Annotated in this window: 38 protein-coding genes and 1 pseudogene (2 of these 39 running past the window's edge); 23 read left to right on the top strand and 16 right to left on the bottom strand. The window is 48.6% G+C overall.

What is annotated here, in order from left to right:
- The 10 genes from ACSTTG_RS16815 to ACSTTG_RS16770 form a co-directional block, all read left to right on the top strand.
- A protein-coding gene (locus ACSTTG_RS16815) for a GH36-type glycosyl hydrolase domain-containing protein (RefSeq protein ID WP_438475639.1) crosses the window boundary here: on the top strand, nucleotides 1-587 show its 3' end. The gene continues 2,797 nt to the left of window position 1, outside the view; 587 of the gene's 3,384 nt are visible here — the last part of the coding sequence; its start codon lies off the left edge, out of view; it ends in the stop codon at nucleotides 585-587.
- 219 nt (nucleotides 588-806) lie between these two features.
- Complete coding sequence (locus ACSTTG_RS16810; protein WP_438457331.1) at nucleotides 807-1,793, top strand: LacI family DNA-binding transcriptional regulator; 987 nt, start codon at nucleotides 807-809, stop codon at nucleotides 1,791-1,793.
- 135 nt (nucleotides 1,794-1,928) lie between these two features.
- Complete coding sequence (locus tag ACSTTG_RS16805; protein ID WP_438475638.1) at nucleotides 1,929-3,173, top strand: extracellular solute-binding protein; 1,245 nt, start codon at nucleotides 1,929-1,931, stop codon at nucleotides 3,171-3,173.
- 83 nt (nucleotides 3,174-3,256) lie between these two features.
- The gene (locus tag ACSTTG_RS16800) at nucleotides 3,257-4,135 is read left to right on the top strand and encodes a carbohydrate ABC transporter permease (RefSeq protein ID WP_438475637.1); all 879 of its coding nucleotides are present in this window, start codon (nucleotides 3,257-3,259) and stop codon (nucleotides 4,133-4,135) included.
- Nucleotides 4,135-4,956 (top strand): carbohydrate ABC transporter permease, encoded by an 822-nt coding sequence (locus ACSTTG_RS16795; RefSeq protein WP_438457334.1) that lies wholly within the window; start codon nucleotides 4,135-4,137, stop codon nucleotides 4,954-4,956. Before ACSTTG_RS16800 ends, ACSTTG_RS16795 begins: the two co-directional genes overlap by 1 nt.
- Nucleotides 4,956-5,429 (top strand): hypothetical protein, encoded by a 474-nt coding sequence (locus ACSTTG_RS16790; RefSeq protein WP_438457335.1) that lies wholly within the window; start codon nucleotides 4,956-4,958, stop codon nucleotides 5,427-5,429. Before ACSTTG_RS16795 ends, ACSTTG_RS16790 begins: the two co-directional genes overlap by 1 nt.
- Before the next feature lie 83 nt (nucleotides 5,430-5,512).
- On the top strand, nucleotides 5,513-7,687 hold the full coding sequence (locus ACSTTG_RS16785; RefSeq protein WP_438475636.1) for a glycoside hydrolase family 3 N-terminal domain-containing protein: 2,175 nt from the start codon (nucleotides 5,513-5,515) through the stop codon (nucleotides 7,685-7,687).
- Between the two features lie 88 nt (nucleotides 7,688-7,775).
- Nucleotides 7,776-9,365: a sulfatase family protein gene (locus ACSTTG_RS16780; protein WP_438475635.1), complete on the top strand. Its 1,590-nt coding sequence runs from the start codon at nucleotides 7,776-7,778 to the stop codon at nucleotides 9,363-9,365.
- A gap of 77 nt (nucleotides 9,366-9,442) precedes the next feature.
- The gene (locus ACSTTG_RS16775) at nucleotides 9,443-11,092 is read left to right on the top strand and encodes a methyl-accepting chemotaxis protein (protein WP_438475634.1); all 1,650 of its coding nucleotides are present in this window, start codon (nucleotides 9,443-9,445) and stop codon (nucleotides 11,090-11,092) included.
- A gap of 71 nt (nucleotides 11,093-11,163) precedes the next feature.
- On the top strand, nucleotides 11,164-13,782 hold the full coding sequence (locus ACSTTG_RS16770) for a glycoside hydrolase family 3 C-terminal domain-containing protein (RefSeq protein WP_438475633.1): 2,619 nt from the start codon (nucleotides 11,164-11,166) through the stop codon (nucleotides 13,780-13,782).
- Between the two features lie 201 nt (nucleotides 13,783-13,983).
- Here the strand turns inward: ACSTTG_RS16770 and ACSTTG_RS16765 are convergent, their stop codons facing one another.
- Nucleotides 13,984-16,212: a hypothetical protein gene (locus tag ACSTTG_RS16765; protein WP_438475632.1), complete on the bottom strand. Its 2,229-nt coding sequence runs from the start codon at nucleotides 16,210-16,212 to the stop codon at nucleotides 13,984-13,986.
- Between the two features lie 337 nt (nucleotides 16,213-16,549).
- Nucleotides 16,550-16,798: a hypothetical protein gene (locus ACSTTG_RS16760; RefSeq protein ID WP_438475631.1), complete on the bottom strand. Its 249-nt coding sequence runs from the start codon at nucleotides 16,796-16,798 to the stop codon at nucleotides 16,550-16,552.
- A 366-nt stretch (nucleotides 16,799-17,164) separates the two neighbouring features.
- Between ACSTTG_RS16760 and mrcB the strand changes: the two genes are divergently transcribed.
- On the top strand, nucleotides 17,165-19,447 hold the full coding sequence (mrcB, locus tag ACSTTG_RS16755; RefSeq protein WP_438475630.1) for a penicillin-binding protein 1B: 2,283 nt from the start codon (nucleotides 17,165-17,167) through the stop codon (nucleotides 19,445-19,447).
- 2 nt (nucleotides 19,448-19,449) lie between these two features.
- Here mrcB and alr read toward each other — a convergent pair whose 3' ends face one another.
- Nucleotides 19,450-20,583: an alanine racemase gene (gene alr, locus ACSTTG_RS16750; protein WP_438475629.1), complete on the bottom strand. Its 1,134-nt coding sequence runs from the start codon at nucleotides 20,581-20,583 to the stop codon at nucleotides 19,450-19,452.
- Between the two features lie 656 nt (nucleotides 20,584-21,239).
- Here alr and dgcN point away from each other — a divergent pair.
- From dgcN to ACSTTG_RS16735, 3 genes are read left to right on the top strand one after another with little or no spacing between them, the layout of a single operon-like run.
- The gene (dgcN, locus tag ACSTTG_RS16745) at nucleotides 21,240-22,244 is read left to right on the top strand and encodes an N-acetyltransferase DgcN (RefSeq protein WP_438475628.1); all 1,005 of its coding nucleotides are present in this window, start codon (nucleotides 21,240-21,242) and stop codon (nucleotides 22,242-22,244) included.
- Complete coding sequence (gene dgcA, locus ACSTTG_RS16740) at nucleotides 22,244-23,218, top strand: N-acetyl-D-Glu racemase DgcA (RefSeq protein ID WP_438475627.1); 975 nt, start codon at nucleotides 22,244-22,246, stop codon at nucleotides 23,216-23,218. Before dgcN ends, dgcA begins: the two co-directional genes overlap by 1 nt.
- Before the next feature lie 2 nt (nucleotides 23,219-23,220).
- The gene (locus ACSTTG_RS16735) at nucleotides 23,221-24,078 is read left to right on the top strand and encodes a D-amino-acid transaminase (RefSeq protein WP_438457345.1); all 858 of its coding nucleotides are present in this window, start codon (nucleotides 23,221-23,223) and stop codon (nucleotides 24,076-24,078) included.
- 433 nt (nucleotides 24,079-24,511) lie between these two features.
- Here ACSTTG_RS16735 and ACSTTG_RS16730 read toward each other — a convergent pair.
- A pseudogene (locus ACSTTG_RS16730) lies at nucleotides 24,512-25,471 on the bottom strand (transposase).
- Nucleotides 25,472-25,724: 253 nt separating this feature from the next.
- Nucleotides 25,725-27,098, bottom strand: coding sequence for an alanine/glycine:cation symporter family protein (locus ACSTTG_RS16725; protein ID WP_438457347.1), 1,374 nt, complete (start codon nucleotides 27,096-27,098; stop codon nucleotides 25,725-25,727).
- A 1,128-nt stretch (nucleotides 27,099-28,226) separates the two neighbouring features.
- Between ACSTTG_RS16725 and ACSTTG_RS16720 the strand changes: the two genes are divergently transcribed.
- On the top strand, nucleotides 28,227-30,872 hold the full coding sequence (locus ACSTTG_RS16720; protein WP_438475626.1) for a beta propeller repeat protein: 2,646 nt from the start codon (nucleotides 28,227-28,229) through the stop codon (nucleotides 30,870-30,872).
- Between the two features lie 285 nt (nucleotides 30,873-31,157).
- Here the strand turns inward: ACSTTG_RS16720 and ACSTTG_RS16715 are convergent, their stop codons facing one another.
- The 9 genes from ACSTTG_RS16715 to ACSTTG_RS16675 form a co-directional block, all read right to left on the bottom strand.
- Nucleotides 31,158-34,280, bottom strand: coding sequence for an efflux RND transporter permease subunit (locus tag ACSTTG_RS16715; RefSeq protein WP_438475625.1), 3,123 nt, complete (start codon nucleotides 34,278-34,280; stop codon nucleotides 31,158-31,160).
- Nucleotides 34,277-35,572: an efflux RND transporter periplasmic adaptor subunit gene (locus tag ACSTTG_RS16710; protein ID WP_438475624.1), complete on the bottom strand. Its 1,296-nt coding sequence runs from the start codon at nucleotides 35,570-35,572 to the stop codon at nucleotides 34,277-34,279. Before ACSTTG_RS16710 ends, ACSTTG_RS16715 begins: the two co-directional genes overlap by 4 nt.
- Nucleotides 35,573-35,588: 16 nt before the next feature.
- Complete coding sequence (locus ACSTTG_RS16705) at nucleotides 35,589-36,974, bottom strand: efflux transporter outer membrane subunit (protein ID WP_438475623.1); 1,386 nt, start codon at nucleotides 36,972-36,974, stop codon at nucleotides 35,589-35,591.
- An 89-nt stretch (nucleotides 36,975-37,063) separates the two neighbouring features.
- Nucleotides 37,064-38,542 (bottom strand): sulfatase family protein, encoded by a 1,479-nt coding sequence (locus ACSTTG_RS16700; RefSeq protein WP_438475622.1) that lies wholly within the window; start codon nucleotides 38,540-38,542, stop codon nucleotides 37,064-37,066.
- A gap of 45 nt (nucleotides 38,543-38,587) precedes the next feature.
- Nucleotides 38,588-39,892: an anaerobic sulfatase maturase gene (locus ACSTTG_RS16695; RefSeq protein WP_438457353.1), complete on the bottom strand. Its 1,305-nt coding sequence runs from the start codon at nucleotides 39,890-39,892 to the stop codon at nucleotides 38,588-38,590.
- Between the two features lie 350 nt (nucleotides 39,893-40,242).
- A complete protein-coding gene (locus ACSTTG_RS16690) occupies nucleotides 40,243-41,643 on the bottom strand; it encodes a sulfatase-like hydrolase/transferase (RefSeq protein ID WP_438475621.1) in 1,401 nt (466 codons plus the stop codon).
- 23 nt (nucleotides 41,644-41,666) lie between these two features.
- Nucleotides 41,667-43,079 (bottom strand): sulfatase-like hydrolase/transferase, encoded by a 1,413-nt coding sequence (locus ACSTTG_RS16685; RefSeq protein WP_438475620.1) that lies wholly within the window; start codon nucleotides 43,077-43,079, stop codon nucleotides 41,667-41,669.
- A 74-nt stretch (nucleotides 43,080-43,153) separates the two neighbouring features.
- Nucleotides 43,154-44,617: a putative glycoside hydrolase gene (locus ACSTTG_RS16680; protein ID WP_438475619.1), complete on the bottom strand. Its 1,464-nt coding sequence runs from the start codon at nucleotides 44,615-44,617 to the stop codon at nucleotides 43,154-43,156.
- A gap of 24 nt (nucleotides 44,618-44,641) precedes the next feature.
- A complete protein-coding gene (locus tag ACSTTG_RS16675; RefSeq protein ID WP_438457357.1) occupies nucleotides 44,642-44,977 on the bottom strand; it encodes a hypothetical protein in 336 nt (111 codons plus the stop codon).
- 615 nt (nucleotides 44,978-45,592) lie between these two features.
- Between ACSTTG_RS16675 and ACSTTG_RS16670 the strand changes: the two genes are divergently transcribed.
- The 4 genes from ACSTTG_RS16670 (at nucleotide 45,593) to ACSTTG_RS16655 (ending at nucleotide 51,258) form a co-directional block, all read left to right on the top strand.
- On the top strand, nucleotides 45,593-46,585 hold the full coding sequence (locus tag ACSTTG_RS16670; RefSeq protein WP_438457358.1) for a hypothetical protein: 993 nt from the start codon (nucleotides 45,593-45,595) through the stop codon (nucleotides 46,583-46,585).
- 217 nt (nucleotides 46,586-46,802) lie between these two features.
- Entirely contained in the window at nucleotides 46,803-48,110 is a 1,308-nt protein-coding gene (locus tag ACSTTG_RS16665) for a hypothetical protein (RefSeq protein ID WP_438457359.1), read from the top strand.
- Nucleotides 48,111-48,481: 371 nt separating this feature from the next.
- On the top strand, nucleotides 48,482-50,197 hold the full coding sequence (locus tag ACSTTG_RS16660) for a sulfatase family protein (RefSeq protein WP_438475618.1): 1,716 nt from the start codon (nucleotides 48,482-48,484) through the stop codon (nucleotides 50,195-50,197).
- A 260-nt stretch (nucleotides 50,198-50,457) separates the two neighbouring features.
- The gene (locus tag ACSTTG_RS16655; RefSeq protein ID WP_438475617.1) at nucleotides 50,458-51,258 is read left to right on the top strand and encodes a MerR family transcriptional regulator; all 801 of its coding nucleotides are present in this window, start codon (nucleotides 50,458-50,460) and stop codon (nucleotides 51,256-51,258) included.
- Nucleotides 51,259-51,465: 207 nt separating this feature from the next.
- On the opposite strand, the gene ACSTTG_RS16650 is transcribed toward ACSTTG_RS16655, so the two are convergent.
- Nucleotides 51,466-51,783 (bottom strand): YbjQ family protein, encoded by a 318-nt coding sequence (locus ACSTTG_RS16650; protein WP_438457362.1) that lies wholly within the window; start codon nucleotides 51,781-51,783, stop codon nucleotides 51,466-51,468.
- Between the two features lie 187 nt (nucleotides 51,784-51,970).
- Entirely contained in the window at nucleotides 51,971-52,789 is an 819-nt protein-coding gene (elyC, locus tag ACSTTG_RS16645; protein ID WP_438457363.1) for an envelope biogenesis factor ElyC, read from the bottom strand.
- A gap of 106 nt (nucleotides 52,790-52,895) precedes the next feature.
- On the opposite strand from elyC, the gene cmoM reads away from it, so the two are divergent.
- The 4 genes in view from cmoM to mukB are tightly spaced (at most 2 nt apart) and all read left to right on the top strand, a layout consistent with a single transcriptional unit that may run on beyond the window.
- Nucleotides 52,896-53,693 carry a tRNA uridine 5-oxyacetic acid(34) methyltransferase CmoM gene (cmoM, locus tag ACSTTG_RS16640; RefSeq protein ID WP_438457364.1) on the top strand — a complete coding sequence of 266 codons (798 nt, stop codon included), beginning with the start codon at nucleotides 52,896-52,898 and terminating at the stop codon, nucleotides 53,691-53,693.
- A 2-nt stretch (nucleotides 53,694-53,695) separates the two neighbouring features.
- Entirely contained in the window at nucleotides 53,696-55,033 is a 1,338-nt protein-coding gene (gene mukF, locus ACSTTG_RS16635; protein WP_438457365.1) for a chromosome partition protein MukF, read from the top strand.
- Complete coding sequence (gene mukE, locus ACSTTG_RS16630; RefSeq protein ID WP_438475616.1) at nucleotides 55,014-55,748, top strand: chromosome partition protein MukE; 735 nt, start codon at nucleotides 55,014-55,016, stop codon at nucleotides 55,746-55,748. Before mukF ends, mukE begins: the two co-directional genes overlap by 20 nt.
- Nucleotides 55,745-57,671: the beginning of a chromosome partition protein MukB gene (gene mukB / locus ACSTTG_RS16625; protein WP_438475615.1), read on the top strand. 2,528 nt of this gene lie beyond the right edge of the window; 1,927 of the gene's 4,455 nt are visible here — the first part of the coding sequence; the start codon lies at nucleotides 55,745-55,747; its stop codon lies off the right edge, out of view. The genes mukE and mukB overlap by 4 nt, the downstream gene beginning before the upstream one ends.

The raw sequence follows: 57,671 nt of genomic DNA, 5'->3' as shown, positions 1-57,671 counted from the left end.
TGGGTCTTCAGTACTGTCACGCGCACATCCGCTTTATCGAGGCGCTGTGTAAGATGGGTAAAGCCGATGAAGTCGCAGAGAATCTGTACAAGATTGTTCCTGTGGGCATCCAACAAGCGGTTCCAAACGCGGAAGTGCGTCAGTCAAATGCTTACTTCTCAAGCTCAGACGGTAAGTTCAATGACCGTTACGAGGCTTACGATAACTTCGACAAACTGAAGAAGGGTGAAGTGGCAGTGAAAGGTGGTTGGAGAATCTACTCAAGCGGCCCTGGCATCTACATCAACCAGGTGATCAGTAACGTACTGGGTATTCGCTACGAGAACGAGTCTTTGGTTCTTGACCCTGTGATTGCTAAGAAATTGGGTAAGGTGAGTATCGAGTTCATGCTGTACGGTAAGCCATGTCGCCTGACGATCAATCCAGAGCAAGAAGCACACACGCCGAAGCGCGTGGAGCTAAATGGCCAAGCGGTAGAGATGTCATTGACCGACAACCCATACCGCAGCGGTGGCGCGTTGATTGATAAGCAGGTGATTACCTCTGCGCTTCAAGATGCGAGCAATGAACTGACAGTTTGGTTGTAATTGTCTATCTGACAATCATTATCTAAACGGTGCCTTGGGCAACCAAGGCACCGATTAAAATAACAGTTCTATTCTGTGTCATGGGTCAATATTCGCTGAGGTCGATTTGTAGAAACGTTTTACTTAATCGGCTATACTCCTTAGACAAATATCACAAAACTAAATCAAACAACTGTGATACAAATCGAGAAGTAGAGCGTGAGGGATAGGGTAGTACAGATGAGACCAACAATTAAAGACGTCGCTAGAGAAGCGAATGTGTCAATTTCGACAGTGTCATACGCGATCAATAACAGCGACCGCATTAGTGAAAAAACGCGTAATCATGTGCTTGAGGTGGCCAAGCGCCTTAATTACTCAGCCAATAGTAACGCAAAGCGCTTGAGACAGAAGAACGTTGGTGCGATTGGTATCTTCTTTAATTCTTGGTTCGGTCCTATCTATAGTGAATTGGTTCAGGGCATAGAGCGTAAAGTGCATGAAATGGGCTACGACCTGATTGCATGCAGCTTGTTTGGTGGCGCGGAGTCAACAGCGCACCGTTACTTGAAAGATCAAATGATTGATGGTGCTATCATTCTTAGCAACGCGTTTGATGATGAGTTTCTGAAAAACGTTGCCTCAAGTGACTTACCGATTGTAGCTCTTGACCGAGAATTAAAAGCACCCCATATATACAACATTCTAATTGATAACTTTGGCGGCGCATTCGGTGCAACTAAGCATCTGATTAATGGCGGGAATGAAGGTGTTCACTACTTCTGTGGCCCGGATGATTCTTACGATAACCAGAAGCGATTAGAGGGCTATATTGCCGCGCTGGGTTTCTTTAATGTTAAATTTGATAATGATTTAATTATTCGCTCTGATTTTACTGAAGAAGATGCCTATTTGAAGATGAAAGAGATTATTGAAAAAGGTGATGTGCCTAAAGCAATATTCTCTGCCAATGATGAAATGGCGTTAGGTATTATTCGTGCAGCGCGAGAGGGTGGTATAAAAATCCCTCAACAAATGAAGCTAGTTGGCTTCGATAATATCCGAGATTCTGAAAGAACAGCACCAGCATTAAGTACAGTAACTCACCAAAAGTATGATATGGGAGTAAAAGCTGTCGAAGTGTTATTTAATGCAATGAATGGTGAGAAAGAAATAGAGCAGGTCACTATTCTTCCAACACAATTTGTTGAAAGAGAAACTGCTTAATAGCATTCGCTTTAATTCTTTTCTTTTAGGTTTAGGTAACTTTATAAAATTATTATTGCTATGGCATATGACGCCATAGCAATACCAACTTTTTGTTCAAGGTTTGCATTACCATAGCCTTATAAGGATAACTCCATGAAATACAGATGGCTTTCAATATTATTAGTCGCCATAACCAGTTCTGCTCAAGCCAAGGAAAGAATAGAGTTTATGGTATCGTCGGGTGACCAGATGGCATTTGTCAACGAGGTCATTAAACCTGAGTATGAGAGACGTTATCCTGATGTCGAATTGGTATTAACCAATGATGGCAATTTAGAAACGCGTATGGCTGCAGGGGATTACCCAAATGTCTATGCGGGTATCTTTGGTTATATGGTGCCACGCTACGCAAAGCTTGGACGCTTGATGTATCTTGATGAATTTGAGGGTTTTGATGAACTGAAACAGCGTATTGAACCTCAATTTATGGAAAGACACTTTGGTCGTCAATACTACATTCCTTGGCACGCGACCACGCAAATGATGATTTACAACAAGGACTTGTTCCGTGAAGCAGGCCTTGACCCAGAGCAGCCACCTCAGACATGGGATGAGCTACTTATCGCAGCAGAGAAGATCAGCAATCTGCCAAACCGTTCTAACGGCTCACGTGTTCATGGTATCGCATTATGGAATGATGCACTCGCGAGCGGAGGTTGGTACTGGAACATGCTCTCGCCAATGTACTACAACTTTAACGATGGTGAATACCAACTGCTGAATCGCTACGGTACCCACCCGGTCTTCAATCACGAAGAGTCTGGCATGGTGGAATTCTTCGATACTATGCAGAAATTGCAGCAGTTTGCCCCACTGACCATGGAGCAGAACTTCTTCTCCCGCACTATAGGTATGTGGCCACAATACGGCATCAGTTGGCGTGTTAACCTGCAAGACGCGGCAGGCCATCCGATGGTGATTGGTGAGGACGTTGGTGTCGCGCCTATTCCGGTGCGTGAAAAAGGTGACATCCACTATTCTAACCTGGATGGTCGCGCTCTGATGGTGTTCAAGAACACCCGCGAGATTGAACAGCGCAGCTGGCAGTTGATCGAGCTGTTGATGGAAGATGAGTACAACCTCGAAGCTAATATCGCCCTGCAGAACTTGCCAACCCTGACCTCGTTGCAGACCCATGAGTACTTCCAGTCAGATGAGATCCGCCCTTTCGTTGACCAACTGCAAAACGTGGTGATGAATGAGTCCAATGCGGCGGTATCGGAAGTCTCGAGCATCCTGCTCAATTACTACTCTCAATCGGTGGTGATGAATCGACTGTCTGCGCAAGAGGCCGTTGATGCAGCTTATGAAGATGCCAAGAAAGTCATGCGTCGTTAGCACAAGAATAAAAGACATAATTCAGGCTGCAGGGACCTGCAGCCGTTGAAAAAGATTTTAAATTTTTTAGATGGAACAAAGCCATGAACATAAAACGCTACGGGTTTTCTTACCTATTTATGTTGCCATGGGTAGCATACTTCTTAATTTTTATGCTCTACCCATTCTTTTTATCACTACAAAATAGCTTTCTGGATGTAAATATATTAAATCCTGAGAATACCCGCTTTGTTGGCCTTGGTAACTGGGCTACTGCAGTCTCAGATTTTAAATTCTGGCAATCTATTTTTAACGTATTTTTTAACCAGATCATCTTTATTAGTTTGAGTTTTATTTGTGCCCTGGGTGCAGCGCTAATGCTCAACGAGATCACCTTCTTATCGAGCCTGTTCCGTACGGTTCTGTTTATTCCAGTGGTGACCTCGATTACCGTGGCGATGATTATCTTTGATTTTATCGCCGGTCCTTCCGGTCCAATCCAGTCATTTATGATGGACATTAACCTGCTGAGCGCACCGATTTTCTGGAAGTTCGAGCAGTGGCTACCGATGCCAGTGATTGCGGTCTTCAGTGCCTGGAAGTGGTTTGGCGTGCAGATGATTATCTTCCTTGGCGGTATCGCGAGCATCAACAAATCGTTGCTTGAGGCAGCGGATATCGATGGGGCAACCTGGTGGCGTAAGATCACTAAGATTATCCTGCCACTGATCAAGCCACAGATTGTGTTTGTTCTGACGATTAACGTGATTAATGGCCTGCAGATGTTTACCGAAGTGTTTATGAACTTTGACTTGCAAGGCGGTCCACACAACTCGGCATTGACCCCAGTATTGCACCTATACCAAATCGGTTTCGAACAGATGAAGATGGGTGAGGCCTCAACCGTTGGTCTACTACTGGCAATCGTGATCTTTATTTTAACTATGCTGCAGCTAAAACTCACCAAGGGTAAGGACGACTAATGAATAAAATCAATAAAGGCAATCTGCTTATTTATATTGGCCTGTTTGTTGCCAGCTTAATTGTTCTGTACCCGTTCTTCTTTATGATCATCAACTCATTTAAGTCGGGCTCAGAGATCATGCACTCGCCAAACTCTCTGCCAACCACTTGGTCGATGAAGGGCTACATCGAGGTGTTTGATAGCGTTAATCTGTGGCGCATCTTCTTTAACACCATCTTTGTCTCTGTCTCAGTGATGGTTCTGAACTGCTTGTTGTCGGCGATGGTGGCCTACGCGATTGCCAAGACCAAGATGCCAAGTCGTCACGTGTGGCTGCGCTTGATCCTGTCTTCAATGATGGTGCCAGCGATCCTGTTTACGATTCCAGTTTATATGATGATGTACGACTGGGGTTGGGTGAACACTTACCGCGTACTGATTATTCCTGGTGCCATCAGTGCTTATAACATCTTCTTGTTGTACCAATTTATGACTCAAGTCGATGAGGCGTACCTGGAGGCGGCACGTATTGATGGTGCGAGCGAGTTCCGCATCTTCTTTAAGGTGGTACTGCCAATGATGAGACCGGCGCTAGCGACCGTTGGCATCCTGACCTTTATGGGGGCATGGAATGACTTTATGGGACCACTACTGTATATCCGCGATGACTCGATGCTCACCCTGCAGATGGCGCTGTTTAAGTTCCAGCAAGATATTCCAGCGGGTAACCTTGAGCAAGTGTGGGCAATGACCACCATGATCGCTGTCCCTGTGGTATTCGTGTTTTTCTTTATGCAAAAGAACTTTATTAAGGCATTTACTGGCGTAGGAGTGAAGTAATGGAACAGTACAAAAAGATTTTATTGCTTCTCGGTATAGTTGTGGTGTCTTACTGGGCGGCGTGGGGGAAAGCCTACTTTTTATCAAAGAGCTACTTTGACTACGCGGTTGAGCAAGAGCAAGCCGCTAATTACACCATTGCCCTCAAAGGTATGAATAAGCTAGAGCTGCGTATTGACGACCAGTACCTAGGTGGTTATCAGCAGGTGATTGAAGCGTGGGATAATGCGTTGTTTGGCATTCGTCCAAGCTTCTATGAACAAGCAAAACAGGCACCTGAGCGTTTGCTAGAGCGTTTGGAAGATCAAGAGCTGCAAGACTTTATCGAAATCTATGTCCAGCTTGATAGCAAGTACGTGCCAGAGGTTGCCTCCCTGCAGCTCGCTAGAGCAAAGCAAACCGGCGATATCGAGCTTGCCGCGGAAATGAAAGAGTTCCTGACTCAGGCCTTCCCCGAGTTTGCCATCAACTAATTACTTCCCTTGGCCGCCTTCTCGGCGGCCTTTTTTATCATCGCTATTAGATGACGATACCCTAGTTAAAATTGGAGTTTGGTATGGGGTTACCATATAAAAATAGCGCGCTACCTGTCGAAGAGCGCGTCGACGATCTGCTGTCACGAATGAGCATTGACGAGAAGGTTGGCCAGCTGTGTCAATCGCCAATGCTGGAATACAACACCCGCCGTGATGAGTACCTCGAGTGTATTCGCCTGGGTCGCTGGGGTTCGCGTATCCTCGCAGACACTGCATGGGCAGGCAATGCCCCTGGTGAAACGGTGAGCCCAAAGCAGCTCAATGAAATCCAACGCACTGCAGTTGAAGAGAGCCGCCTTGGTATTCCACTGATTGTTGCCCGTGATGTTATCTATGGTCAGCAAACGGTTCTGCCAATCCCACTGGCACAGGCGGCTTCTTGGAACCCGGCTCAGGTAGAGAAGGCCTACCGCTGCATTGCAAAAGAAGCGTCTTCACTTGGTATCAACTGGACGTTTGCACCTATGCTCGACATCGTGCGCGATCCTCGTTGGGGACGCGTGATTGAGAGTAGTGGCGAAGACCCGTATCTGACTAGCCAGTTTGCTAAGGCGGTAGTCAAAGGCTTCCAGGGCAAAGCGTGTGCGGACGAGGGCTCAATGGTGGCGTGTGCCAAACACTTTGTTGGTTACGGCGCGTCTGAGGGTGGGCGTGACTACGATACCACCGAGATCTCAGCCAATAGCTTGCACAATGTCTACCTGCCGCCATTTGCTGCTGCGGTTGAGGCGGGCGTGGAAACGGTGATGTCAGGCTTTAATGACCTTGGCGGTACGCCAGTGAGTGGCAGCCAATCGCTGATTAATGGCTGGCTCAAATTTGAGCAGGGCTTTGATGGCATGGTGGTGTCTGATTGGGGCTCGATTTCTGATTTAGCCTACTTTGGTGTGGCGCGTGATGCGCAAGATGCTGCGGGTAAGGCACTGTCTGCTGGCGTGGATATGGCGATGACCAATGAAGCTTATGAGGGTCACCTACAAGCGCTAGTTGAAAATGGCGAGATCAGCATCGAGGTCTTGGATGAATCGGTACGCCGCGTGCTGCGCACTAAGTTTAAGGCTGGTCTGTTTGAGCGTCCTTATGTTGATGAAAACGCCCATCAGGCAGTGATGCGTCATCCTGAGCATGTGGCGGAGGCGCTCTCGGTTGCTGAGCAGAGCATGGTGCTGCTCAAGAACAATCAACAAGTTCTGCCGCTAGCCAACAAGCCGATGATGATTGCGGTGATCGGTCCTCACGCCCACTCGCAGCGCCAACACCTTGGATCTTGGTGTCTCGATGGTCGCGCCGAGGATGTGACCAGTATCTATCAGGGCATCAAACAGTGGGCCGCAAAACTGAGCAGCGACATTACCGTGATCACCGAGGATGCGGCGTTTAGCGACGAGATGGTCGAGTGTGCCCATCGAGCGGATATTGTCATCCTGTGTACTGGTGAGAGCCACCGCCGCACGGGTGAGGCGCGAAACGTCGCTGAGCTAGCGCTGCCTGCAGGACAAGAAGCCATGATTGAGGCGCTTGGGCAGGTGGGCAAACCTCTGGTAGTGGTGCAGTGTACCGGTCGCCCGGTTCCTTCGCCTGCGACAGAGCAGTATGCTGATGCGCTGCTGTACGCCTGGCAGTCTGGCACGGAAACGGGTCATGCGGTGGCAAGATTGCTGTTTGGTGAGGTCTCTCCATCGGGTCGCCTACCGATGTCAGTGCCGCGCTGTACCGGCCAAGTGCCTATCTATTATGCGCGCAAGCCACTGGGCAAGATGCGTGATTTCCAAGAGTATCAGCCGTATAAAGATCAGCGTGATACGCCGCTGTATCCGTTCGGCTTTGGTCTAGGTTACGGTGAGTTTGAGTATCGCGATTTGACCGTGAGCAGTGACCGCCTTCAAGCCGGTGAAAGCGTAGAAGTGACGCTGACGGTGACCAACCGTGGCCGCCATACCGCAACCGATGTTGTGCAGTGTTATACCCGCCAACGCGTTGCGAGTGCAACCCGACCAACGCGAGAGCTAAAAGATTTCTGCCGAGTCACCCTAGAGCCAAATGAATCTCGCCAAGTGACGCTGTCACTCGATGCAAGCAAGCTGAGCTTCTATGGCATCAATGAAGACTTCGCCCTTGAGCGCTCAGTGGTAGATATCTTTGTCGGTGGTGATAGCAATGCAACCTTGTCTGCCGAGGTTGAGGTCGTCGCCTAGTGCTTATGTATAACGAGCTTGATGCTTAATCTCTTGTTGTTTTAGCCCTGCTTGTTCTCAAGCAGGGCATTTTGGGGAGTTATCTATCTTGAAAACACAATCTCAGGTCTCCAAACGACCGAATATCATCTACATCATGTCCGATGATCACGCAATCCGCGCACTCAGCGCTTATAACAGCGATATCGCACACCTAGCCCCAACCCCAAACATTGACCGCATTGCGCAAAACGGCGCCCGTTTCGACCAGTCTTTTGTCACCAATTCTCTGTGTGGTCCGTCTCGTGCAGCGATGTTAACCGGTAAATTTGGCCATAAAAATGGCTTTAACCACAATGGGCAGCTGTTTGATGGTCACCAGCAAACCTGGCCAAGAATGCTCAAGCAGCATGGCTATACCACCGCCTGTATCGGTAAATGGCACATCAACCTAACCCCGGATGGGCTTGATTTTGACCACTGGGAGGTGCTGAACGATCAGGGGGAGTACTACAACCCAGACTTTATTACCAAAGACGGTGTCACCCGCCATCATGGCTACACGACTGAACTGATCACCGAGAAATCCCTCAGTTGGATTGAGGCGCAGCGCGATGCCGAGCAGCCTTTTGCGTTGCTGCTGCATCATAAAGCCCCGCACCGTAACTGGATGCCAGCCCCCCAGCACATGCGTGCATTCGAAGACGTTGAATTTCCAGTTCCAGATAACTACTTCGATACCTACGAGGGGCGCGCAGCGGCAGCAATGCAGACCATGACCATCTATCGTGATGCCCAAGAGGGGCATGATCTGAAAATGACCACTGGGGTGGGCGAGAGTGAGTGGCGCGAGGATATCTGGCCATTTCTTCTTGCTCGCCTAACACCGGAGCAGCGCGAGGCATGGGATGAGGCTTATCAAGCGCGCAATGATTGGTTTAATGCCAATGAAGCGAGTATGAGTGAAGAGGCTGTTGCGATCTGGAAGTATCAGCGTTATTTGCAAGATTACCTCGCGACGATTATCTCGGTTGACGAGTCGGTTGGCGCAGTGCTCGATTATCTTGAGGCGAATGGACTCGCGGACGATACCATCGTGGTATACACCTCGGACCAAGGCTTCTATATGGGCGAGCACGGCTGGTTTGATAAGCGTTTTATGTACGAAGAGTCGTTTCGTGCGCCGCTATTGATTCAATATCCTCAACAGATTAAGCCAGGCACGGTTGTCGAGCACATGGTGCAGAATATCGACTACGCGCCGACCTTCTTAGAATACGCCGGCATTGAGGTACCAGCTGACATCCAGGGTCAGTCGATGGTGCCTCTTCTATGTGGCGAAGAGCCCGAGGATTGGCGTGTGTCCCTTTATTACCACTTCTATGAGTACCCGGCGATGCACGATGTAACGCGTCACTATGGCACGCGTGACAGTCGCTATAAGTTGATGCATTTCTACTACGACATCGATGAGTGGGAGTTCTATGACCTCGAAGAAGACCCGACCGAGATGCACAACGCGATCAATGAGCCACGTTATCAGGCACAGATTGAGCGACTGAAGGCGCAAATCACCCAACTCGAGCAACAATACGATGTGCCGCCACGAGAGGAGTGGGTCAACCTGCCGCTCGAGTACAAGCCGGCGCCGACGCTCAAGGAGCTTTTTCCTGACAGCTACCATGTTGCCCAAGCATAGATTACCCAGTTGAAACATAAGACAAATAAATGAAATAGAACCGAATAACCCCTACTAATACAAAAAAGAGAAAATAAATGAAGCAATCACTGTTCGTAAGGATGAGGAAAATAACCGGCAAGTTGACGATGATGATTCTCGTCAGTCTGATCATGATCTTGATTATCGGTTACAACGGACTGGCGGGGCTAAAGACTACCTCTGCCAGTCTGGAAGCGATCGTTGAGCAAGACATGGCCAAAGTCTTGACCTTTGGTGAGGTTCAGCAAGCGATCGAGCGTGCGCGAGTCGATACGCTGATTGCCCTACAGCAAAGCGCAGCAGGGGAGGGGTTTGTCGCCACAAGCCTTAGCGAGCAGCTTGATGAGGCCTACCAAGATATCGAGGCTTTGCTGTATGACTTAACCGCATTTGAAATGAGCACCGTGATGGAGAGTCAGCTCAGTCAGGTGCAATCTTCGGTCGATACGCTATTTTTCTCTGGCTTAGCAGGGGTAAGCTCTCACTTGCATGATGAGGCGATAATAGCGGCCAACCAAGTCATGGTTGAGAGCGTTAACCCACAAGTAGAGTCGCTGCGCAGTATGCTCAACGGATTAAGTAACCAGAGTGCGGTGAGTGCCCACGATGCTTATGTTCAATCAACCGCCCATGGCGACGCGACTATGGTGCGGTTTATGAGCGCGCTCGTCCTAAGTGCCTTGGTGCTAGCAGGATTTGCCGTGATCACCATTCGTCGTATTGTGGTTGCGCTAGCTAAGCTGCAATCCGCTGCCGATAGCATTGCCGGTGGCAATTTGACCTATCGGGTTAAGCTCGATGGTGAAGATGAGTTTACGGCTATCGGCCGCGCCGTGAATGAGATAGCGCACAGCTTTCAAGCGACCGTGTCACTGATGGGACAGTCGGCTCAACACCTCAATCAAGCCGCGACAGACAACACTCAACTCAGTGAACAAACTGCTGACAACGCAACCTCACAGCAAGAGCAAATTCAGCAGATTGCGACCGCAACCGAAGAGCTCACGGCGACGGTAAGCGATGTCGCAGCCAGTGCCTTGGCGGCCTCTGAGGCCTCACAGCAATCGGATCAACTGGCGCAAGATGGCACGGCGGTGGTGACTGAAGCGATTGCTCAATCGATTGATTTGGCGGCTGAGATCGAGAAGGCCAAACAGGTGATTAACGAGCTCGGCCAGCACTCGCAAGATATCGGCAGTGTCTCTGATACGATTCGCAGCATCTCGGAGCAGACCAACTTGTTGGCACTTAATGCCGCGATTGAAGCGGCGCGTGCGGGGAACTATGGACGTGGTTTTGCGGTCGTTGCCGATGAGGTGCGTTCATTAGCGCAGCGAACCAAGGATGCGACCGAGGATATTCAAGAAACCATTGCACGACTCCAACAAGGGTGTGACCTAGCAATTGAGCGAATGGATTCGGGTGATGAGTATGCGCGCCAAAGTACCATCAAGACAAAAAAAGTTGGTGAGGCGTTAGCGGCGATCACCCATGAAGTCACCAGCATTGCAGAGAAAAATATTCAAATCGCCTCTGCAGCGGAGCAGCAAGCGGTGGTGACTGGGGATGTGAATACCAATGTTTATGCGATCAACAGCTTGGCTGACAAGACGGTTGAGGACTCCTGCGCAAGCCAGAAATCATCCCAGTCTATTTCGCAGTTAGCACAATCGCTATCGAGTGAGATCAAGCGCTTTACTGTGTAAATTATTTTGCTCAGTCGCGCCCCTACCGCGGCTGACTTTTTGCCTAAGAAAATCCAATAATAAGGACATCCATGAACTTTAAATTAACCATACTGAGCGGTGCAATCGCGCTTGCTTCAACTGCTGTCTTAGCTGACGAATCGGAGTACATTGCCTTTTTTGACCACACCTTGCCGATCGAACAGCGCCTTGACGACATCAGTGAGCGTCTCACCGATGAAGAAAAAGGGCATATGATCTCACTGTGGAATAAAGGCGTGCCGCGCTATGGCCTTAAGTCTTTTATGCCGGGTGAGGCGTTGCATGGCCTGTCATCACCACGAAACAACCCATCTACGGTGTTTCCTCAATCGATCGGTCTGGCTGCAACTTGGGAGCCGGAGTCACTCAAACGCATGGGCGATGCAGTCTCAGACGAGGCGCGCGCTCAGTATCATAATGGGCCAGTAATACGTGATGGTAAGCGGGGACCGCTGATGTTTTGGTCGCCGGTGGTCAATATTGCGCGTGACCCTCGATGGGGAAGAACCCAAGAAGCTTACGGTGAAGACCCGTTGATTAACGGCGCTATGGTCAGTGCTTATGTGCAAGGCTTGCAAGGCGATCATCCGAACTACCTAAAAACAGCTGCGGGCGCCAAGCATTTTGTGGCGAATAACGAAGAGCATAATCGCTTTCACGCCAATGCAGAGGTCTCGGAGAAGCAGCTGCGCGAATACTACTTTCCGGCATACAAGCAGGCCGTCAAAGAGGGCAACGCACAGATCATCATGACAGCTTACAACGCGCTTAATGGTGAGCCTGCTGTGACCAATACCTGGTTAGTTCGTGATGTCCTACGTAAAGAGTGGGGCTTTGATGGCTTTGTGATCGGTGATTATGGTTCGATCTTGATGACAGCTAAAGACTGGCATGGGCGCGGCTTTAAGGGACATGCAATTTACGACAGCTATGTCGATGCAGCGGCTGCTGTGCTCAATGCCGAGACGCTCGACTTTGACAACACGCGTATTTTCCGAGAAGAGGCGGTAACAGCGATAAAGCAGGGCAAAACTAGCACCGAGCAGCTCGATCGTGCGTTTAGAAACACGATGCGCGTTGGGCTGCGTTTGGGCATGTTTGATCCTGAGGAGCTATCGCCGTGGAAGGACTTGCCGTTTGATATCATGACAACGTTCAAACCCCTGGCGCTGGAGCTTGCGGAAAAGAGTATGGTTCTTTTGCAAAATGAGCCAGTAGATGGTGAGCCACTACTGCCAATTGATAAGGGCAGCATCAAGACCGTGGCAGTTATCGGTCCTAACGCCAACCGACTTAACTTTGGCACTTATTCAGGCACACCGCGTGACCCTGTTAATCCACTGGAGGGAATACAGGCTTACCTTGGTGACGACGTAGAGGTTATCTATGTGCCTTGGCAACCAAGTATCAGCGAGTTATCTCAGATCCCGATGGATAACATTACGTTGCTCGATACTCAAGGTATGGGCGTGTGGCAGGCTGATTACTTCAATAATCGCGCTGCATCGGGTAAGCCCGTAGCGAGCGATACTACCGGTGAGATTGATTTTGCTTGGCACGAGGGACTGCCGCACCCTAACTTGAAGGGCAATGATAACTACTCGGTTCGCTACACTACGCAAATTGTGCCACCCCAAAGTGGTCTCTACACCCTTGGCTTTGAGAGTTTGGGTGCCAATGTGACACTCAATATCAATGGCTCGACAGTGATGCGCAACCATGGTGAGCGCAATAAAGTCACTAATACCGAGGTCGAGATTGAGCTCGATGGCAAGCAAACCTACGAGCTGGAACTCTACACCATGCGTCTGCCAAACACCAAAGGGCACCAATTGAACTTTGGTTGGCAACTGCCAAACACCAATTCGGAGTACGCAGGTCAGGATATTTCCGCGGCGAAGAAAGCGGACAAGGTCATCGCCATCATGGGTCTGTCGACGGACGATGAGCGCGAGTCGATTGACCGAGTCAGTGAGGGTTTACCAAGCGAGCAGATTGAGCTGCTAAGAGATGTCGTTGCGGTTAACCCGAATACGGTGGTTGTTTTGCAATCTGGATCGTCGATTGAAAGCCCTTGGCTAAAAGACAATATTCCGGCCATCCTGCAGAGCTGGTACCCAGGTGAACAGGGCGGTACCGCCATTGCCAATACCTTGTTTGGCGACAACAATCCAGGTGGCAAGCTGCCACTCACGTTTGTTAAAACTTGGCAAGACCTTCCAGCGTTTGATGACTACGACATCAGCAAAGGGCGTACTTACTTGTACTTTGACAAACAGCCCCTGTGGGCGTTTGGCCATGGTCTAAGCTATAGTGATTTCTCTCTGTCAGAGCTCACTCTTGCTGGCGACGAATTTGCAGCAGACGAGAGTGTATCGATGAGCGTGACGGTCACCAATAATAGCAAGATTGCTGGTGATGAAGTGATCCAGGTTTACGTTACTGATCTGTTCGAGCGCAGTGAAAAACCACTCCAGCGCCTGAAGGCCTTTGAGCGTGTCAGCGTCGCAGCAGGGGAGAGCCGCCAAGTAACCCTATCATTCGATGTCGCCGAACTAGCGTACTGGGACGAAACAGACAAAGACTGGGCCCTAGGCGACCGCTATCAGATCCGAGTTGGTAACTCGTCGGATAATATCACTCTCACGCACGATATCAGCATCAACTAAAATCGACCCTAGGGGGGCGAGGTGCGGGTACGCTTCGCTTCGAGGCGCGAGGATTCCAGCGCGCGCTCTAGACTTTTGGTCTAAAAAAGCCCTGTGAAGGCTACCTAGGGGAGTGAGGTTTACCTCGTAGTATCAGTTGTCTACGAACTCCTCGCTCCCCGTAGGGCAACGCCCGTCCCCGAACCTCGCCCCCTTAATTAGTTAGTAGAGCAAAAACAGCCCCTCGTACCCCGCAAGTTCAACCTCGCTAACATAGTCACCGATATTGCCTTGCTGGTCGACGGGGCGCATAGGCTCATCGAGGGTGATGGTGACAGGTTGTGCGCTGTAGTAGTCACGGTTTTTACCATGAAAGTCAGTTCGGTACAGGACCTTGCCTTTGGTGAACTCGCGTGCGAGCACCATTTCAGCCGGACCGCCCGTGACGACATTTTGTGCTGAGCGATATAAAAAGTAGGTATGAGTCGGAGTGACATACTCAATCCCCTCAGGCAGGTCAGCGTGGACCACCTCCGGACTGGCTGAATCACCAACGATAGTGTAGTCCGCAGGATAGGGTGTTTGCGTTGATAGCATCAGCGGGATAGGGTCGAAGCCACTTGGAATATGATTGGCCGGCTGGCCCAAGTCAATCGATAACAGAGCGGTCGGTTGATAGGCGATGTTTTTGGCGATCCCACTTTGATAAAAGTTACTCTCGGTAGTGTTGTCACTGCCGTACAGGTAGCCATTGTTCCATTGGTTGAACAAGCTACCCGAGTTGTGATGATTAAGATAGTAGGCAGCGAGGGCTGAGTATTGATCTTGTTGCCAGTTGTCTTGGTTGTTACCAAAGTACTCAACGCGACCGTAACGGGTGGTGGCTTGATAGATCACCTTCTTGCCTGCATGTGCTAACGCCGAATTGTCCCAAAACTTGCTAAGCCCTGCATAGCCGCTAAACCCGGTTGAGGGGAACAGATAGTGCTCTCTCAGGTAAAGCGATGCCGACTCGATAAGATGAGATTGGCCGTTGCGACCATATAGGTTAGCGGTGCCAATGTTGACGCTGATCAGGGCGTCGCTGTCGAGCTCGCTCAACCCAAGGAGAAAGTGAGCAAATTGCTGTTGATAGGCTTGCTGCGCCTGCTCGCTACCGGCAATGGCGTCGAGCTCAGCAACGTGACCGCCCGAGTAAATCACAAACTGGTTGCTGCCAATCAGCTTGTTGGTGTCATCATTATACGCGCCACTCAAGCCTTGCTCATGCCAATCATTTTGATAAACACTGTGCATGGCGTTGAGGTAGTCCTGATTTCCAAGGTGAGTCAATGCCCATGAAGAGCTCTGATTCCACATTCTGCCAAATGGGATCACTCGAGATTCCCAGCGAAAACGCGCGGTCGCACTCTTATTACTGCGGTTTTTGTACTCGGAGGGCGAGAGGTAGTTGTCTTGATTAAGGTCAGCAGAGGTATCAAAGCCGCGCACCTTGCGCCATCGTTGTATTGTCTGACCTTCAGCGGTGGTACTTGGCCCATCACTGGGCTTAACCACTGGGAAGCTGTTGCGCAGCTTGACCTCATCGATGCGTGGACGCAGCTCAGAGTTATCATCATGCCAACGGATACGGGCGACAAAGAGTTGCCCGCCATCACGCAGGTAAGTAGAGCCAAAATACTGGCCGCCGCCATAACTGCGCCCGCTGCCATCATGTGTTGTTGCGCGCTGCCAGTCATCGGGTATGTTCCAGATCACCGTTTGGTTTTTGGTCATATTGTTGGTTTTGTCGTTCTTGATATCTAACCGAGCCCATTGGGTTACCATGCCCTGGCTGTCAGTGGCGCTAGGGTACTCAATCCAAAACTCACCGCCTTGAGCAAACTGGGAGAACTTGAGGGTCAAGCGGTCAAATTGCTCAGAGTGATAAACATACAGCGCACCGCCTTGTTGATGCCCGGCAAAGACATCGGCGTCCCACGGAGGCGATTGGTAGAGCCAAAATCCAGCGTGCATCGCATCGGCGGTATGACCGACGATCATCGGCTTGCGGTTGAGGGTGGTTTTTTCGCCGTGGGTGGGATCCACCTCGGCAACAATCGTATCGCTAGTAAAGTGAAGGAAGAAGTCTTCGTAGTCGATGCCCTGTGTCTCGGCATACTGTCTCGCGCGATGCTCCGTCCATCCGGCATTGAGCTCGAGCTTTTGGTTGTACATGTAGCCAACAGCTTGAGTGCGCGCGTTGTCGCTTTGCTCCACGTAGGAGCCAAAAATGATGTCGCTGTTGTAAATCTCCCAATCTATCACTTGCTCGGGTGATAGGAAATTGCCTTGCAGATCTTGTCCAGATTGATGCTGCCCCGGGAGGATGATGGCGCTATCAGCTGACGGAAAGTTAGCTGATTGAAGATAGAAAGGCACCAGCAGTGTTAACAACAAAAACGGTCTCATATGGAACAAATCCTTAATTCATTTCACGATTCAAAATGCGAGTCAGAATGCTATTCAAAATGCGAAGTGATTATCGATGATGGAGTCGGTTTTGCCATATCACTAAAGGCTGATTTGTCTTTGTGTATCAATAAAGATGCAAAGGCAAACCCACACGGGTTAAATTTGTGAGAAGCATAGTTAGTTCAGGAAGGTAAGTTAGTCTAAGGGGACATGGATTGTTGCAGATTGAGTCGCAAATTGAGAAAAAGACGGTGTTTTTGGTTGGACGAGGAGTTGGACCAGCGGGCGAGAGTGGGTGGGTAAGCCAATGCCCCACCATTTTAAAGTAGAGCTGTCAGTATGCAGAAGCGATGGAAATGAGGTCGCTTATGGGCGTTTGCAACACAAAGACTCCCTCTAATCTATCGACTTCTATTGCCGTTAAGTTTTGATCGTCAACCCCATCTGGAATGTGAGCAGACCGTTGCTGTGATGAAAGCGGTAGCTCAGATTGGGCTGAGTTGTGCTCGGTGAATAGCACACGAGCTCCGTTACATGCACAGATAAAAAACGTGGTTACGATTAGGATTATGATCATTTTCATACTGACCTCTTTGAATGTTGGCTGGGTCGATGAACATTGTCTCAAGAGAGGTATCAGCCATCTAGCGAAAAGAGGGGGAAATCAGACTTGGTTCAAGTCGTTGCTGAGGAAATTGCCAAAAGCGCGAAGTACACTCATTTTTTCGCAGCGGTGAGTAATGAGCGTTGGATTTCACGGCTACTGACTGTCATCTAGGGTATGAAATATAGGTGATTGTTTTTGAGAATTATTTATCTCTTCTTAATGTGTGCTGTTAACAAGCACATCCTATCCCTGACCTAAGCTGTCAATCTATTAACTCCGAGCTGACACTTTCTGAAGCACTAGCACGTATGTTGCCGCCAGTTTTATTCTCGGTACAGCAGCATGACATCCACCAATCCGTCGCCCAAGTCTCGACGTTTTTCCATTCCAACCATTCTCGTTATTGTATTAGTTGGCCTCGCCCTCGTGTGGTGGACCTTTCACCGCAGTGTTGCCAGTCAGGTGCAGCAGCGTTTTTCTGGACACCTGTTTGAACTGCCGAGTGTGGTATATGCGCGAGAACTGGTGTTGAGCATTGACTCGGCTGTGAGCCAGCAAGAGTTGCTTGATGAGTTGACTACGCTCAATTACCAGCAAGTGTCAACTCCAGCCAATAGCGGTGAGTACCGCGTCTCAGGCAATAACGTGACACTGGTGCGCCGTCCTTTCCAATTTTCCGATGGCTACCGTGATGTGCAGAGAGTGTCGTTGACCTTTGGTCAAAGTGGCTTGAGGTCGATTCATGATGTCGATACCGGCGCAGAGCTTGGGTTGTTTAGTCTAGAGCCCAAACTGATGGGCATGATTGGTAATGATGGTCATCAGCAGCGGCTCTATCAGTCTTGGCAGGATATGCCCGAGGGACTGATCACCGCATTGCTACTGACAGAGGACCGCGCATTTTGGCAACATGATGGTATTTCTGTCACTGCTATTGCTCGCGCATTCTTGACCAATTTGAAGGCGGGTCGCACGGTGCAAGGTGGCAGTACACTCACCCAACAGTTGACTAAAAATCTCTTTCTTACCAATGAGCGCAGCTTGAGCCGTAAAGTGCGCGAGGCGTATATGGCGCTGCTCATCGATGCTAAATTCAGTAAGGATGAGATCCTTGATGGCTATGTCAACCAGATTTATCTCGCCCAGCAGGGCTCGGATGCCATCCACGGCTTTGAGTTAGGCGCGCAGTTTTACTTCAATAAACCGCTGCTCGAATTACGTATCGATCAACAAGCACTGCTGGTGGCTTTGGTAAAGGGGCCTTCATATTACAACCCATGGCGCTTCCCTGAGCGCGCGCTGGCAAGACGCAACACAGTGTTGAAACTACTCGAGCAAGAGGGGTACCTTGAAGAGTCTGAGTATCAAGCGGCGATTGAGCGCGCATTGGATATTCAGGTTCGCGGCCAAGTGGCCATGCGCAAGCCGGCCTATTTTGACTGGGTGACTCAAGAGTTGCAGGCACTGGCACCGAAGATGGACCGAGCAGGCGCGCGTATTTATACCACGCTAGACCCGCAGTCTCAGCAGCAAGCGGAGCAGAGTGTGGTGGCCATGCTGCCGGAGCTTGATGCGGTTGCTGGCACGGAGTTGGATGCTGCGCTGCTCAGTGTGGATTATCAAACTGGCGCCATTCGAGCCGTGGTGGGTAACCGCAACCCCGATTATGCCGGTTATAACTTTGCCCGCGATGGCTCGCGTCAGGTCGGGTCGGTGATCAAGCCAGTGGTAGTGTTGGCTGCACTGAGTGACCCACAACACTACAATCTAGCGACTCGTTTGCCCGATCAGCCGCTGACTATCACCCTAGATAATGGAACAACTTGGCAGCCGCGCAACTACAATCGTCGATATCAGGGCGAGGTGTCCCTATACTCGATGCTAGCAAACTCGCTTAACGTACCGATTGTGAATTTAGGTATGGCGCTTGAGCTTAAGACGGTTGCAGAACTTGTCGAACAGCTTGGCCAGCTTGAAGACCCAGTTCAACCTCTGCCCTCGATGCTGCTCGGCGCTTTAGAGCTGAGCCCTGAGCAGGTGAGTCAGATTTATCAGCCAATCGCCAATCACGGGCAGAGAAACGAGCAGTTTCTGATCCGTGCGATAGTCGACGCCGACGACCGCTCGGTCTATCAGCAGCGAATGAGCGAGCAACAGGTTGCGCCGACTCAGGCGAGTCAGCTGACGATGGCGGCTCTGCAGGGAACGGTTAAAGACGGCACGGCTAAATCTCTCAATGCGCTTGGGCGCAATTATCAGTTGGCGGGCAAAACCGGCACCACTAATGATAATCGTGATAGTTGGTATGTGGGTATTGATGGTCGTGAGTTGGTGACGGTTTGGATTGGGCGTGGGGATAATGGCAAGACGAAACTGACCGGGACAACGGGTGCCTTGCCAGTTTATCAGCATTATCTCAAAGGGCGAGGACCGCAAACCCTCAACATTGACTATGCAGACGATATTGAGCTCGTGAGCTTTAGACGCAAAGAAAATGGCGTGCTGCGCACCAGTTGCGGCCGAGGTGATGTTGTACTGCCGGTTTGGGGCGCAAAGGAGAACCTGTCTTCTGGTTGCGCCGGTGAAGAGATTGGTAACTTCTTTAAGCGTTTATTTACGCGTTAAATTCAAATTGCTACTGCTTGTTGTTTATCAGTACTTAGTATTGGATTACAGGGTTGCTCGCCGCGTTGTTGCCAACTGAGATTGACACGAGAGGTGAGCTGTATAGTGAGCTCATAAGGTATGGTTCCCGCAGCCTGAGCGACCTGCTCAATCGGCATTTGTTCTCCCCAAAGTTCAACCTGATCCCCGCTGCAATCTCGAGCATCTTGTCCCAGGTCGACCACCAACATATCCATAGATACCCGACCAACAATAGGCACTTGGCGACCATTGATAAACACCTTAGCGCAGTTGGATGCCGATCTAGGATAGCCATCCCCATAGCCCGCTGCGATAACGCCTAGTGTGGTGTCTTGCTCAGGTCGCCATGTCTGCCCATAGCCTACAGGCTGCCCGGCTTTATGTTGGCGAATCGAAATTAAGCGACTAGTAAAGGTCATTACTGGGATCAGACCAAAATCATGTCCGGTATAGCCATCAATAGGGGAGATCCCGTAAAGGGCAATCCCTGCTCTGGCAACGCCAAATGATGAGTCTGGCCACATCAGCAAGCCCGCAGAATTGGCGATACTTTTGGGGCCTTGGATATCCTTGATTACTTGTGAGAAGGCAGTGATTTGCTCGGTGGTAGCGGTATTTGAACGCTCATCGGCGCAGCTAAAATGGCTAATAATGCCAATGGCGCTGTCAACATGGGTAAGTGCGGCTAGGCGTTTTTGATAACTTGGCACAAGAGTTGGTTCAATGCCGATGCGGTGCATGCCCGTGTCAACTTTTAGCCACACGGATAGGCTGTTATCTATATTTAGCGCCTCAAGATCGTCTAGTTGGTATTCGCTGTGAATGACCACATCGAGGTTATACTTCGCGGCCTTATCGAGGTCATCTTGGCAAAAGCAGCCCTCGAGCAACAAGATGGGTTGCTCGATTTTAGCCGCTCTGAGCTCAATAGCTTCCTCTATTCGAGCAACAGCAAAGGCATCGGCATTGTCTAACGCTTTAGCGACAGCAATCGCTCCGTGGCCATAGGCGTTGCCTTTAACGACCGCGATTAATTGTTGATCGCTGAGTTTTTTCAGTTGTTGATAATTATGCCGAATAGCATCGAGATTAATAGTGGCTTGAGCCGTGATCATTCTTCACTCCTTGAGTCATGATTCGATTTTTCTAAGCGCTGTTGTGCAATCACTCAGACATATTAAATGTACTTACCTATAAATCAACGAAGCAATTACTACGCCATATAAAGGATAGAGTGTTTGTCTGTGTTGTTTGTAGTGAATGAATCGCTACTAATAAGTGAGTTATGTTCGGATTTGTCTAGCTACAGGGTGATTTTGATGAAGATGAATAGTCCGTAATTGATGGTTTAAAAGAGAGTTTACCTCGAAGTAGAGTGGCGATGCAGATAGGTCATATGCACCACTTTATGTCACTCCCTCACCATAATGATTCATTGATGTGGGCTTGAGGCAGTGTATATGTCGGTATTGGGCATGCGCATTGGTTATTAGTGTGGTGAATGTTTGTTAGTGGTAGTTATCGTTTATGTGTGGCATTAACAGTATAATTTAGGATTTATAACTGCATGAATAAAAAAGTTGGTTGATAAATTCATTAATGGACGCAGATAAGGGGAATAATCTAGTTGGGACTAGTTGATGAGGCAGTGTTAATTACTGCATAAAAGATAAAAATGCCACGTAAACCTCCGCTAATTGAAAAGTTGACACGGTTTTTGCTTTGAAGGTTACTAACAATCGAAAGTTACGACCAAATTTAGGAGTTTAAGATGGAACTGAACAAACCTTATTTACTGTTTCTCGGAGATGCAGCTGATCAATTGGCTGCGAAAGTCGCACAAGGGATTAAGACTTGGCGACCAGATTACTGCGTAGGTCAATTTCGCCTTGAGGGGTGTAACGCAGATGTCGGCTTGGATGATGTATCGATAGAGCAGGCAATTGAACTAGGTGCACAAACCCTAGTGATTGGCGTAGCTAATCGAGGCGGGATTATTTCTGAGCAATGGATTGGGATATTGAAGCAAGCGTTGGCTGCAGGTATGGATATCGCATCTGGTTTGCATAATAAGCTGACAGATATATCGGAGCTGGTTGATTGCGCACAGACGTATGGCCGCAGCCTGTTTGATGTTCGTTACCCAACCCAAGCTTATCCGGTAGCGAATGGAATAAAGCGCAGCGGCAAGCGTCTGCTCACTGTTGGCACGGACTGCTCTGTGGGTAAAATGTATACCTCACTCGCGATAGAAAAGGACATGCAGGAAAAAGGCTTTGATGCTGATTTTCGAGCTACAGGGCAAACCGGGATTCTGATCACCGGGGGTGGTGTGAGTGTTGACTGTGTGGTAGCAGACTTTATTGCAGGTGCTATCGAGACGATTGCACCTGCCAATGACGAGCAACACTGGGACGTGATTGAGGGGCAGGGCTCGTTGTTCCATGCTTCGTTTGCTGGTGTCACCATGGGGCTTATTCATGGCTCTCAGGCAGATGCGTTAGTTTTATGCCATGAGCCAACACGTGAGCATATGCGAGGGCTGCCAGATTATGCTTTGCCAGATATCAAAACCTGTATTGAGACTAACCTTGCAGCGGCACGACTGACTAACCCAGCGGTGCAGTGCGTTGGCATCTCGGTTAACACTGTGAATATGCAAGAGCAAGAAGCGCTAGCGTATATGGATCTTCTTGAGACCGAAATCGGCCTCCCAGTTGTTGACCCATTCCGCCAAGGCGTTGGGCGGATTGTAGACAAGCTCAAGGAGCTGTAATGAAATTAGAACTTTCACAGCAGGCTTGGCCGATAAGAGGCCGGTTTACTATCTCACGCGGGAGTAAAACTCAGGCAGATACCTTGATTGTGACCCTGTCTGATCAAGGACAGTCCGGACGTGGAGAGTGTGTCCCATATGCGCGCTATAACGAATCGATTGCCAGTGTACGCGCGCAAATTGAGGCGATTGCCCCCCAAATCGAAACGGGACTGTCCCGTTATGACTTACAGGCGATTTGCCCACCAGGTGCTGCCCGTAATGCGATCGATTGCGCGATGTGGGACCTAGAGTGTAAATTAGCCGGACAGAGTATTTGGCAACAGCTTGAACTCGAGCCACAGGAGCTGGAAACTGCTTATACCATTTCATTGGCTGACGCGAGTGTGATGGAGCAGGCTGCAAAAAACAACGCTCAGCATAGTTTGCTGAAGGTGAAGCTTGGAGGAGGCGATGATCTCGAGTGTGTCCGAGCTGTGCGTCGAGGTGCACCTCAATCTAAGATCATCCTTGATGCTAATGAGGCTTGGACGCCGGAAATATACAACCAGCTCATTCCAGAGTTGGTGAAACTTAATATCGCAATGATTGAGCAGCCTTTTCCATCCGATAATGACGCAGTCTTGGCCGAGTTGGAAAGACCGATCCCAATCTGTGCGGATGAGTCGTGTCATGATCGAGAGAGACTTAAGCAGTTGGTGGGTCGCTACGATATGATTAATATCAAAATTGATAAAACCGGTGGCTTGACCGAAGGATTGCTTTTGAAGCAGGAAGCACAGCAGCTCGGTTTGAAGGTGATGGTAGGTTGTATGCTGTCATCGTCTTTAAGCATGGCACCAGCATTTGTATTGGGGCAAGGTGTTGATATCGTTGATCTTGATGGCCCTTTACTGTTAGAAAAAGATATAGAAAATGGCTTTGATTTTAGAGGCAACCAGATGCTGCCTTTTAACAGTCAGTTGTGGGGATAATTATGAATAGAACAGTTTATGTGAATGGCGAATATGTCGCTGAGCAAGAGGCGAGCATCTCTATCTTTGACCGCGGATTTTTGTTTGCCGATGCGGTCTATGAGGTTACGGCAGTGCTTGAAGGAAAGTTAGTGGATAATGCTGGGCACCTTGCGCGCCTGGAGCGTTCTTGTCGTGAATTGGGCATTAAGATGCCGGTTACGGGAGCGGAGCTTACTGAGATCCAACGTAGCCTTATCGAGAAAAATAATCTCACAGAAGGCGGTGTCTATTTACAGCTCACACGAGGCAGTGAGGGTGACCGCGACTTTTCTTATTCCGATGACATTGAGCCGACACTGGTCATGTTTACTCAACAACGTGCCCTTATCGAGAGTAAGCCAGCCAAGGAGGGGATAAAAATACTCTCTATGGATGATATGCGCTGGCGTCGCCGGGATATAAAAACCACTAGCTTGTTACCGGCTTGTCTAGCCAAGCATATTGCTCATCAAGCAGGGTGCGATGATGTGTGGTTGATTGAAAATGGTTATATCACTGAGGGCGGCTCTAGTAACGCCTATATCGTGACTCAGGATAACAAAATAGTAACCCGTCCTCTCAGTAAAGATATTCTGCATGGCATCACAAGAGCTTCGCTGCTCAAGCTAGCTGAAGACTGCCAATTAGAGGTAGAAGAGCGTCCATTCACCATCGCTGAGGCCTACCAAGCAAAAGAAGCTTTCGTCAGCAGTGCCACGACATTCATCTGGCCCGTGACCAGCATTGATGGCCACACCATAGGCACCGGCAAACCAGGCCAAATAGCCGCCAAACTCCGCGACATATACATCCGCACCGCACTAGAGCTCGCAGAGTAGCTACCTCAAAAGAGGTGGTGTAGATGATATTACACCACCTTTTGAAAGCACCTTTTGAAAGGACACACACCTCACCTCTTCAAGGGACAGATACTAAATTGACACCTTTTTATAGGACACACATGATATAGACGATTGAACAAACATATCACCAGACATATTTATTGAATACACAATAAAATGTACCGATCACGCATTAAGTGGATATATGCCTATTTTATAAGGACATACAGTTAAACCCTGTCTTAGATATTGGCGCACGATGACTTAAATTCATAAAGTGCAAAGAAGTTGGTGCTGTTGTTTAACTAGTGGATTCTTGAGTGCTTTCTATCGTAGAAATTTCAGTAATGATATTAAGTTGTTCGAAAGGTAAGCCAGCCTTAGGACTAGATTCACAAAGTGGCCTTGTGGGTGATGAACGTTTAGGTGGTTAGTCCAACGAGTAAAGCTGTATTTTCTGCTTATGTAGAGATAATTTTGCTTTTAAAGCTTGGAACCTAGTTCCCACGGCTGTTGCACGAGGTTTCTCAAGTTGTTTACAGACCTTGAGCCAACATTCGCAATTGATATCAAGTCTGCTCAGTATAGGAGGCACGCTACCTTCTAAGTGTGCTTTTCCTTGTCTCAGTTGCCGAGAAGTCCAATCAACGAGTTCAATATATTCGATGAGATGAAAAGGAATCCCTTCTAATTGATTGTTTCCTCGGTCACCAATGAGCGGATACAAGCAAAAGGATGTGGGGCGACTTTGTCTTAGAGCGTTAATCCGTGTCTTAATCGACGTATATTCTGACGTTTCAGGCCTGGTAGCGGTGCCTGCTCTAACTGGGTTTAAATCTACATATGCCATTGCTGCAGCGAGTGCTTTTTCATCAAGAAGTGCTTGGCTTTTGAATCGACTCTCCCAAAAATGCCCCGTGCAGCTGTCTTCTTTGTTGGCTTTACAAGCGATGTGATAATTAAGCTCTTTCATGAACCAGCTTAGGCTTCAAAGTCTTTCTCTCCAAAGTTCAATGAGCTTAATACATGAGTCTTTTTCTGCTCGATCAGTCAGTTGCCCACTTAGCCATCGTTTCACAATTGTGGGTAATTTGTGAATGCGGCTCCATCGCTCGACGATTTCATCAAGCGTACACTCCAATGCTTTACGTTTGTTGATGTTAACTACTAGGTGATAGTGATTGCTCATGATGGCATAGGCACAGATATCAATGCAGTATATATGGGCCAATACATCAATTTTTCTTTCGATCCAACCTCTTCGATGTTCATAGCTTGCGTTGGTCAGCGGGTCTTGACCGCACAAAAAACTGCGTCTGACACAGCGAGAAACGCAGTGATAATAAGAGGTTACATCGGTTGATATAAGCTGTTGTCTTGCGATTGTCATTGAGCAGTCCTTTGAGTTTAAGCAAAGAGAGTATAGAACTGACAGGTTCATCGAGTGATAGCGTATGCTGAATAATGCGTCACATTGTGCCTTTCCCAGACTCTATTATTCCAGGCGTACATAGTAAATGAGACGTGAAACAAAGATTTGGTGTGTGTCCTGTAAAGAGGGGGCGGAATCAGTATCCTGATGAAGTGTGTGTCCCTTTATAGGGGAATGGAGCTCCGCCACGCGGTGACGGAGCTAGATAGATTTATGATTTAACTTCTGCTGATGGCTTGGCTTGATTGCCATTTGAGAAGTAGGATTTTGTGAGGGCGAAAACTACTGGGCTCAATACTGCTAGAGCGATCAAGTTTGGAATCGCCATCATGGCGTTTAGCGTATCGCTGAGCAACCAAACAAAGTCGAGCTCCATGGTTGCACCGATAGGCAGAGCCAGCACGAAAATAACGCGGAAAGGTAGGATCGCTTTATCACCAAACAAGTATTTGGCGCATCGCTCGCCGTAAACCGACCAACCAACGATGGTGGTAAATGCAAAGACCGCTAGGCTAATCGCAACAATGTAGTTACCCACACCAGGAACGACTTGGCCAAAAGCAGCTGATGTCAGCGCAGCACCAGAGTCACCAGATGTCCATGCACCAGAGACGATAATCACCATGCCGGTAATGGTACAAATCACCAAGGTATCGATGAAGGTACCAAGCATGGCAATCAAGCCCTGACGAACTGGATCATTGGTTTGTGCACTTGCGTGAGCAATCGGTGCTGAGCCCAGACCGGCTTCATTTGAGAAAACACCACGCGCAACACCAAAGCGGATTGCCATCCAAACCGTCGCGCCGGCAAAGCCGCCTTGAGCTGAAGTTGGTGTAAATGCTTCTTTGAAGACAAGAGCAAATGCGCTAGGAAGTTCACTTGCGCTCATTGCCAAGATAACCACACCACAGAGAACATAAGCAACGGCCATAACCGGTACTAGCGCACCAGCAAATGCACCGATACGTTTCAAGCCACCAATGATCACTGCACCAGCAAGAACCATTACGATAATACCAACGACAAGAGGAGAGTAGTCGAAGTTAGACTCTAGTACCTGTGCGATTGAGTTAGATTGAACACCATTACCGATGCCAAAACACGCGAATGTACCAAAAATAGCAAACAGGGTGCCAAGCCAGGCCCATTTTTGTCCCATACCATTTTTGATGTAGTACATCGGACCGCCAAGGTAGCGACCTTGCGCATCCTTCTCACGGTATTTTACGGCGAGTACGGCTTCAGCATACTTCGTCGCCAAACCAAACAGTGCAGTAATCCACATCCAAAACAGTGCGCCTGGACCACCAATAAAGACGGCAGTGGCTACCCCGGCGATATTACCGGTACCTACCGTAGCAGACATCGCGGTCATCAGCGCTTGGAATGGAGGGATTTCCCCATTGTCAGCAGACTTATCACGTCGACTCAAAAGCAGCTTAAATGCGTTCAGAATATTGAACAGCGGCATAAACTTGAGGCCGACGCTGAGAAAGATCCCGACACCCAAGATCAACACCAACATGGGCACGCCCCAAACGATGCCGTTTATTGTCCCGACTAGTTGATTTAAAAATTCCATTTATCTTTTCCTACAACTCTGATTAATAAAAATTTCTTCCCTGTTACTTGATGCATTTCGTATTCCAAAATCATCTATAAACAGAGGTTATTCGATCTATATGCCTAAATAAACGCCGATTTAGTGTTTAATGTGATGTAAGTCAAGTTTATATAGATAATAATCAATGGCTTGCTAATTATCCTTGAGTTGATGTAGGAAAAGTGCACCAAGTTGGCGCACTAGATGATCGTTATTGGTGCGCAGTAAATTATGATAATAATCAATAGCATGACGTCATACGCTAGGATTTGGCTGTGAAATAATTATCCATATATTCGGGTTGATATGAAATTTAAATCTTGCCATTATCACTTATTAACTTCTATTTGACTAATAGTATATTAATTTTAAGGTGAAACTATTGGGCCATACCTTCTACTTAGAAAAAATGGCCATGTGCCTATCACGACGTGAGAAATTCCATAGCCCGTACCTCTAGAGGCGGATTATGCTGATTTTTTTAAGGTTAGTCCTCAGCCTCCTGAAAAATTCAATTCTCGCGGGCTGTAAAATGGCTGGATGATAACAACGTGCCTTCAAAGGGATGCTAATGGTAGTGCCGAGCTGCACCCGAGCTTATTGGATGAGGACAGAGTTCGACACGCCCTACCTAACTCTACTGTGAACCAAGTGTTTTGGTGAATTCTTGCATTGATTTAGCTCTCATTTATCACAAATATTAGCAAATATAAGTCATTGATACTTAAAGGTTAGCATTATGTTTTAGCCAGATTGGTACTAATTTTAAAGCGTTATTTGTCCGATGCTGGAAACAATAGTCGTTGGAGAAATATTACTAACTATAAAAGAAAATCAATCGTGCTAACTCATCAATTTATGTAACTCGTTTAGTCATGCCGATTGCTTTGTATCAGTTGCTCTTGCCTAAATATGGCTAGGTCAACTAATTATCCTACACAACAGGTCTTCTTGGTTAGGGACGTAAGTAGCGCCTAATTGAGAAAAAGAGAGCGTGAATCAATGCCTTTACATCAAATAATCCATCCCCTTAGCCGAGGAAACATTTGTGCGATAGCGCTCATATTGCTCTTCGGTTGCAACGATACGAGTGACAGCAAAGATACAATGGAGACGGATCGTAATCCCAATGCGCCACAATTCGGAAAGTCGATTCCAACCACGGCCCAAGAGAGTCTATGGCGTCAAATGGCGCCAGGTATGGCTGGGAGTAACATGTATGTAGCGACAGATAGCGTTGATCCGGAAAAAGTCTGGGTCGTGCCTGATATGGGCAATGACTATGTGTCGCTCGATGGCGGTAAACACTGGCAAACTACCATTCCTGTCGACGAGATTTGGACGCAGCGAAACCGGCTCAGTGCGACTTATCTTGGCAGTGATCCGAAGGATAAGCAGGTGGTTATTGGCCTCAAAGGGGAGACTATTCAGCTTAGTACTGACGGTGGGATAGAGTTTAATCCAATCACAAACTACTCATCCGGCGCGCAACCGAACTCATCATGGTATACGGCGTACCCGCATCCAAAAGACAAAGATACCTGGTATGTGGCAAACGGCTTGGATACTAAGCAACTGCGAAGCGGTGTCAACTTGAACCCTTTAGATGGAATTGATAGCCAAAGCCCAAAAGTATGGAAAATTACCAATATCACGAGTGAAAATCGAACCATCAGTGCGATAGACGGTACTGGAATGTCTGCCAATACAGCAGTGTTTGATCTTTTTGCTCATCCAGATACGAGTCGTTATCCAGAGATGATATTTGCGGCCACTTCAACGGGCTTTTATCGCAAGAGTGAAGACAGCAATTGGGTGAGACTAATCAATAGCGCGACGAGAGCGGATTATCACTGGGATAATCGAGATAACCAACTAACGGTTTTTGTGTTAAAGCAAGCGACTTACAGCATCAATGGCAACGAACTAGAATCACAAGGTGGTGTGTTTAAAACGACCCAACCAGAGAGCGTAATCCAAGGAAACTTCGATAACAAAACCAGTAACTTGTATGTTGACCTAAGTCAGCTGAGTATCGACAGATGGCTGGTTAATACCATGGCGCAGTGGTGGTTTGAGAAAACGAGTGACGAGCTTAACACACTCAACATGCCGAGCGCTTTTTTCCAAGATTTTGTTGATATCAAGGTTGACCCGACCAACCCTGACAGAGTGTATATGTCCGTATGGGGTGGGCACATCAACAAGCCGATGGCGGGCTCCGTGTGGGTAACATCAAATGGTGGTGATAGTTGGGCGGCGTCGCTGCGCGTTGGCTCAGGTTTCCAAAAAGATGACTATTGGGCACAAAATCAACCCGGAAATATCGAGCAAAACCTAGACTTACAAGTCAATGAACGCAAGTTTCCAGAATATCAAACCTATGGTCGGCGCGGTGTGCGTTCTATGAGCGTAGCGGCCGATGGCTCAGTGTACGCATCAGCGATTAAAGGCTACTACACAGTTAAATATCATCCAGATAAAGACTGGTGGGAAAGTGTTGATAATACCCGTGTTGGTAAAGATACCTATTTTGGCCACGGAAATGCCGATACCGGCGCCTTCGCTATTGCGCCGGATCCACATCGCCCGGGTGAAATGCTCTTGCTGCCCTATGAGCTCTCTGCTTGGCGAGTGACGGGTGAAATGCACGAAGATTACCCAGGAATTTTGGGTGCACAGCCCATTCCTGCGCTGGTTGATGTTGGTGAAACTTGGGCGCCAGGTCAGCCAATGTATACCCCAACAACCGTCGCGGCGCACCCAACTGATCCCTCGGTACTTTACGCCCTGTCGCAACGAACAGGTAACCTGTACAAAGTCAGTAACAACGGCACCGAGTTGGAGGCTATCTCGGAGCCGATTGAGGTACCAGATACAATTAATGTCGATGAGATGAAGACGGTTTATTGGACTGACCTGCGGATTGTTAATGGTGGGAAAACCATGTATGCGGTGGCCGAAATTATCGATACCGATAACCGTCCAATGGGGCAAGTGCAGATCTTTAATCCTGAATCACAGAAGGGTATTTATAAATCAACAGATCATGGTGTGACTTGGGTTAATATGAATCGCAATCTACCCAAGACGTCGGGTGGCAGAGACCATCGTAATGGCCGTGAGATCATCGGTGATGATAGCGCAGCGGTCAAATCTTTAATTGTCGATCCACACGACGCCAATACGCTTTATGCAGCAGTGCGTCAATACCTTTCACCAGTTGGGCAAAGTGGCCGTGTTGATGGTGGCTTGTACATCTCGAAAAATGGCGCATGGGGATGGGAGAAGGCTCAGATCCCTGAAGGAATCAAATCGGTATGGGGCGTCTGGATCCATGCTGATCAATCCGGTAATGGAACCAATATTTATCTCGCTGGCGGAGATAGTAACCAAGAGAGTATTTCTGGTGAGGGCGGTCTGTGGAAAGCCGCGTATAAGCGTGAAGGTAACTATCAAGCTTCAGACTGGAGCAAAATCTTTGATCACCCGTTTGTCTCAGCGGTTGAAACGAGTCCATTTGATGAAAACTTCATCCTTGTGGTGACTCGTGAAACCGTCAGTAATGATAAGGAAGATGCGGGTACCTATTACAGCGTTGAAGGTGGCAAAGTTAACTCATGGGTCAAGTTTAACCAAGGCCGAGGTAGTATGATGGTAGGTAAGATTGCTTTTGATAATGCGACACCAAACCGCGTATGGTGTGCTGCGGAATCGTCTGGTGTTTATACCGCGCTATTACCAACCCAGTAAGCGTCAATTTGAACGGCCCTCATACATAAAAACTATAGTGCCCCCTCTATCGCTCACTGCGCGAGCGAATGATAGAGGGGGACTGTTACTTAAATCACGACCAATAGAGCGAAACATGTAAGGTGTCTGTCCCCTTAATTTAAAAGCCTTTGTAGATGACAAGCTGTTGGCTGTGGGCGGCTAGCCAGTATTGCTGCTAGTGCTGCGAGAAAGCAACAAAAAAATAAAGCCGAGATTAGCTTGCTAATCGCGGCTTTTTGTCATCTAAAGTCCTATTTGTATTGGTTAGGTGATCTTGAATGGTAGACTATTTTCATCTTGGCTATCGTGGTCTTTCACTAGTGATTTCAGATCCTCTAAAGCGAGGTAAAGGCAGGGTAATAAAACCAAAGTGATGAATGTCGCAAACACGATCCCGAATCCCAGCGATATGGCCATGGGCACCATCAGCTGCGCTTGATTCGATGTCTCCAAGATCATCGGTGCAAGCCCACCAAACGTCGTCAATGTCGTAAGGATAATCGGACGGAATCGACGAGCACTACCCAGCAAGATCGCTTTGATAAGCTCGACGCCACGCTCACAGTTGCGGTTGACCTCGGTGACGAGAATAAGGCTATCGTTGATCACCACGCCACTTAGCGCCAGTGTGCCAAGTAGGCTAACCACACTCAGGCTGTATCCGAGCATCACGTGACCGACCACGCCGCCAATAATACCAAACGGAATTATGGTCATGATGATTAACGGCTGGCTGTAACTACGAAATGGAATCGCAAGTAGGCAATAGAGTGCTAGTAGGACTAGTGCGCCATTGGTTGCGAGACTGGTTAAACTTTCCTTCTGCTCAGCTTGGTCACCGCGAAAGCCGATATTTAGCCCGGGGAATTCTGCCTCAAGCGTGGGGAAGACCTCGTTGGCTAGGGTCTGCGATAGTGCCATTGCCTCGGAAGAGGGCGTGATATCGGCGCTGACCGTGACGTTACGCGAGCCCTCACGACGTTGAATCGTTGATGCAGAGTATTCACGTTTTACCTGCGCTATCTGCGAGAGTGGAATATAGCGGTCACCGACCTTGATTGGCAATTGCTCAAGGTGATATACACTGCTGCGCTGCCACTCCGGAAGCTGAACTTTGACATCAACCTCATCACTGCCGCGTTGCTGACGTAGCGCTCGAACGCCATTGAAGGCATGACGTACTTGGCGGATCAACTGTTGCTCAGTCAGCCCCATGCTTTTCCCCTCAGGCAGTAGGGTCAATTGGATCTGCTGGCTGCCTGAGATAAAGCTGTTCTCAATATCGACCACCCCTTGGTAACCTGCCAGCATTTCACTGAGTTTTTCACTCGCGGTTTGCAGCTGGTGGTTATTGCGATGGGTTAATTCCACCGTGACGCCCGCAACATCAGCGCCGGGACCGTTGCCCGTGGCAGAAAAACGTACGGCGTTAGCCAGAGGCACATCGCCAGTTGCTTTGCGCCACTCACGGGATACTTCACGGGTAGAGAGCGCTCGGATCTCAGAGGGCTGCAAAAAGATTCGAGAAATAATGATAAACTCGCCGTCACGACTGCGAATATGGGTAGCGACACCGGTAGCAACGGCGTCCCCGCCATTGTCTGCAATAACTTGCGTCGCGGCTTGCTCAAGTTGGTAGCGTACCTTAGTCGCTTCTTCGTATGAGGTGCCAACTGGCATGAAAGCACGTGCAACCGAATATTCCGCCTCGACCCTAGGCATGGTAGAAAAACCGAGGTGTCCACCAGAGATGTAGCTAATCGAAACCATCAGCATCACGCAGCCCGTGCTTATCACAAGATAGCGATACGTGAGCAAGTGTTTCAACGTTGGCATGTAGACCGATTGGATAAGCCATTGCAGAGCTTTATCGACTTTATTTTGGGCGAAGTTGAATGGCCGAGTCCAATAGGGCGTTCGAGTATCAATGTGAGCCAAGTGGGTGGGCAAAATAAACAGTGCCTCGACCCAAGAGATAATAAACACCGCCGCGACAACCAGTGGGATAACTTGGAAGGTTAGACCGAGGGTGCCTGGTAAGAACCAAATTGGGATAAAGGCTACGATGTTGGTTAGGATACTAAAGGTCAAAGGAACCGCGATCTCTTTCGCGCCCTCAATGGCTGCGGTGCCAAAGGAGATGCCTTGGCTCATCTTCTCGTGAATGTTTTCACCAGCAATGATTGCATCATCAACTACGATCCCAAGCGCGATGATAAAGGCAAACATCGAGATCATGTTGATCGAGACATCCATCACCGGCAAAAACAGTAGCGAGCCAAGAAAAGAGGTTGGTATCCCGACGGTAACCCAGAAGGCCAAGCGCACATCGAGAAATAGCGCCAACACAATCAAGACTAGCAAAAGCCCTAAGAACGCATTTTTAAGCAGCAGGTGCATACGCTGCTCAAAGATAATCGCGTCGTCACTTACAATGGTCAGGCTCATCCCTGGTTGCAGCGTCTGTTCTAGCTCAGGGAGCAACTGGTGCACCGCTTGAGAAATCGAGATGGGAGTTTGATCGCCGGTGCGATAGATGCGGATACTCGCAGAGGGGAGACCATTGTAAAAAAAGCTATTGTTTTTATTGGCGAAGCCATCTTGTATTTCGGCGATGTCCTCCAGGTAAACTCGTCCACCTTGGGGAGTCTGTAGAACCACGATATCGTTAAATTCATGAGCCCAGCCACGGCTCTCATCGAGTTGCAGCAGGATGTCTCCGCCGCGTGATTCAATCCGTCCGCCTGATTGGGTCACCGCGTGACTGCTGATACTTTGGCTGACTTGATCAAGAGTCAAGCCATAGTGCTCCAGAGTTTGAGTATCGATTGACACCTGCACTTCATATTTTGAAAAGCCGCTGACCTCAACTTGCGTCAACTCTGACGAGCGTAGGAGGATATTTTGTAGCTCAGTACTGGCTTCTTTCAGTGCGATAGGGTCACTTTCACCATACAGCACCAACTCCATCGACTCGCCACGATTTTGGCTGCGAAAAACTCTTGGTTTTTCAGCTCCAGCGGGGATTTGCGCCGTGTTGACTGCATTTTCTATCTCGCGCTGTATTCGATCAACATCGGCATTGTTGATCAAATCGGCGGTGATATTAGTGCCGGCCGAGTTAGCCCAAGAGTGGATCTGCTTGATGCCCTCAATGCCACTGATGGCATTTTCTATCGGCAGTGTAATGCCACGCTCCATTTCTGTTGGCGTCGAGCCAGGGTAGTATACCCAAACTCTGATAGCGTTGTGCTCGGTGTTTGGGTGAACCTCTTTTTTTATTTGCCAGCTCATCAGCAAGCCGCCGATGATAAAAAATAGCATTAACAGATTGGGAGTGACTCGGTTATGAGTCATCCAGCCAATCGCGCCCTTGGTATGACTCATGATGAATGCGCTCCTTGTGCCTCAGGGGTTGGTTTGCTCTCTTTGGTTGTTGCCAAAGACTGACGGTGAGGTCTCTGTTTAAGTGCGATCCCCTCAATGGCTCCAATTAATGGCGTGGTGACCAATTTGTCACCAGGATTAAGGCCAAAGGTGATCAGCACGCTGTCTTGGCTGCGATGGGCGATAGTCACTTCTCTTGCCTCTAGCTGATCGTCACTGTCCATCAACCAAACAAAACTGTCCTTTTGCAAATAACGGCGTGGTAGCTCGACAGCTCTGGCCACAGGGTTGACTTGAAACTCCGCCTGCAAAAAGGCATTTAACAGGACAGATGGCTTATCGATATTCTCTGGCTTTTGTGCCAGTGGGTCATCGATGCGCACCAAGACGGAAGCCGTCTTGATTCGCTTGTCTAGCTCAGGTAGAAGACTGGTGACACAACCTTGTCGATATTGTCCTTCTCCCCACTCATTAGGATTGGTGATTTTAACGCTGCTGCCATAGCACGACTTGCTGCTGTGTATCGGTGCACCCGCTGGTGGGATAGTGAGCCAGCGTAACTGCTGGGAGGGCAAGCTTACCGATAGCCAGAATGAGTCGGTGGCAACGATATCCATTAGAACCGTGTTGTCACGCACCTGGCTACCTGTCGCGGCGCTGATATCAACAATCTGGCCGTCGAATGGGGCGGTGATCTCGGTGCGCTCAAGATTGAGTTTGGCCTGTTCAACCGCCGCTTTGCTATGGGCGATATCAGCCTCAATCTGCGCCAGTTGGGGTTGGCGTAGGACTAACGCGAGATCCTCCGGATTAAGTGTCTGTCCCGATAACTCGTACTCCATTTCGGCGGCGCGGCGGCGGCCGAGTTCGACGTCGTAGAGTGCTTCTTTTCTCGCCAGTAGGGCCTCGGCTTGCTCGACGGCGAGTGAGAAATCGCGCTTATCTAGCGTGACCAGTGGCTCGCCCTGGGCGACGTATCCGCCAGGAAAAAGATGGCTGGGTAGATCGTTGATCGTGCCTCGCAGCTGAGAGCGCAGGCTGACGGTGCGCTTGGGCTGCACCTCGCCGCGACCAATTACTTGTGGGCTGACTTTCCCCAGTCGAATTGACTCGACATCCACCAAACGCGCTGGTGGCTGACCCGGCGGGCGTTGGTGGTGGGGGCGGCCTTTCAGCAGTTCTTGCGTAATATAGATACCCGCACCAAGCACACAGCACGGCAGGATCACCTTGATCGCTGTGGAAACGAGGCGTCGAGCACCTTGATTTGGCAGGGAAGCAGAGTGAGTCATGGCGATATTCCTCGTCTTATTGTGGCTCTGGGCGTTGGGTTAATCGGTCAAGGTCACCACCCAAAGACTGATAGGTCGCGACGCGGCGTAAAAAGAGTTGTCTCTTGGCTGACAGAGACTGCTTTTGCAGGGCAAACAGTTTTTCCTGGGCATTGAGCACATCGAGATAACCTTGCATGCCTTGTCGGTAACGAATCGATTCGACCTCCAGTATTTGTGCTGCTTGCTCAGTTTGACGCTCGAGTGATGCCAACTGGTTGTACTGGCTCATCTCACGGAGTGTATTGGTTTCAATTTCCTCAAGTGCCTTTAGCACCGCTTGGGTGTAATCCAAGAACGCAATATCGGAGGCGGCTTGAGCCGCTCTCTCGCGTGCAGCCAGTTTTCCGGCATTGAAAATGGGCACGTTAACCTGCGCGCCGAGATTGACTCGCCAGAGCTCAAAGTCACTACTCCAGTCTTGTAGCGCACCACCACCAGCAAGGTTAATGTCTGGAAGGCGATTGGCCTTGGCCACGGTAATTTGCTCTTGGCTGGCCAAGTATTGATACCAGGAGGACTGGATATCAGGCCGGCGCTCAATCAATTGAGCCGGCAAGCCAGTATCGGGCAGCATAGGGTAGGTTGGAAAATGACTGTATTGCCAATCAGTGGCTTGCATTGGTGGGCGACCAATCAAGACATTAAGCTGTTTTTCCAGTACGGCACGGTTTTTAAACGCCTGGTTTTGCGAAGACTTGAGGCTCTCTAAGAGTTGCTCCTGTCGCCAGATAGCACTGACACTGCCTTGCCCTGAGCGATATTGATGTGCGGTGATTTCGGCAATAACCTGGGTGTTGCTGATCTGGCGTGCTAGGATCGCCATACTTTGCTGCTGCTCAGTTAGCTGAAACCATACGCGAGCGATATCGCCCGCAAGCGCTTGTCCTGCTGCATGGAGGCGTTGGTCAGTGGCAAGATAATTGAAGTAGGATGCAGTGGCGCTGGCCTTATTCTTACCCCAGATATCGAGCTCCCAACGCGCATTCAGTCCAAGTGATTCGTTGTTGGAGGTATTGATGCCATTTCTGGTATTGCCGCGTTCGAGATTGGTATCGAGTTTGGCAGAAGCGTCTGGGAAGCGAGCAGCGCGGTCAACATTAGCGATCTCCGCGGCTCGATGTACTCGAGCGATACTGGTTTGTAGTGAGATATTATCAGCAAGTCCTATCTCAATCAGTCGAGTCAGCTCAGGGTCATCAAAGGTGAGCCACCACTCAGCATTCACTGGCGCCTGACCCGAAATAGTAAAACCCTGCTGCTCAAAGGCATGCAGTGGCTGGTGAGGCGTTGGCTGCAGGCTGCAGCCTGTCAGTGCCAAAGAAAGCACACCTAAAGCGAATGTTCGAAACTGAAATGGCATAGTGAAATCCTATCTTTAGCCAAATAACAGGCATAGCAACCCCTGCTCCGGCAACGCAGGGCTTCCGGAGAGAGTTAAAGGTCTAAGAATTATTGAATGGTGGCGTTAAATGCTTGCACGTCTACTCGCTTGCCCTCGGCAAAGCCAAGGTTACGATTAACAGGGCGCTCGCTGAGTTGGTTGACCGGAAGGCTGGCTTCCCATGAGTCAAATTGATCTTTTAGTCGCTGGGCGATCTCTGGGTACTGATTCACCAAGTCGATTTTTTCATACGGGTCGTCGTTCATATTAAACAAGCGAATGGTTCTTGGCCCATTATGCTCATTGACTGTCAGTTTCCACTGTTCATCACGAATGGCATAATCATCATCACGTCGCCAATAAAGGGTGGTGTGAGCTGGCTCATCGGTCTCACCAAGAATATGTGGGAATAGGTCTACACCATCAAAAGGAATCGCCCCTGTGTCGGTGATACCAAAGCGAGCAGCAATTGTCGGGTATATATCCAGCGAGCTGACCATAGGCTCATAGCTTAGCCCAGCAGGAATTTGTGCGGGGTAGTGGATGACAAACGGCACTCGGATGCCGCCCTCATAGGTATCCCCCTTAAAACCATTGAAAGGACCTGGGCTTGACATGGTGGTTTCGCCGCGCTTTTTCCTGCGTGGCTCTTCAAAGCCCTGGCCTGCAGGACTGCCATTGTCACTCATAAAAAAGATCAGGGTGTCATTGGTCAGTTGATGCTTGTCTAGCGTGTCCATAATCGCGCCAATGCCATCATCAAGAACTAGGGTTTGCGCGGCGAAGAATCGGCGCTCCTCATGATGGACCTCAAGGTGTTCAAGACGCTCAATATAGCCATCTGGTACCTGCCACGGGTGGTGAACCGCAAAGTGAGCAAGGTGAAGGAAAAAGGGTTTATCGACGTTGTCTTCGATAAACGCCACAGCTTCGTCGGTGAAGAGTTCAGTTAGGTAACCATTGCTCTCTTGGATAGGCGGTTCGGTTTGCGTATTGCGATACAGTGGCGATAGCCATGGCTTACCGCCTTCTTCAGCATCCGACAACATATAGTTGTGTGAGCCACCGTGAAAACCATAGAAAAAGTCTGTGCCGCGCTGGTTGGGTCTGCCTGTGGGATCGCCCATATGCCATTTACCCACCACGCCGGTGGTGTATCCAAGCTCCTGCATCATTTCCATCATTAGTGGCTGGGAGTCAGGGATATGGTTACCCTTGAAATTGCCGTAAATGCCAAAGCGCTGCTGATAGACGCCGGTCAGCATCCCTGCGCGTGATGGACTGCAGATTGATGAGCTGACATAGGCTTGCGGAAAATGTACCCCGCCAGCGGCGAGGGCATCAATATGAGGGGTGTGGATATCATCGTAACCGTGATAGCCCACATCACCCCAACCCTGATCGTCAGTATAGATGACGATCACATTAGGTTGGGTAGCTAAGTTATCGCGCACAGGGGCGGACAGCTCAGCGCTTATTGCGACGTTAGAGTAAGCCAAACCCGACAAGGCGAGCGTGGCTGCACAAACAGACAGGGGGGTGGACATACTTCTTTCCTTGTTATTGTATTACCTAACGTCAGTGTTGTTGCGTTAGGCTTGGCAGCAGCGCTTGAGCTTTTTACCACTGCCACAAGGACATGGAGAGTTGCGACCTCCGGTAAACTGCTTGCTCATCATTTGTTGCTGCAGGTTGAGATAAATAATGTCTGAGGCAGGGCGACCGCTGAAGATCAAATCACGCATCTGCTTCATTTTGGCTTCAGTGTGTTTAAAGAAGCTCTTATAGCCAGCACAGAAATAGCTGTGACCCGGTTGTCCAGTGCGCGAGGTGTTGAAGCGATGCTTTGGACAGCCGCCGTTACACTGCTTGAGGAAACGACAGCTCTTACATTGCTGGGTCAGCTTGTCTTTTTTATCAGCGCCAAACTTTAGTGCCATGTCCATCTTGTTCATTTCACGGATAGACACGTCGTGTATATTGCCTAGGCGATGCTCAGGGTAAACGTAGTGGTCACAGTTATACATGTCGCCATTCGACTCAAGAATGAAGGCGTGGCCACAGGTTTCTGCTTGCACACAGATACCAGGATTTTCATTACAGTACGTGGCAAGCGTCGCATCAAAGGTATTCACGTAAATACGACCAACATCTTTCGCCACCCAGCGGTCAAAAATGCGGTTAAGGAAATCGCCATACGCGGCCGAAGGCAGTGACCAGTCAGTCACTGTTGCTTCCATCTCGTAATCTGGACTGATTAGGTATAGGCCATCTTCAGTTTTTTCTGCGGCCTCACGCTCCACGATAGGGATAAACTGCAGGAAGGTAGAGCCGATGCTGACCAAAAAATCGTACACTTCTTCTGGGTGGTTGGCGTTAGTCGCGCTCACTACAGTCAGGGTATTGAAATCAACATTGTGCTTTTTCAATTTCGCGATAGCGTCCATCACTTTGGCATGGCTTGGCTTGCCAGAGCGTGATACGCGGTTATGATCGTGCAGGTGGGCAGGACCATCGATAGAGATACCAATCAAGAAGTCGTGCTGATTAAGGAATTGACACCACTCATCATCAAGCAGAATACCGTTGGTTTGGAATGCATTACGAATGCGCTTGTTTTGGCCATGCTTTTGCTGCAGCTCTACCGCCTTGCGGAAGAAGTCGAGCCCCATAAGGGTTGGCTCACCGCCTTGCCATGAAAATTCAATGTCTTGCGTGTCGTGGGATTCAATGTACGATTTGACATACTGCTCCAATGTCTCTTCTGACATCTTCCAACGACTGCGACGCTCAGGATAAAGGTGTTCTTTCTCGAGGTAGAAACAGTAACTACAATCTAGGTTACACACCGAGCTGCTTGGTTTCGCCATTACATGACTGTGTTTGTATGAAGACATTGCTTACCTTACTCTTAAAATTCTTTTTGACTGGGTTCGGGTTATCGATGAGCGTAAGCACGCGGTGTTACGCTTCTACTTAGGAGCCTAACTCTACCCTGAACAAAGAGACTAAAGACCACATAATCCATATGTATCAACGGTTTTGTGATCAACTTAACGTGTCTTCCAGCTAGCGATATAAACGTTTCGCATGTGGTAGAGATTATCCTAAACCCCGCAACTGCTCAACGTTTACATCGACAAGAATTGGCGGAATGTGAGCTAAATCTAGCCCTACTGTCGAAATTTCTACAAATAAAAAGGCAGCGTATTTTACGCTGCCTAAAAAGTTGCAAATGTCGCCGAATTTAGAGGCTATTTAGCTCTCGCCAGTTGGTTTCGACAGGGAAAAGGTTTCTATTCCAGCCCCACTTGGCGTCCTCATTGTCAGCATCCCATGCTTGCCATGCTGCCATCAGGCGTTTGACTTGCTCTGGGTGCTTGCTCGCAAGGTCATTCGATTCACTGATGTCTTCACTGATGTTGAACAGCTGAGGTTTCTGACGATTATTAAGGATGTTTGGCATCACCAATTTCCAATCATGGTCACGAATCGCCCCCGCGCGAGTGTTGTGCCAGTAGAGGTAACGATTCTCAAGCGGTTTCTGCTCTGTCAGCAGGGGAAGGAGGTCAACCCCTTCAAGTTGCCACTCGGCCTGAGTTTCAACACCGGTCGCTGCCGCTACTGTTGGTAGGATATCGAGCGCGATAATCGGGTCATCAAAGGTTTGACCCGCTGGGATAGTTCCTGGCCATGCAATGGTAAATGGAATACGGATTCCGCCATCCCACAGCGTGCCTTTCTCTGAGCGCAGTGGGTGGTTGTATGAGTGGTTACCTTTGTATTTACCTCCATTATCGGACAGATAAACCACGATGGTGTTGTCTTTCAGGTCGTTTTCTTCAAGCACATCAAGGATGCGGCCAATGTTCTTGTCCATGTTGTAGTTCATCGCCACAAGTTTGCGGCGCTGAACATCTTCGATGTGCTGATAGCGCTCGAGATCTTCATCGGTTGCTTGTAGTGGCCCATGAATCCCATTGAATGGTACGTAAAGGAAGAAAGGCGACTCTTTGTGACGCTCGATAAAGCTGACCGCTTCCGAGCCAAAACGATCCGTTAGGTACTCATCGAAGTTCTCATCCAATTCATCATTGCGATAGATGGCAGAAAATGGCTTATCGATGGCACTTTGTTGGTTAATCGACCCAACAAAGTAGTTGGCGGCGCCATTGTTGAAACCGTAGAACTCATCGAAACCACGGTGATGCGGCCAATAATGACGCTGTTTGCCATCGTGGTGTTTGCCGATCATTCCCGTCACGTAACCGGCATTTTGGAAGTAGTAACCAAAGTTGCGCTGTTCAGCAGGCATACCTTGGACAATGCCTTCTTCGCGCACAAAGGGACCGGTGTTGTTATGAAAGCCAAAGCGCTGCTGGTAGCGCCCCGTCATAAGACCGGCACGTGAAGGACCACAGACTGGGGCAGTAACATACCCTGCAGTAAAGATCGCGCCGCTTGCGGCAAGACGGTCTAGGTTTGGCGTCTCGACATCTTGGCTTTGGTTCTGAAAACCCGCATCGGCATAGCCCATGTCATCGGCAAATAAGATCACCACATTGGTGTGCTCTGGAGCGCTGGCATTTGCTGTTCCGGTTAATGCCGTGAGCACCGCAAGGCTAAGATAAGATTTAATGTTTTTCATCGTTTAATTTCCCCGAGTGAAAATTAGTGGCGACCACGCCAGCCATTGGCATGTGGGAAGATATTGCGGTTCCAACCCCATTTCGGGGGCTCATTCTCGCTATCCCAACGCTCAAACTCTGTCATCAAACGTTTGACTTGCTCTGGGTGTTTCTCGGCAAGGTCATGGGTTTCACTGATGTCTTGAGAGATGTTGTAAAGCTCTGGTTTTGGATTACGCACAAGCGTGTTAGGGATGACCAGCTTCCAATCATTGTCACGAATCGCGGACTTATTGAGCATCTTCCAGTAGAGGAAGCGGTCATCCGTCTGCTTTTGCTCACCTGTTAATCGTGGCAGGAAGTTGACGCCCTCGAGCTGCCACTCAGGCTCAACCTCTACACCTGCAGCCGCAAGGGTGGTTGGCAAAATATCGAGTGCGATAATAGGGTCATCAATCACTTGCTCGCCTTCGATAGTACCACGCCAGGTGATGGTGAATGGAACGCGAATGCCGCCTTCCCAGAAGGTATTCTTTTCGCCTTTGAGTGGTGCATTGTATGAGCCATTGCCCTTTGGTTTACCGCCGTTGTCTGACATAAAGATCACCATGGTGTCTTCCATCAGGTTGTGCTCTTCCAACTTGTCGACCATCTTGCCGATGTTGATGTCCATGTTGTAGGTCATGGCAACCATTTTACGGCGTAGCTCATCGTCGATATGCGAGAAACGCTCTAGATCTTCCTGTTTAGCCTGCATGGGGCCATGTGAGGCGTTAAATGGCACGTAAAGGAAGAAAGGCGAATCTTTGTGGCGCTCGATAAAATCAACCGCTTCGTTACCGAAGATGTCGGTTAGATAGCCGTCGAAATTGTCTTGTAGTTGGTCATTACGGAAGATAGAGGAGTAGGCGTGCTGTTTGGCGTTTTGAATATTACGGCCAGAGACAAAGTAATCGGCGGCGCCATTATTAAATCCGTAGTATTCATCAAAACCGCGATTGTGCGGCCAGAATTTCTGATCCTCGCCATCGTGCGATTTGCCAATAAAGCCAGTGGTGTAGCCAGCGTCTTGGAAGTAGTTACCGAGCGTCTTGGCATCGAGTGGTAGGCCTTGCTCGATATCAGGGTGGGCAACAAATGGACCGATATTATCGTGGTAACCAAAACGTTGTTGGTAGCGCCCGGTCAAAAGGCCTGCGCGTGAAGGGCCACAAACTGGAGCCGTAACGTAACCGGCGGAGAAGATGGCGCCTTCTTTGGCGACTTGGTCCATGTATGGGGTAACGATGTCTTGACTTTGGCCTTGGAAGCCCATGTCGGCGTAGCCGATGTCATCGACGAATATTAGTAGAACGTTGGGCGAGCGCTGAGTAGCGTCTTCGTCTGCAAGGGCAGCGAAAGGTAAACAGCAAGAGATACTAAAAGCAAGGGCTGTGGGAATGAGGGATTTTGTCATTAGTGCATCCAGTTCTTGTCTCGAAAAAGCGGCCATCAAAGATGGCCGCCAGTTATTATTATTTTGAAATATCCTTAGTAAGACTCTGTAACTACCGGATAGATTTGGACTAGATCCTCGTCTTGAGTTGGTTGTTGGACGATGGAAACATCCGAGATCGCGTAAGAGAAATTGCTAAAGTTGTAGTTAACACTCGAATTGGTTGGCGTTACGAAACTTGCCAATTTATCAATGCGCTGAAGAGTGTTTAGTTGGACAGTACCGTTTTGTGTAAACATCTCTTTTAGTGGGATACTGACACGATAGACTTTTACGCTAGCGTCATAATCACTGATTGTTAGTGCATAGTCTTGCGAGTTAGGGATATTGGTAGTCGCTTCCCCTGTACCTACACTTGCATCGAACTTGAAGTTAATATCAAAGCTATCAAGACTGATTGCAGGACCATTGTTTGGAAAGAATAGCGCAAATTCTAGCGCGCCAGTTTCCATGTAGCGGCTGATATCAACGCGTTGATAATCGGGCTTACTACCATCTTCGTCGACTAAGTTAACATCGAATGCTAGGAAACTATTTTGACCAGGAGTGTAGCAACTGCCATTAATTACGCCGTCACATGGAACATAGTTGATGCCGGCGAACAATTCGTCTTGAGTCCAAATACCTGGAGAAGGAGTAAAGGTTTTACCGTTGTTTACACGATATCCGTTTGCCCAACCATGGGTCACTTTTGTTTCGTGGTCTGATGCATAGCGGCGACTTAACACAGTTTCCGCGCCACTTTGCACTGCACTTAGGTTTTCACAACTAAGGAAGTTGTTAGTGCCCCATGCGTCAGGCAATGAGTTCGCGATCAAGAAAGCATTGCTAAATTCGTACTGCACAGCGCCATTAGTCTCAAGAGCCAACGCGGTTTTGACGTTACGGAAATCTAGTCCTTGGTCAACAAAACATTTCATTGGTATCTTAATCGATTGCGCTTTATCGGCACCTTTTGAGGCGTTAAATGCGCTAGTGATATCGATACGATATTCGTTTTTCGACCCCATCGTCAGGTAAATTTTGTCTTCCGCACCTGGTTCAGTACCATCAGTTGGCGCAGCGACGAGGGAGCTTGGTTTGATATCAAACTGCAGCGTGCCTTTTTCCATATTGGCTGTGCCAGATGTATTGTAAGTGATACCCATGTCATAGCCTTCATCAGCGACAAACTGAAGGGTGGCTTTGTCATCGCTTACTGCTACTGTGATCGCTGTGAAAGCCTCAAAGTTTTCTGTATCTATGGTGACATTATCAAGCTGAAGAAGGTTGCCATCGAATGCTTGTGCATCTTCAGTTCTATCTACAATCTCAATGTTATAAGGACTGGCTTTATGGTTATCATTTCTTTCTTTATATAGCTCAACACCCCACGACAAAGCATTACCGTTGTCATTACCATTACCACCGGTGTAATCATATGGGTCATCAATAAAACAGCCAGATAAACTAACCGCTGATACTACGGCAAGGGCGAGAGTTTTGTATTTAAAATTCATTCTATCTATTTCCAAACGATTAAATTACTTAGATTGGTTGTAACGTTGAAGCTCTTCGCGAGTAATCACCGCGAAAATATCTTTCTGGTATTTAGCCCAAACAGGTTTGCGAGCCTCTTTGTAAGCAGCAGTGCCGCGACCATGGTCACGAATCAATTCGTTGTTTGATTTAGTCAGGTCTGCCTTTGCTTGACGAATCTTCTGCGCTTGTGAATCTGTTAGGTTTAGTACCGCTTGCATGTCGTTAACTTCAGTGCCAATACGGTTCTGGTCGCGGTTAGGTAGTGAATCGAAGGCGAATGCTGACGCAGAACCAACTAACAGTAGAGAGGTAAGTGTGCGAGAAATTACTTTTTTCATAATATTATCCTGTAGGGGTTAAATATAAACGTTTCAACTCGTGAGGCAAACATAACGCAGTCTATTTCTCCCTATCAATGCTAAACCGATAAAATTGTGCCCTAGACACGGTTTTAACCACAATAAATGTGATGAGAGTAGAAAAAATAGTGGTATTTGAGCTTTGATTACAGCAAAAGTTTCGAGTTGAACGTAAAAGACGTGCACTTCTTAATACAATAATTAACGTTTAAACTCTAATGCAATCAGTCACTTAAAAATAAAACCGACTGCACTTTGAGTGCAAATGTTGAAAATAACTACGTATTTATGACTTTTCGCGTGTTTTTTCAATCAGCATGTGATTAAAGTCATAATCTTGATATTAATATGACAAGTGATTATTAGGCTATAATTAAAAAAATCCTTTAAAAACAGCGGCATACAAATTTTTGTTGATGGAGATCACTGGTTGACATTGAAATTGAAACGTTTAAATTTATCCGCAAGAAGACAATCTAATTCCAAGGCATACGGCAATACCGACTACTTCATGTAGTTGGAGAGTAAAAAAGGAATTGCTTGCTACTAATAAGTCTTCAGTCCCTAATTTGAATGAAGTGAAAGGTATATAGTATGAACAAGGCAGTGGCTCTTACATTGAGCTCGATTATATTTTCGGTCCCCGCATTGGCTGAGAGGGCGCCAACCAACTTACTAACTATGGATGGTGATGATGACATTATCTTAGTAACCGATAGCGCCAGAAATGCTCGAGCTGGTTTGCCACGTCGAACAAACTTTTTTACAGGTATTGAACACTCCGAGACAGCCTACACGCTTAACCCTAAAAATAGCTCCACTCGTTTTATCATTGCAGATGGTTCAACAAGAATTAACAAGAACTTTCGTATGCGCTTTGTGTTGGCTGAAAACCATGTAAAAAATGGCAACCCACAAAAAGAGCAAGCAGGTAAAATTAACTACACTTTAGCACCGCGCTACGAGCGTTGGGTGAGCCCTAGATTTTCCTATTTTGCTGAGCCTGTATTTATGCGTCGTGTGGAAGCCGACGGCTCAGAGAATAAAGAGATCAAACTTAAGCCAGGTGTTCAGTTTACGGTTGGTAAGCACTTTATCAACTCAACCGCTGAATATAAGATGATTGAGCGTAAGCGCTATAAAACCGATAACAACGGTTGGAATAAGGAGCTAGTTGAGGAAACTGAGTTTAATGCTTGGAGTGCCGAGACCAACTATACCTATCGTTACAGCCCTAAATTCAACTTTGGTGCAGCCTTTATGGGTAATGGCACGTTTGATAACTCGTGGGACGCACGTTTTACGCGCAATAAAAACTGGGGTATCAGACCATTTGTTCGCTACCGTCATTTCTATGATATTACCACGGAGGTGAACTTCCGAGTTGGCCGTAATGAAAGTGGTGCACACTGGGCTGGGCATGATTCATTCGATTGGAATATCAACAACAACATGCCAATTAACCGCAACGTGCGCTTGGTAGCAAACATTGGTTATCGCTCTGGCACCAACCACAACAAACAGCACCTAGGCTGGGGTGACCGCGAGGGTATGCAAGGTCGTGTCGGTGTGAACTTGTCGTTCTAATTGTTCCCATTTACCATCATTAACATCAATAGATAAAACTGATACCTATCGATTACCATTATTTGCTGTGATGGGTAGCACATTAAAGAGAAAGGGATGTTGCCGTCCAGCTGTCGAAACGTTTATATTGGATTTGTCAGCTGGACGGTGATCAATCGATATCGGTTTGATTAGGTCAACTGACTCAATGCCTTTTCTTAAGTTTGAAGGAAAAAAAATGAAAAAGAACCTAGCCGCGTTGCTCGCCGCCAGCCTGTTGGTGCCGGGAATCGCCTCTGCTGAAACCCCCAATAACACTTCTGTTGTCGAGAAGACGGATCAAGAAGTTATCGATACACTATACCGCGGCGGCTATGCGTATTGGCAGCAACTTCGTAACGAGAACGGGACTTATGAGGACAAACTGTTCCTAAACGGTGACCGAAGCTATGTAGGTTCTATCGCAAACTCAGGCATGGGTCTGGTTGCTCTGGCTATCGGACACGCAAACGGATGGGAGCCTGAAGCAGAAGAGCTAGCGCTGATCACACTGCGTAAGCTTGCGGGTCAAGATCCAAACTTTACCGTGCCGCAGAACGCGACTAACACTTACATCCACTTTTACAACACCCAAACGGGTGAAGCGGTAGGGGATGACTGGAGTCCAGTGGATAGCGCGATCATGATCTACGGCGCGCTGTTTGTCAAAAACTACTTCAGCGAAAACCAAGAAATCGCACAGCTAGCAGATTTCTTGTTTAAAAATACCGACCTAACTCAGTACATAGCCGATGTTCGCACCGGTCGTATTTATCTAGCGCAGCATACCGACGGTACATTTAAAGAGCACCGTACTAAGGCGTTTAATGAGTATATGCTGGTAGCGGGTATTGCCAACCAGCAAGCTAAACAACTTGATAATACCATTAATGGTTCAGATGCGTTAAAGTTTTGGGATATTTGGTACGCTTCAACCAAATACCTTCCAGTCGCAAGATACAATGGTATTCCAGTGCTTTCTGAGGGCGAGCGTTGGTTTACATCACAATTTAACTTCCTATTTAATAATTACTTGATGAATGATTTTTCAACAAATTCACAATTTGTTGAAGCACTCGAAAATTCTGCAAAGGCGGACTTTGCTTTCTGGCGTGATGTTAAAGAAGAGGGCGTTGAATTAAAAGAATATGAATGGGGCAGTGGTGCTGGCGCATGTCCTAACGGTTATTGTGTCGACCGATTCCACTTTAAGGGCGATCGTCAATTTAACCATAACCTCGTTGTTTCACCACATATTTTGGCCGGTTATATCCCATTTAATGAACGAGCGAAAGATGACCTAATTGCAACCTACCGTGATGACTCAATCAATGCGCGTCATGAGCTAGAAGGTGGTTATGAAATTTTGTGGCGCTACAGTCACGATCAGCCAGAATGGAAGGCTGAATTTATTGAGGGTGTTGATTTTTCAACGTTTTTGTTTGGCATTGCAGCGATGCCAGAGCACTTAGGTATGGAGTTCTTTAATCAAAACAACCAATTCTAACCGCTTGTTAGTGATTATAGTTTTATTCCAATGATTGCCATTTCCCCTACTCAGTTGAGTAGGGGTTTTTTCGTTTATGGGCTGCGAGAATATCGATTAAAAAACAATCAAAAAGATGAATAAATATTATTATTGGTCATCAATCACATTTTCCCGTGTTAGAATTGACGAGTGCTAATCGAAACGTTTATATTAAGTCTTGTGAAACGGATAGAATTCACGTTATGCGATTGGCTTACCATTCAAATACTTGTTTGCTCGGTGAGTTTTAGCAAGGAAAAACACCCCAGTGTTGTGTTGTCGCAAAGCGTTAAACCAAGGACCACTCTACACAAGAAAACGGTCAATATAATATATTAGGCAAGGATAATATGAAGATTAAACGCTCAACCCTTTCTAAAGGGATTGGCCTACTACTCGCCTCTACTGCACTTTCGAGTGTAGCTGCCGAGCAAGAAAGACCAAACATTCTATTTATTTTCTCTGATGATCACGCCAACCAGGCCATCAGTGCTTATAACCCAACTTTGGGTCAGACACCGAATATCGATCGCATCGCTAACGAAGGCGCGATTTTTGAAAAAGCCTTCGTAACCAACTCAATTTGTCAGCCAAGCCGTGCTTCTGTTATGAGTGGTAAGCACTCACACAAAAACGGTGTATTGGATAACACCTCACGTTGGAACCCAAACCAGGTTATCTTCCCTAAACTGCTGGAAGAGAGCGGTTACGACACAGCACTGATTGGTAAATGGCACATGAAGCCAAGCCCAGTGAATGAATTTGGTTTCTCGCTAACGCTGAACGGCGCCGGCGGCCAGGGTACTTACTACAACCCTGAGTTTATCGACCAACAAGGTCGTACAAAAGTGATCGAAGGGTACTCAACAGACCTTATTACCGACATGTCACTTGAGTGGCTTGATCAGCGCTGGGACGAGGACAAGCCGTTCCTATTGAAAGTACAATATAAAGCGCCACATACACCGCGTCGTCCACCTGCACGTCATATGGCGACCTTCATGGATCACAACTTCCCGATCCCTGATACCTTGTTTGACGACTACAAAACTCGTGGTGAGCACGCTGAAAATGCGTGGATGCAGCTTTACGGTATGACGCCGGTAGGTATCAATGCTTTCCCACCAGCACCAACGACGCCAGAGAAGGCGCGCATTCGTGAAGAGTGGATCAACAGTATGGACGACAACAAGCGTCGTCAGTTTGATGATTGGATGAACCGTCTAACGGACGAGCAGAAAGCGGCATTCCACGAAGCTTATGATGACGTTAACGTTGATTACTGGGAGAAGATGAAAGATCCTATGTATAAGCGTCGTTGGGGTAATGTACCACGTGACCTGAAAGTTGCTCGTACTGAATACATGTACCAACGCTTTATGCGCGATTACATGGCAACGGTTCTAACCATCGATGAGAACGTTGGTCGCATCCTAGATTACCTAGACGAAACTGGTCTTGCTGATAATACAATTGTTGTATACAGCTCTGATCAAAGCTTCTTCATTGGTGAGCACGGCTGGGCTGAGAAGCGTTACATGTATGAAGAAGGCTTCAAAATGCCATTCATGATCCGCTGGCCGGGTGAGATTGAACCGAATCTACGCCCACAAGCGATGATCCAGAACATGGACTTTGGCCCAACCTTCCTTGATGCGGCAGGCCTACCAACACCAGAAGAGATGCAAGGTAAATCTTTCCTAGAAGTTCTGAAGGGCGAGAAGACAGATTCTGAGTGGCATGACGATCGTTCGGTTGTTTACTACCACTACTACATGCACGGCGCACACAACGTGCCACGTCACGATGGTGTACGCAGTGAGCGTTACAAGCTGATCGACTTCTACTCACAGTATGAAGGTAAGGGCTTCTTCGAGCTATACGACCTGGAGAAAGATCCAAACGAAGTCAACAACGTCTACGAAGACCCAAGCTACAAAGACGTTCGTGAGATGATGACCAAAGAGCTTGAAGACGCACGTAAGCGCTACGACGTGCCGGAAGACTACTTTGAAGCACCATACCCATTCATGACCCGCAAAGAGCGTCAAGAACTAGGTTTCTAATTTAGATTAGTCATTCCTTATTTTCCTATCAAAGCCTTCACCTTGTGTGAAGGTTTTCTTCATTTTAGGGGCGAGGAGCGGGTTTCACTTCGTTCCGAGGCGCGAGTATTCCACCGCGCGCGCTCAACTTCTCGCCTCCCGATTCTCGAATCTCGATTCTTAATTCCCGCCTCTTTTCGATATAATAATCGAAAAACATTGACCCTCCCGTTACCGGAGAGCGCAAGCTCCAAGACGTACTCGAAACGAAGGCAAAAGTTATGTATACCATTGGCGAATTTTCGCAAATTACCTCTATCACAGTAAAAGCACTGCATCATTATGATGAAAAGGGGCTGTTAGTGCCTGTGTATCGTGACCAGGAGAGCGGCTATCGCTATTACGGTGAGCAAGAGGTGGAGCGTGCTCGCGTGATCAGTGTGATGAAATCGATGCGCTTTAGTCTAACTGAGATAGCGACGCTACTTGAAGAGTTCGATGATGAATCGCAGATCACGCAGTGGCTTGAGCGCAAGAAGGCCACCATTGATGCCGACATAGCCAAGCTGAACTCCGTTTCTGAGGCACTTGAAACCATCCTAATCAAAGAGCAAGAGGTCGCTAACATGTCACACAATTCCGATCTAATCACCATCAAGCATTTATCACCCATTGAGGTAATCAGCATTAGATGGCAGGGCAAGTATGCCGAAACTGGCAAAGCGATGGGTAAACTGTATCGCGCAGGAGGCAGACACGCTGCCGGCGCCGCCTTTAACTTATACTTTGATGGTGAATACAGAGAGATCAGCAATATCGAAAGTTGTCTACCCATCAAAAAAGTCATCAAATCCAAACTCGATCAACAATTACTGCCCGGCGGACGTTTCGTCACCTACGTCCATCAAGGCCCTTATGAGCGAATCGGCGAGTCATACAAAAAGCTGTTTGATTACATCAAGCAAAACGGCGAGCAGGCCGCATTGCCAACTCGAGAGGTTTATTTGAAAGGGCCAGGGATGATTTTTAAGGGTAATCCAGAGAAGTATCTAACGGAGATACAAATCCCCCTGAAAGGCTAAAAGAAGGTGCGGGGTGCGGGGACGCTTCGCTCGAGTAGCGAGGATGTCTGCGTTCGCTACGATTACAGAGACGGAAAAATATTTACTTCCAATCGCGATGAGTGATAGAAAAGTTACTAACAAATGTTAGAGGTAGCGCAATACTCACGGCGCCTCCGAAACTCCTCGCTACTCGAAGGGCAAAGCCCGTCCCCGCACCTCGAACCTTTATTTCGAGAGTTTGACCGCAGTCCCATAAGCCATTACCTCCGAAGCCCCATCGGTGATCGAGCTGGTGGTGAATCTCACCCCGACGATGGCGTCGGCGCCGAGTTGGTGGGCGTCGGCGACCATGCGCTCGATGGCGATGTTGCGTGCTTCGGTGAGCATTTCGGTGTAGCCCTTGAGCTCTCCGCCGACGATACCCTTGAGGTTGGCCATAAAATCTCGGCCGACATGTTTTGATTGCACGACATTGCCGGTGACGATACCGAGCACTTCTTGACTGTCGCTACCTGGAATATGGTCGGTGGTACTGAACTTCATGCTTCTCTCCATTAACATTGTTTATCAATAGCTTGTTTGATAGTTGCACGGAGGTCGCGCTGAACGCAAGTGTAAAGACTAGAAATGGGAGGCAGGATTTGTGCGCAATGATAACAAGAGAGGCGTGAGAAATTACTAAAATTGCACCGACTAAGTTGCTCTTGGCCGGTGCGATAGATTTGGTGTATTAAGGCTCCAACTCCACTTCTGCGGGTAGTTGGATCGGCGTGTCGAGGGTTTGGTCGCTGCCAACCCAATCACGCAATGCTTTCCACCATCGACCCATGGTCTCGTGCCAGTAACGCTCGGTTTGTTCGAGATATTTGGCACTTGGCGCATACTTGTTCCATGGCTGGTTTATGTTGTCATGGGCAAGGTAGTTGGTTGGCGCAGGGTACGGGTTAAGACCGGCGGTCTCAAATTCCAGCATCGCGCGTGGCATATGGCTAGCGGAAGTCACCACCACCAGATTCTTTTTGCCCACATAGGCGGCCGCTTGGTGAGCCTCTTCCCAGGTGTCCTGGGCGGTTTCAAGCAAGATGATATCGGATTTGCTCACGCCTAGAGAAAGGGCAACGGTTGCCATCATGCGAGCATTGCTCACTTCTGTGCCACCCGCATAACCAGAGAGGATCAACTTGGCTTCTGGGTACATACGTAGAATACGGATCCCTTCGCTAAGACGCATCAGGCCGGCGCGGGTAAGCTCGGAGGTAGGCGGGATCTGGTCGTCAACCACATGCCCATTACCCAGCACCATCACATAGTCGACATTTTGCCCCTCAGGCAAATAGATTGAGTATTCGCGCTCTAATGGCATCAGCAAACTGGTGGCGAAAGGTTGGAAAGAGACGAGGAAAATACCCATCAGGCTAAACAGAACCATAAAGCAGCCTGACTTACGTTTAGCGGTAAACATGACCAGCATTAGGCCGAGAAATGCCAAAATCAGCATCGCAGGAAGTGGCATTAGGAGCGCAGAGACCACTTTTTTCAGTTCAAACATACGAAATAGCCCGAAAAAACATCACTTAGAGACAAAAAAACACGAACCCTCTTTATTCCTCATATTCCTATGACAGAATAGCGGCACGGAGGATTATGATAGCCTAATGAAACAAACACAAGACCGCAATTTCGATGATATTGCCCACAAATTCGCAAAAAACATTTATGGCTCGGATAAAGGTGAGATTCGCCAGGTCATAGTTTGGGAGGATTTGCAGGCCCTGTTGTCGCATTTTGAACCACAACAGACACCGCTTCACGTGCTAGATGCCGGCGGTGGGCTCGCGCAGATGTCGCAAAAGATTGCCAAGCTGGGCCATCAAGTAACGCTGTGTGATTTATCTTCAGAAATGCTCAAGCTGGCGGAAAAGGATATTGACGCTAATGGCCTTGGCCAACAATATCGCTATGTCCATAGCCCAGTGCAAGAGGTGGGTGACCATCTTGATGAGCCAGTGGATATTGCGATGTTTCATGCTGTCATGGAGTGGCTAGCTGAGCCTGAGGAGGCCTTGAAGCTGCTACTCGAACAAGTTAAGGATGGTGGAATGGCGTCGATTATGTTCTACAACCATCATGGTTTGGTGTACAAGAATGTGATTTGCGGCAACATCCCGCATGTTCTAAATGGCATGCCGTTTAGAAAACGTTTTAAGCTACAACCACAGAAGGGCTTAAAGCCAGAAGAGGTGTATCGCTGGATTGAAGAGGCAGGTTTTGAGATCTGCGGTAAATCGGGTATCCGATCATTCAGTGATTACATCGGCGATCGACAATATGTGGGTGAGTATGATTATGAGGATGTACTGGCGTTGGAAAAACAACTTTGCCGTCAAGAGCCGTACCTCTCGTTGGGCCGATACATTCATGTATGGGCCAAGAAGACCCCAAAACAGGAATAATGATGAGTGAGATGACTCACAATGTTGCCGAGCAACCAGTCGATGAGCTGGTCAGTTGGGTACAGAAGAACGAATTTTCGCTCAATCTACCCCCAGAGCGTCTCGCTTTTTTGATCGCCCTTGCGGTGCTGAGCAATGAGCGATTTGATGAAGAGCTCGGGGAAGGTGAGCTGCACGATGCGTTTGCAATCGTGGCCAAGATGTTCCCTGATACGGGAGAAGCCTCGGCATTTCGCGCCAACAACGCGATTAATGAGATGGTCAAGCAGCGACTGATGAGTCGCTTTACCAGTGAAGTCAATGACGGGGCCAGCATCTACCGCTTGTCGCCGCTGGCGATTGGCATCACAGATTACTATGTTCGTCACCGTGAATTTTCTAAGCTGCGTCTATCGATTCAGTTATCGATGGTGGCGGATGAGATGGCCAAAGCGCTGGAAGCTGCCCAAGAGGGTGGCACGGCTGGGCACTGGAAGAAAAATGTCTACGGCGTATTGAAATATTCCGTTGCCGAGATCTTCGATCAGATTGATTTAAACCAGCGCGTGATGGACGAGCAGCAGCAAGAAGTCAAAGTGCAGATTGCAGAGCTACTCAATAAAGATTGGCGTGAGGCGATCAATAACTGTGAGCAGTTGCTATCTGAGACGTCAGAAACGCTCAAAGAGCTCCAAGACACATTGCAAGCAGCCGGTGATGAGCTGCAAACGCAGATCTTAGATATCCAGCAGCAGGTGTATGGTAATGATGAGCTCGATTTTATCGATGAGACTCTGTTTAGCCTGCAGATGAAGCTTGATCGCATCACCAGCTGGGGTCAACAGACGATTGACCTATGGATTGGCTACGACCGCCACGTCCACAAATTTATCCGAACCGCGATTGATATGGACAAGAACCGAGCCTTTAGCTCGCGTCTGCGTCAATCATTACAAGACTACTTTGACCAGCCATGGTTCCTGACTTACGCCGATGCAGAGCGTCTAACCGACCTGCGTGATGAGGCGCTGGTACTTCGTGATGACGAAGTCACCGGACAGGTGCCGATGGCGGTGGAGTATGAAGAGTTTGAACAAGTCAATGATGAGTTGTCAGAGCTTATCGGCACAATGCTGAAAGCGCACAAAGACCAAGGTCGCCCCATCGATCTTGGTGCGGTGCTACGCGACTACCTCGCCGATCACCCTCACACTCACCATTTTGATTTAGCCCGCATTGTTGTTGATCAAGCTGTACGCATGGGATATTCGGAGTCCGATTACCAAGCGATTCAACCAGACTGGCAAGCAATCAACGATTTTGGCGCAAAGGTACAAGCAAATGTCATCGACCGATACTAATGACTACATACCAGAGAAACTGGTAAAAGCAATTTCTAACCCTCTGTTCCCGCAGCTTGATAGCTTGCTGCGTGCAGGGCGTCATATCTCCAGTGAGGATCTCGACAATCATGCCTTACTGACAGATTTTGAACTAGAGCTGGGGCAGTTTTATCAGCGCTACAACACCGAGCTGGTGAAAGCGCCGGAAGGCTTTTTCTACCTTCGTCCTCGCTCAACCTCACTGATCAGCCGCAGCGTACTGTCTGAGCTGGACATGTTAGTAGGTAAGGTATTGTGTTTCCTCTATCTCAGCCCAGAGCGTCTGGCGCACGAAGGGATCTTTACCAATCAAGAGCTTTATGAAGAGCTTTTGACCCTGACCGACGAGAAAAAGCTGATGAAGCTGGTGACTCACCGCGCATCCGGCTCGGATCTGGATAAAGAGAAGCTGTTTGAGAAGGTGCGCACATCATTGCGTCGCCTACGCCGCCTCGGCATGGTGATCAACGTGGGTGAAACCGATAAATTCCGTATCAGCGAAGCGGTATTCCGCTTTGGCGCCGATGTGCGTGTCGGTGATGATATGCGTGAGGCGCAGCTGCGCCTGATCCGCGATGGTGAGGCGGTGGTCCACACCCCTGAGCCAAGCCAAGGCAGCTTACTTGAGCAAAGCAATAACGATAACCAAGAGCTTGATTCACAAGCCGAGCATGCCCTAGAGGATGAAGCATGATTGAACGCGGTAAATATCAATCCCTGACCATGGTCAACTGGAACGGCTTCTTTGCTCGTACCTTTGATATTGATGGTCTAGTGACTACGTTGTCAGGCGGTAATGGTGCCGGTAAATCCACCACCATGGCGGCCTTCATTACCAGCTTGATCCCAGACCAAAGCTTGCTGCACTTTCGCAATACCACCGAGGCGGGCTCAAACCAGTCATCACGCGACAAGGGCCTGTACGGTAAGTTGCAAGCTGGCGCGTGTTACGCCGCTTTGGATGTGATTAACTCACGCAACCAACGTCTTCTGTTTGCGGTTAAACTGCAGCAGGTTGCGGGTCGCGATAAGAAAGTCGATATCAAGCCGTTTGTGATCCAAGGTTTGCCGATGAACGTTAAGCCAACCGACATCCTGATTGAAACGGTGTCGGCGAGTCAGGCACGCGTGCGTCAAATCAATGAAGTCAAAGCCGCGGCGGCGGAGTTTGAAGGCACTCACTTTAAGGCATTTAGCTCTATTGTCGATTACCATGCGCAGATGTTCGAGTTTGGTGTTATTCCTAAGAAACTGCGTAACTCAAGCGACCGCTCTAAGTTCTATCGCTTGATTGAGGCATCACTTTACGGCGGTATCTCAAGCGCGATCACCCGCTCACTGCGTGACTACCTACTGCCTCAAAATGGCGGGGTGAAGAAGGCATTCCAAGATATGGAGTCGGCGCTGCGTGAAAACCGTATGACGCTAGAAGCCATCAAGGTGACTCAGGCAGACCGTGATTTGTTTAAGCATTTGATCACCGAGTCGACCAACTATGTGGCAGCGGACTATATGCGCCATGCCAATGAGCGACGTAAAAAGCTTGAGCAAACTATGTCGCTGCGCCAAGAGCTGTTTGGCTCTCGTCAGACCTTGATCGAGCAAAATCAATTGATGGCGCAAGTACAAGAAGAGCTAGAGCTGCTTGTTGATCAAGAAGGCGTATTAGAGGTCGACCATCGTGCGGCCTCGGATCACCTGCAGTTAGTGCAAAACGCCTTGCGTCAGCAAGAGAAGATTGCCCGCTACCAAGAAGATCTCGAGGAGCTGAGTGAGCGTCTTGAAGAGCAAATGATGGTGGTGGAAGAGGCGCAAGAGCGCGTCTTGATGGCTGAAGAGCAGGCTACAGTGTCTGAGGAAGAGGTGGATAGCCTCAAAACTCAGCTTGCCGATTACCAGCAGGCTTTGGATGTGCAGCAAACGCGTGCACTGCAGTATCAGCAGGCAGTGCAGGCACTGGAAAAGGCCAAGACCCTAATGGGTGATGACTCGCTCACTGCAGAGTCAGCGCAAGCGCTGGTGAGTGAGCTCAAGAGTCAAGAAACCGAGAACACCAACAGCCTGCTGGCGATCAAGCACAAGCTGGATATGTCCTCTGCCGCTGCCGAGCAGTTCGAGCAGGCCTACAAGCTTGTACAGGGCATTGTGGGTCAGGTTGAGCGTAACCAAGCAGCCGCGCAAGCCAAGTTAATTTTCAAGCAGGCACGTGAAGCCGAGCAAACGGTGGAAAATGAGCAGCAATGGCGTGCTCAGCACCGCGATCTCGAGCGTGATCTGCACACTCAGCGTCAGACCCAAGAGCTGGTGGATGGCTACCAAAAGCAGTTCAATATTACCTTGGACGATGAGCTAGCTATCGAGCAAGAGCGTGAGCGTCATATGATGTCGCTCGAGTCGCTTGAGATAGCGCAAGAAGAGCTGCGTGAGCAGCGCTCTGAGCAGCGTCGTAACGAGCAGGATTTAGCGGTTGAGATTGAGCGCTTGGAATCGATAGCGCCAAGCTGGCTTGCCGCCAATGAGGCACTTGAGACTCTGCGTGAGCAGAGCGGTGCTGACCTGTACGACAGTCAAGCGGTGATGTCGCAGATGCAACTGGTGCTCGAAGACGAGAAGAATC

The organism is Vibrio glycogenivorans, from assembly GCF_051660965.1.
In the GTDB taxonomy this organism is placed as follows: domain Bacteria; phylum Pseudomonadota; class Gammaproteobacteria; order Enterobacterales; family Vibrionaceae; genus Vibrio.
The sequence above is the reverse complement of the archived record's forward strand: the minus strand, read 5'-3'. Positions and strand labels throughout refer to the sequence as shown.

What these genes read in the sequence shown, in the direction of transcription:
- ACSTTG_RS16810 (WP_438457331.1), top strand. Translation starts at nt 807, where the DNA reads ATGAGACCAACAATTAAAGACGTCGCTAGAGAAGCGAATGTGTCAATT.
- ACSTTG_RS16805 (WP_438475638.1), top strand. Translation starts at nt 1,929, where the DNA reads ATGAAATACAGATGGCTTTCAATATTATTAGTCGCCATAACCAGTTCT.
- ACSTTG_RS16800 (WP_438475637.1), top strand. Translation starts at nt 3,257, where the DNA reads ATGAACATAAAACGCTACGGGTTTTCTTACCTATTTATGTTGCCATGG.
- ACSTTG_RS16795 (WP_438457334.1), top strand. Translation starts at nt 4,135, where the DNA reads ATGAATAAAATCAATAAAGGCAATCTGCTTATTTATATTGGCCTGTTT.
- ACSTTG_RS16790 (WP_438457335.1), top strand. Translation starts at nt 4,956, where the DNA reads ATGGAACAGTACAAAAAGATTTTATTGCTTCTCGGTATAGTTGTGGTG.
- ACSTTG_RS16785 (WP_438475636.1), top strand. Translation starts at nt 5,513, where the DNA reads ATGGGGTTACCATATAAAAATAGCGCGCTACCTGTCGAAGAGCGCGTC.
- ACSTTG_RS16775 (WP_438475634.1), top strand. Translation starts at nt 9,443, where the DNA reads ATGAAGCAATCACTGTTCGTAAGGATGAGGAAAATAACCGGCAAGTTG.
- ACSTTG_RS16770 (WP_438475633.1), top strand. Translation starts at nt 11,164, where the DNA reads ATGAACTTTAAATTAACCATACTGAGCGGTGCAATCGCGCTTGCTTCA.
- ACSTTG_RS16765 (WP_438475632.1), bottom strand. Translation starts at nt 16,212, where the DNA reads ATGAGACCGTTTTTGTTGTTAACACTGCTGGTGCCTTTCTATCTTCAA.
- ACSTTG_RS16760 (WP_438475631.1), bottom strand. Translation starts at nt 16,798, where the DNA reads ATGAAAATGATCATAATCCTAATCGTAACCACGTTTTTTATCTGTGCA.
- mrcB (WP_438475630.1), top strand. Translation starts at nt 17,165, where the DNA reads ATGACATCCACCAATCCGTCGCCCAAGTCTCGACGTTTTTCCATTCCA.
- alr (WP_438475629.1), bottom strand. Translation starts at nt 20,583, where the DNA reads ATGATCACGGCTCAAGCCACTATTAATCTCGATGCTATTCGGCATAAT.
- dgcN (WP_438475628.1), top strand. Translation starts at nt 21,240, where the DNA reads ATGGAACTGAACAAACCTTATTTACTGTTTCTCGGAGATGCAGCTGAT.
- dgcA (WP_438475627.1), top strand. Translation starts at nt 22,244, where the DNA reads ATGAAATTAGAACTTTCACAGCAGGCTTGGCCGATAAGAGGCCGGTTT.
- ACSTTG_RS16735 (WP_438457345.1), top strand. Translation starts at nt 23,221, where the DNA reads ATGAATAGAACAGTTTATGTGAATGGCGAATATGTCGCTGAGCAAGAG.
- ACSTTG_RS16725 (WP_438457347.1), bottom strand. Translation starts at nt 27,098, where the DNA reads ATGGAATTTTTAAATCAACTAGTCGGGACAATAAACGGCATCGTTTGG.
- ACSTTG_RS16720 (WP_438475626.1), top strand. Translation starts at nt 28,227, where the DNA reads ATGGAGACGGATCGTAATCCCAATGCGCCACAATTCGGAAAGTCGATT.
- ACSTTG_RS16715 (WP_438475625.1), bottom strand. Translation starts at nt 34,280, where the DNA reads ATGAGTCATACCAAGGGCGCGATTGGCTGGATGACTCATAACCGAGTC.
- ACSTTG_RS16710 (WP_438475624.1), bottom strand. Translation starts at nt 35,572, where the DNA reads ATGACTCACTCTGCTTCCCTGCCAAATCAAGGTGCTCGACGCCTCGTT.
- ACSTTG_RS16705 (WP_438475623.1), bottom strand. Translation starts at nt 36,974, where the DNA reads ATGCCATTTCAGTTTCGAACATTCGCTTTAGGTGTGCTTTCTTTGGCA.
- ACSTTG_RS16700 (WP_438475622.1), bottom strand. Translation starts at nt 38,542, where the DNA reads ATGTCCACCCCCCTGTCTGTTTGTGCAGCCACGCTCGCCTTGTCGGGT.
- ACSTTG_RS16695 (WP_438457353.1), bottom strand. Translation starts at nt 39,892, where the DNA reads ATGTCTTCATACAAACACAGTCATGTAATGGCGAAACCAAGCAGCTCG.
- ACSTTG_RS16690 (WP_438475621.1), bottom strand. Translation starts at nt 41,643, where the DNA reads ATGAAAAACATTAAATCTTATCTTAGCCTTGCGGTGCTCACGGCATTA.
- ACSTTG_RS16685 (WP_438475620.1), bottom strand. Translation starts at nt 43,079, where the DNA reads ATGACAAAATCCCTCATTCCCACAGCCCTTGCTTTTAGTATCTCTTGC.
- ACSTTG_RS16680 (WP_438475619.1), bottom strand. Translation starts at nt 44,617, where the DNA reads ATGAATTTTAAATACAAAACTCTCGCCCTTGCCGTAGTATCAGCGGTT.
- ACSTTG_RS16675 (WP_438457357.1), bottom strand. Translation starts at nt 44,977, where the DNA reads ATGAAAAAAGTAATTTCTCGCACACTTACCTCTCTACTGTTAGTTGGT.
- ACSTTG_RS16670 (WP_438457358.1), top strand. Translation starts at nt 45,593, where the DNA reads ATGAACAAGGCAGTGGCTCTTACATTGAGCTCGATTATATTTTCGGTC.
- ACSTTG_RS16665 (WP_438457359.1), top strand. Translation starts at nt 46,803, where the DNA reads ATGAAAAAGAACCTAGCCGCGTTGCTCGCCGCCAGCCTGTTGGTGCCG.
- ACSTTG_RS16660 (WP_438475618.1), top strand. Translation starts at nt 48,482, where the DNA reads ATGAAGATTAAACGCTCAACCCTTTCTAAAGGGATTGGCCTACTACTC.
- ACSTTG_RS16655 (WP_438475617.1), top strand. Translation starts at nt 50,458, where the DNA reads ATGTATACCATTGGCGAATTTTCGCAAATTACCTCTATCACAGTAAAA.
- ACSTTG_RS16650 (WP_438457362.1), bottom strand. Translation starts at nt 51,783, where the DNA reads ATGAAGTTCAGTACCACCGACCATATTCCAGGTAGCGACAGTCAAGAA.
- elyC (WP_438457363.1), bottom strand. Translation starts at nt 52,789, where the DNA reads ATGTTTGAACTGAAAAAAGTGGTCTCTGCGCTCCTAATGCCACTTCCT.
- cmoM (WP_438457364.1), top strand. Translation starts at nt 52,896, where the DNA reads ATGAAACAAACACAAGACCGCAATTTCGATGATATTGCCCACAAATTC.
- mukF (WP_438457365.1), top strand. Translation starts at nt 53,696, where the DNA reads ATGAGTGAGATGACTCACAATGTTGCCGAGCAACCAGTCGATGAGCTG.
- mukE (WP_438475616.1), top strand. Translation starts at nt 55,014, where the DNA reads ATGTCATCGACCGATACTAATGACTACATACCAGAGAAACTGGTAAAA.